Below are 55,892 nucleotides of genomic sequence, written 5' to 3' on the forward strand. Positions count from 1 at the left end.
AGCTGTTGTGAATAGCAATACTGTTCTTGGAAGTTTTTCAAACAGTATGTCTTTAACATCTGAAGACCCTTCATCACTGGTCAAAAATGTTGCATGGCCAAAATCTAATAACATGATCTTATACATTGTCACTCCTATTCTTTGAGGCGAATACCACGGTTCATCTAATCCTAAAATCTGAATTCTTTGATCAATCTGAGTTTGAATGAATCCCTCAAATTCCTCTACTGATGAAAAACTTTCTGCAATGGATGGGTTGTCTGTTATCTCTGATCTTACCTGAAATACAATTCCTTGTTTTAGAATCGCATCCATATTTGAGCCTACAAGTGCTATTGTAATCAATAGAGTTATCATCAAAACTCCAAACATAGTCGCCATTCTAGTGGCTACATATCTTTTCATGCCCAACAATCTCAAGGAGGATAATTAGTTTATAACAATAGATGTTTTTCCCACAGTTTATTACTGCATGGCGATATCGAGATTTAGAAAGACATGTCCTTTGATAGAGAAAGAGAAATGCACACCACAACATGTGGTGACTGTGGAAATGAATGTCAAGTACCATTCAAGCCAAAAGAAGACAGACCTGTTTATTGCAGAGAATGTTTCCAAAATCATAAACCAGCTCCTAGACAAGGTGGTGGTAGATTTGGTGGAAGATCCGGCGGCTTTGGTGGCGATAGAGGCTCTAGATTTGGTAGAAGAGACGACAGACCACGTGAAATGCATGATGCAAAATGTGGTGACTGTGGAAATGATTGCCAAGTGCCATTCCAGCCAAAAGAAGACAGACCTGTTTATTGCAGAGACTGCTTCCAAAACCACAAAAATTAGAACAACCGTTTTGAGTAATTTTCAAAACTCTTTTATTTTATAAAACAAAGATTTAGAATCTCTCATTGTGGCCAAATGTTGTTGAGTGACATTCCATCAAGAGATAAAATAAAACTTGGCCTATCTGTCAATATTGTACAAAAACATGATCAAAGAACAGGAACTTTGACTGAAGGTAAAGTCAAACGAATTCTAACTTCAAGCAATTCCCATCCTCACGGAATCAAAGTTGAATTGCTTTCTGGTAAGATAGGGCGAGTCCAAAATATCATTTAAAATCAGACGAGAGTGAAACGAATTCTAGGCTTTACTAAGGCAGAAAAGCAAGTCTCTCGTCCATATCCTATACGCGATCAAATAATATAAACATTTTATGAAGTTATGAAAAATAACAGATAAAACTTTGATATTTTCTTGATTTTATGTGAGTGCTAATACTATTCGAAAAGCTAAGAAACTAGTTGAAAGCGGCGGTGTAGTAAAAATCGAAGATGATTTGTTTCAAATCAAGTCTTCATCTGATCCTGAAAAATCCTATTTTGTAACATCTGATACCTGTGAATGTCCTGGATTCAAAAATTTCTATAAATTTCATCATGGAAAAGGGCTAAAGGCAAATTGCTCCCATTTAGAAGCAATTCGAATATTTAAAAATGAAAATTCTTAACAATTTATTTTAAATTTTTAACATTCACTTTTCCAACAAATGCCTTGTTTTTTGTTATAATTATTGGACGTAAAATTAATCCTGGATACTTCACCATCAATTTGACTAATTGTTCATCTGTTTTTTTCTTATTCTCTAAATCTAGTTCTTTGTACATTTTGTCTCTTTTTCTGAGTAATTCTGATGGTTTTTTACCTGTCATTTTTACAATCTTTTTGAGTTCTGTTTCTGATAATGGGTCTTTGAAAAAATCTCTTTTTTCAATATCTGTATTCATTCGTTCAATTTTTGAGATTGTCTTTTTACATGTAATGCATGTAGATTTATGAAATATTTTCATTCTGAATTGTTTCTACTGTTGAGATTAAAAATTGTTTAGACAAATGCTGTTATGCACAGCAAATGGTTTTCTTGAAATCTTCCGTGTTTCTCTCAAATCTGCATTCTTTGCATGTCTGCCAACTTCTTTTTTTGAGGATTGATAATGATGACTCGTATGATACCGAATACATTTTCCCACCACATGATGGACAAGATAATGGGATGTCTATTTTCATTATTTCTTAATATTTGATTTTGAGTATAAGACACACGTAGAACTTATCAATTATTCATTCTTCTTGATTTTCTTCTGTTGTTTCTTCTAAATATTGCTGATTAAATTGTTCAATAGTTTCTTTTGGCATTGAAAGCATCTTTAGATATGCCTGCATGGATTCCTCATATGTGCTGCCATTTACTAACATCTCTTGTTTGAGCTTATTTGCCTCTATGAAATTATTCTTCGTAAAGTTCAATTGCTGTACGATCAGATCCTGAATTTCTGGATTCACACTCTTAATGTAATCATCATACTGATATCCTTCATATGTTCCTGCTCTTGGATTGTATTCTTCAACAGCTTGTTCTCTTAGTACATCAGCGATTCTTCTTTGCTGTTCGATGAAAATCTGCTCTTCCCTTAATTCTTCAATGCCTCTTTGTTCTTCGATTAATTCATCTAATAATCCATGATAGTATTTGAATAAGGTCTGACCTATTGGGTTTTTCTCAAAATCTGTTTCATTTGCACTGAGGTATTTTATGGCTTCATCTGTGGATAATTTTTCTTGTAAAATTGAAACTGGTGAAACATCTCCCTTTACTTGGAATTCTGTACTTGTCAATCCTGTCATTCCATACCATGATGCGATAACATTAACGGTATATGTTCCTGGGATTCTTTGAAAATTTTCAAACTCTCCTCTGAAATGTCCATCTGGTGTCGTGAATGTCTTTGTAGTGTCTGAACCTGTTCTGATTAGAACTTCCACGCCTCTAGTTGGCTCATATGCATGGTTTACTACTCTGCCTGTTACTACGACCGTATCTCCTTGATACACGACTACATTTTCGACGTTTGCTTCTACTACAAATTCCCAAAGTTCTGCCTGAGATGTTGGAATAAATGAAAATATCATTAAAAATGCAAATAATCCTATGAATGTATCCTTGGTTCTATACACATAGGATGATTTTGATTTTTGCAGTTAAGGCAAAGTATGAATAAAAATTCGCTATTTTTCAATTTTTATTGAGTAGTTTTTGTCTCTTAGAGCCATTGGTATTTGTCAATTTTACAATCCCATCTAACTCTTAAACCCCAAAAATTATCTTATCTTAAATCATGGATTTGGAAAAATTCAGAAATGATGTTTTTGAGATGACTGAAAAACTCTCAAAAAATCTCAATGAAAATGATGTCTCTAAACTGAATTATGTTAGGCAACAATTAATTGGAATGTACAAAAAAAATCTGGTTAAAATCAATCACTCGATTTTGGAATTAATCTGTGCTAGTACTTTAATTTCAAGAGGATATGCTGTTGAAGTTGAAAAAGAAGTCACAGATATTCTTGTCTGTGATATTTTTGCAAAGAAAGGTGACGGTAATACTATAATTGAAATTGAAACTGGTTTTACTCCTCCAGAACATGCAATGGATACTATAGATTATTTTTCTGCCAGAATAATGAGTAAGATTGCAAGATATAGTCAACACTGTTCAAAATTCTCATTGGCAACACCTGTCGTTGGAATTTTACCCATTTCCAAAATTTTCTTGTTGCCTCCAAATGCAAGAAAGAAAGAGAATGTACAAAAAATCAAGGATTTATGTGATCGATACTATAAAAATCCTCCAATAAAATACGATGATATCTTAAATGCTCATCTCCATTCGATTTTTTTGATTAACATTGACAAAGGATTTGCCAAAGAACTTGATCCTCAGGGGTATGTTGACTTGACTAATAGCCTTCTTGACAGAAGTGAAGTAAATTACTGAGATCTATTGACAGAGAAAAAATTCAAATTCACCTATTGTTTAACAAAACTAAGATGATTTGTGCTGCATGTGAGACAAGGAAGCATTTTGAATGCATTGACTGTATGAATAATCACAAGACTCATCTTTGTAGTTGTGATTGCCATGATGAGAATACAGAGCCTCATAAAGTTGGTACAGCCCACTAAATTTAATTTTTAAATTTTCTTTCTATCTCTTGAGCCATCATTTCTAATTGGCTAGTATCTCCCAATTTTCTATATGTTAATTTTTCAAGAGTTTTGATTATGCTAATAGCTGATCTGTATTGTGGTATTTCCGGCTCGTTGAGCTCTCCATACATGCCGATCCCCTGAATATCATTTATTTTTGCAAACCCTAGAATTAATCCATTAAATCCTGTAATGATTGATTTTTGAGGAGTTGTTTCAACCTCTAACCCCTCCATCTGTTTTGTTAGTTCTTTTGATGTTGTTGTGATGTATGTTTTAGGCTTGTTGTCAAAAATCCGATTTGTGTGAAATCCTCCAAATGTATAGATGAATTTTGCTGAATATTTTTTTGCAGTATCAATTACATCTTGACACAGAGCGTTTAACTCGCTATTACTTTGTGGTTGGCCTTTGCCTCCTCCAAATACTATCAAGTCATCAGTGTATTTGTATTCCCATTTTTCATCTGGAAGATCAATATATCCTCCCCTATCTACGATATATGTTGGAAATTGTGTTTTTGCTGTTCTGAATGTTTTTGTTCCGAGAGACTCATTGATGAAATTTACTACTATGCTTCCAACATTTCCCATATCTTGCATTGCTGCAATTATGATTGGTTTTTCTATGTTTGGCTGTTCATTCTGAATGAATTCCACACATTATCAAAAATCTGATGAATTTTAAACGTATGTTGTTAACAATGGATTTTTTGTATGCATGAATTTCAATATTGCTGTATTTTTTTCATTTCAAAAATGATCTATTTTCTGACTTTTAGATATCCATTAACAAAAAATTTCTCATAGATTTGGAAATTCGCCGTGTGGAAATAATTATAATTTAAAATGAAAATGTGATTTGATCTCTTTTTTGTTATTCTGTTTCTATTGAACTAATTCTATCTCTGAAAATCCCTTTAAAATTATAGATTTCATTCAATTTTGAGCCTAGGAGTTATCCCAAATATTTCTCCCTAAAGTAGAAACTGGTATCATATTTTAACTCTTGTAGATTTTTGATTTCTTTTTTAATGATCGAGAAAAATATGAAGATTCATAAGGCAAAAAAACTTTCTGTCGACAAATTATGGAAACATCCATGGAAAACATTGGAACATTGGAATATGTCCTTGACAAATATTCCAAAACCTGGAGCTGGAAAGTTACAGGTGATCGTGCAGTTAGTATGATATCTCGCCTTGTTTCCGAGGCATGGTATGGAGAAAACGTTAATGAGATTATCATTCCAGACAGTACTGAAACTGTAAAACAGCTAAAATTAATCATGGACAGATATCCTCTTGAAATTTTATCAAAATCAATCTGGCAAAGAAAAATTGTAAAAACATATGCTCCAAAACCTACACTGCCCCCCGTCAAACTAAAACTAAAACGAGCAAAAACAGGTGAACAATTTAGAGGAAAATTACTAAACTTTCAAAAGGAAGGATTAGACTTTTTGCTAAAATCCTCTGGCAATGCTTTATTGGCAGATGAAATGGGTCTTGGAAAAACTGTCCAAACGTTATCTTATGCTGCAACTGAAAAGCAAACATTTCCCCTTCTTGTTGTTGCACCTTTAGTTACCCTAAATAATTGGGAGAGAGAAATTGAGAAATTTCTGAAAAAGAAAAGTAGGAATGGGAGAATTATTGAATCAGAGTCTCCCAGTGTTACTATTATTAGAACTGGCAAATCCCAAGAACTTCCTAAAACAGATATTTACATAATTAATTATGAATTGCTTTTCAAAAGAAATGATGATTTATCAAAATTAGGACTCAGGACAATTGTTTGTGATGAAGTACATAATTTGAGATCAAAAACAACTCAAAAATACAAAGCAGTAAAAAAATTAGCAGCACTTCCATCTATTCTTTATAGAATTGGACTGTCTGGAACCCCAATCTACAACCGTGGTTCGGAAATATGGCCAATCATAGATATCATAAAACCCGGACTACTTGGAAGTTTCAAGGAATTCTGTGAGTATTTTTGTTATGTAAATGAAAAAGGAAAAGCAATTGTTTTAGAAAACAAACGTGCATCTCTTAGAAATGAATTACAAAAACATGTAATGCTTCGAAGAAAAAAGGCTGATGTGCTAAAAGAACTAAAAGATAAAGTTCGTTATAAGGAAGTTATTGCAGCAGACACTGATTATTATCTTGAAGAGTTGGATAAAATTTGGAAGAAAGTTGAGGCCGAACAGAAAGATGCTGAAACCGAATTTTCTAAATCTGCTTCTTACCATAGAGCAATTCAAAGTGAAAGACAAATTGCAGGCATTGCTAAACTTCCACATGTAATCAATTTTGTTAAAAACATTATGGAAATTGAAGAAAGCGTTGTTGTTTTTTGTCATCATAAGGTAATTCACAAACTATTGCATGACAGTCTTCAGGAATTCTCCCCTGTCTCAATTATCGGTGGACAATCTGATGCAACTCGTCAGGATCAAATAGACAAATTCCAAAGAGGCGAATCAAAATTAATGATTGCAGGTATACGTGCTGGAAATGTTGGTATCAATTTGACTAGGGCAAAGTATGTTATTTTTGCAGAATTGGACTGGAGTCCTGCTATTCATAGACAAGCTGAGGATAGACTTCATAGAATTGGTCAGAAAAATACTGTGTTTGCATATTATTTGATAGGCAATGGAACTTTAGATGATCATGTTGCTAATGTACTAGTAGACAAGAGTTATGAGATTGATGAAATCATGGATGAATCAAAAGAGAACTATGAGAATAAAGATAAGGCAGAACTCATACTAGCTCAGATTCAAGACAAGGTTCGCTCAAAATAACTAAATTTTTAATTTATCTTTTAGTTTTAATAATTTTTCATTGATTGAATCCTTCTTTATTGGCTCTAATTGGGTATCTTGAATTTCTTTTTGGATTTCATCTACGATGCTCAAAATCTCAACTTCGGATTTTGGCTCTCCAAACTTTGTGTTTTCAAATCCATCCGTTTCTGTTTTGTCTATCGCCTCAATACCTTCAGGTAAAATCTCATACACTTTGATTACTTTCTCATCTAATCTTTGCGGGGACATCAATACAAATTGATTTTTTCTTAATTTTTCAATTTCTGGTAACAATTCTTCTTTTGGTATTTTTAGAATGTCTTCGATCTTCTCCATGTTACATGATTTGATGTATAGTAATCGTAGTATTCTTGCCCATGTTGGTATGTTATCATTCCAAAGAATCTCTCGTGCCAATTCCGTGATTGTAAATGACCCATCAGTGTTTAATGAAATCATTTTTCTATCTTTCAAAGTGGCAAGAGCATCTAAAAGTTTCCCAACTCCAAGTCTCTTTAATTCCGAATTCTCTAAATTGTTTTCATTAAATGTTCCATTTTCATTAATTGCTAAATGCAAAATTTCTAAATCAATTGTACCTAGTTTCCTCATGTTGATCTCACTTTCTTAAGATTTATCATTCTTTGCACTTGAAGAATATATGTGGATTATACTGATTTGATTTATGGTTAGATATGAACTTCCAAGATTGCCTTATGGTTATAATGAATTGGAACCTTTCATAGATACTGAAACAATGAAAATTCATCATCAAAAACATCATCAATCATATGTTGATGGGCTAAACAAAGCACTTGCCGATGTTGGAAGTGCATCTCATCCACAATACATTTCATCTATACTGTCTGATTTAAAATCCATCCCTGAATCAGGAAGAAGCGCAATCAATTTTTTTGGAGGTGGTTTTGAAAATCATAGATTGTTTTGGGAAACAATGATTCCAAATAGTGATGGAAAACCAGGTGGGCAATTAGAAGATCAGATAGATGTGTATTTTGATAATTTTGAGAATTTTAAAAAAGTTTTTTCTGAAAAAGCAATCAATATTCAAGGCAGTGGTTGGTGTTGGTTGGTTTTCAATTCAACATATCACAAAATTGAAATCATAACTACTGAAAATCAAACTAGTCCTTGGACCTTGGGAAAATTTCCATTATTGGGTTTGGATGTATGGGAACATGCATACTATTTGAAATATCAAAACAAAAGACCTGATTATGTTAAAGCTTGGTGGAATGTTGTTAATTGGGATTATGTTGCAAATAGATTTTCAGAACTAGCCAACTAATTGCACAATTTGGACAAATTCTTTTAAACAAAATTTCAATTTCAACTGCATGAACAAGAGTCTAAGATACATTGCACTTCTTGCAATTTTACCCTTGTTTACAGCAGGTATGACAACAGATTATTTCTCAGATGCTGAAGCACTGAAAAGCAAAGGTATTGGAACCTCGAAATATGGTTCTTCTACTGGAATCTGTGGTTTACAACTTTGTTCTGAAATTCCAGGCGGTAAAGCCGCTTGGGAAGCAGGGCAAAAAAAAGTCACTCCTGTAGCTTCAGTTGAAGAAAAAATGGAAGCCATGATGAAACATGATGAATCTATGATGGAAGCGACCATGGAAGATGAGACTGAAGCAGACTTGGGTTCTGTACTTAGATTATCAAGAGCAAATGTTCCGGCAACAATTCCTATGCATCAAGGTTACTACAACGGTGAAGATGTTTACTATATCATCACCGATTCTAGTGATCCAACACATGCAGAAATAATTACTACAAATCAAGGATGGCAAGTAGAACTTGCTCCGTTGTTGAAGAATACTCCTGAAGAAGCACTATCAAAAGTATACTTGTTTACCAACGGCATTGAAGGCGATGGTATACACGGATACCAAGGCCAAGTGTTCACTAGTACTCCTGCACAAGCAGATGTTTACAGTGCATTGACTTCACATGTACATGTTACATGGAATGAAGGTGTAACTCCAAGAATACTTGATTCAGAAGCAATGATTATGCAAGCAGCTGAGAACAATGAAATTACATTGACATCCGTTGATGTGGTTTTGAATATGCCGCAAATTGTTTGGCCTGAAGGTCAGATGATAATTAAAGATGTGACATTAACTGACACTACGCCTTATGGTGGTGGTCAAGTTCTTGATATCGATACAGAAGAGATGACTGTAACTTTCATAGCTCATCGTGGATGGGGTCCTGATGGTAGAACTATCTATTACATTGTAACAGATGCTACTCCAAGTGGTCCTGCCGGAATGATGGGTGTTGTTAGTTCACCAACATCTGCAAGCTTGATTGCAAATTCAGCAGCAGTAGACTTGTATCAATTCAAAAATGGTTTGACAGGAACAGGTCCATTAGGATTCCAACCTGGAATTGCAGTAGGAGCTCCCGGCGATGCTAATTATTCTCCAATGTGGAGAATCTTTATGATTGGTTGGGATGATCCTGAAAATGCACAATTACTAGAAACCATTGATGATATCAATGCATACAGGGAAGCTGGTTTGATCAACATTGGTATTGCGCGTCCAATGGATAGTGACCATATTGTAAACTGTCCATTCATAGACCCATTCCAATGAATTTTTTTTAAACACTATACATTTGTTAATTTATTTTAAAATTTTTTAACAAATTTTCAGAAAATCGTCTGCTTAATTTATCTTTGATTGTGAGAATAATATCTCATGAGTATTGCTGGAATGTACATGCTAAACACTGGGGGATACAAGCCCGAGAAAATTCATCAAGCTTTGGATATGCTGTATCTAGACCGAAAAAATGAATTTCGTGAATTATCTCAAGTTCTTCTAAGTGAAAAAGCTCTTAATGCAATGCCTTATTGGAAAGAATTTGTTTTGAATTTCAGTTTGGATGTGGAAGATGCTTTTAAAACATGGTCTGGTCAGAGCCCTTTGTCTTCAAGCTCTCCTCAGAAAGCTTTGACTTTGTTAAGACAATTAGGTCATGATAAGACGTCTATGAATCAGCTTGCTCATTTACTTAACATGTCATATAACCTATCATGTGAGTTCAAAGAGATTTACAGACGTCTAAAATAATCTCTTTTTTCTTTTTTATCTGAATATCTAAATTTGACTATGTTTTTCAGTAATTTATAATGGATTTCATGTTGGAAGAGGAATTAATAGATCTGATGACATTTTGCCTTCAGAATCCGGATTCAGTAGAAATATCTGATAAACATAAACGCATTACAGAGATTGGTCATGAATTGTTTGCTGATGGAGGTGTGGATGCACTTGAGAACTTCTTTTTTGTGTTGAAAAATAGAATTGCTGAAGAAATAGAAAAAGATCCATCCCCAATGCGTTCGCTATGGAATGGCCTTACTGATGAATGGCAGTACTAAATTTCTCTAGTGAGAAATTTATCCTCTACCAATTCTAAAAATGGCTGTACTGCATGTTGGGCATGTGCCTTTGATTGCAGGTTTACCATTTTTCATGGTGTATGGTTTAGGGCCGCCGATTTCTCGTTTGTCTCGACACTTAACACAATATCCTATTGTCATATTTTCTATAGGCTCAAGGTCATATTAGCGAGAACTTGTTGAACTTTTTTCACTATTAGACAAATCTCCGATCTCATTTATTGTGTTACAGACCAATTTTTTTCGTATCGGGTATTTTTTCAATAAAATCAGGAATAAATTATTCATATTTGTTAAATAATTGATAAATTTTTTATCAAAATTTTAACTTACGCTGATCTGTATGGTTGAGTATTCTGCCAATGCCTTGTGATTAACTGGAAATCCTTCCCAAACAAAAATTTCTGCAGTAAATTCTCCTGCATCTTGCGGTACCCAAAACACCGATGTATTCCATTTCTGATGTGGGTTTAATTTTCCACTGAACCAATCGACTTTCATTGTAAAACCTTCTGAATTTTTAATTTGCACGAGATAATAAAACGTCTGAGATTTTTCTTGATTGTTTGTAATGTCTGCTGCGATCTGAATTTGTTGATCAACATTTATTTTATTTCCAATTGGTACACCAAACGCATTTGTTACCTTTGGATTATCTATTGATGCTCTTTCTAATTCTGTTAATGCAAATGCTGGTGTGATACTTGCAACAATTATCAGTAATGCTAATAGTCCTATGCCCTTACCTAACACGATTTTTTGGACATTTTTTAGTTACAAAAGCGTTTCTGCATAGGTATTTTCTTGAATTATTCTGGTTCTTTTAAAGTTCTTCCAGATTTTGTATGATTGTACTTTTTGTGGTTATGATTTTGCCTGGATTGAGGATATTTTCAGGATCAAAATATTTTTTAATATTTTTGAATATTTCATAATTTTTTGCCCCATATTGTTTTTTAATATACTCTGATCTTGCCAGGCCGTCTCCGTGTTCAGCCGTAATCGTTCCTCCCAGTTTCAAGATTTCATCAAAATATTCGTTTGCTATGTTTTTGATAATACTAATTTTTTTCCTTTCTGAAATTAACCGTACATGCACATTTCCATTTCCCGCGTGTCCATAAACTATTGACTTTGTATTGTATTTTTTATTTATTTTATTTAAAATTAAAAATAATTTTGGGAGATACTTTAATGGCACTGCTGCATCTTCTATTACATGTGGAATTCGTTTTTCTTTTTTAATCGATTTTAAACTATAATGTAATGATAAATCTCTATATTTCCACCAGTCTGCAATTTCTTTATCTGTTTTTAGTTTTTTAACAATCTTTCCTGTTATGATCTGATGAATCTTTTTTTCATTTGACTTGATTTTGTCATCGTATTCAACAAAAAGTAAACATTTGCTTTTCTTATCAAATTTGTAATTAATTTGATCAAATGTAATTTTATCTACAAATTCAAGTGCTGATGGATTTGTCTTGTTGATATCTCTACAGTTTGTTGCAGCTTTAATCACTGAATTATATTCTATCACAAAAAGTATTCTCTTTTTTGGTTTGTTTTTGATTTTTAATTTTGCAGAAAGTATTATCCCTAATGTTCCTTCTGAACCAATTATAGTTTTATGTGTGTCATTAATTGTTTCTATTTTATCTAATCTATATCCAGATGAGTTTTTAGTTACGTTTGGAAATTTTTTACAATCTATCTGATTTGTAATTTTAATAATCTCTTTGGACTTTTTATTATTTTTTGGAAGGATTATTTTTTTACCATTACCATCAACAAATGTAATTTCTTCAACATTGTCTATCATGCTTCCATATTTCAAACTTCTACTTCCACTTGAATTATTTCCTAACATTCCTCCAATTGAACAAAATGATCCAATTGATGGGTTTGGTGGTAAAAACTTTTTAGATTTTTCTAATACTTTATCTAAATTACCTTTGAGAACTCCTGTTCCTACAGTAACGTGATTTTTCCCAAGCCTGATTGAATCAAAATTTTTCATATCTAGTATTATTCCTGTGTTTAGTGCACTGCCTACAAGACCTGTCCCTGCACCTCTTACAGTAACAGATGTTTTGAATTCTTTTGCAATCTTTACAGTTCTGATAACATCCCTCTCATTTTTTGGAATAACAATAATTTTTGGGACGATTTTGTAAGAACTTGCATCTACTGAATAAAATTCTCTGAATTCTTTTGTTGAATAGACGTTTCCTTGAATTTCTGATTCTAATGTTTTTAAAATTGATTTTTTCATATGGTGTTTCTATATTTGAATTCTATAGTAATCCCATCTCTCTGGGTCAAACAGAGTGACAAATTCTGCTTGCTCTTTATCTATCCTAGATCTAATGACATCTCTTAATGCAAAACTGGTCATATACTTGAATTTCATGGAGTGCGATTGCATGATAAACATGTGACGCATTTCACTTCCTCCTTTCAATCCCCAATAACCCATTTTCAAAGCCAAAGGTTCTAAAAATATTGTATTTCCTAAACCATAATTTTCATCTCTAATCTCTTCACGCAATTTGTAATTCTCCAGCGGTCCTCCTTTTGAAAATCCGATTATTTCTCCATTTTTGTCATTTAGTCTTAATGTATTGATAATTACTCGAGGATCTTTGACTGATTTTTCAAAATTTTCTTTTTCAAATTGCAGCGGTCTAGGCAATTCTAAAAATATTTTATATAATGATTCTATGAATTTTGGGTCATTTCTTGTTATCATTGACTCGATCGTAGGAATCATTTTCAAATTTTCGTATGAATAATCTGCTTGAATTGTAATCTCTTGTTGCCTGATTTTCATAAATGATAATACTGCATCAAAGAAATTTTTTCGCATTTCTTTTGGTAACACTTTGAGAATTGCTTTTGCCATATCCGTCTCTTTGTTTAACAATTCTTCAAAATATGCCACTGCACTTCTAACTATCAACGATGGTCTCCATGCTAACGCATGTGCGTTCATTTTTGCCATCTCCATTGCTTTTGCAAAATCTCCCAATGCATAACCGCTAATTCTATCTACCACAGACAGATACCAACCCATATCCATTACATGTTCTTGATATGCCAAGTTATTTCTTGTTAAATCTGAATTTTCAAAACATTGTTTGATCTGTTCTTCTGCATTTTGTTTTAATTTTCCGCTCCAAGGATATGTGGTTCTCAAAATCAATACTTTGATTATCTCCAAGTCCAAGTTTGCTAAATTAATTAAATTCTGCAGTTTTTTATCCATTGAAATAAATTTCAAAACACTTTCTTCGTGAGGCTTATCAACACTTTTTTGTGGATCAAAATCATGAAACAATGCTGAAACATACAGATATTTTATGTCTTCATCTGTGAATTGAACTTGATTTTGTTTGGCTGCTAAAAGTGAAACATATGTTACTTCTAATTCATGGTTGATGTTGTGATATCCATAATACTCTGTTCCGAGTCCCTGACTCTCAAATAGGTCAATAGTATAATCTAACATCTCCACATAACAATCGTCTTCTAATCTATTCTCTACCATCAAACTGAGAATCTCATTTCTCATTGAATGGGTATTTGCAAATTGTTGCAATATTCTTTGATCTTGATTCACGTTTTTAAAGATGATCTATGAATCTCGTGATTTTTCTTGCTTTGTTAGAAAGATTCAATAGAATTTGATGAAACCCTACATAACATTCAGACCCTTTTATTCCGTATTGACTAATAAATCGTTTAATGGAAGTAAGAATCATTGATCGTCGCAGAACCTACTTTTACCAAGACTCGCAACATTGAGAACTACCTTGATAGAATCCAACTAAAATCAAAAGGAACAATCAAAAATATTGAGTCCTACCTGAGAAGGTTTGATAGTTATCTGCAAGACACATACAACAAACCAAACGAGGTAATCCTTGATGAAATACTATCCATGAAGAACAATCAAGACGTGGTACTTTTTGATATTTTGCAGGATTTTGTGAATTACCTTAGTGGAAAGACAAATCGTCTAAATGCCAACACCATTAGTTCTGGTTATGTCCGACACACAGTATATGCAATCAAGGGCTATCTTCGATTCTATGGATTCAAGATAACCTCTGATGATCTTAAAGATGCTCTAACCTTGCCTAGAATTGTGGAGGAAGAAAGAGAACCGCTAACAAGAGAACAATTACATCTGATACTGAATAATCAAACGGGCTTGAGGCGAGTGCTATATCTCGTAATGTCCTCTAGCGGAATGCGACCAAGTGAGGTATTGCAAATTAGAAAGTGTGATTTAGAGTTGGAAAAATATGAGCGAATCCTAGTCAAGATTCCTGCAAAAATCACAAAGACCAAAAAACCTAGAATCACCTTTATCTCAAAAGAGGCCGAAAAGGAACTACTACCATATCTTAAAAAAATCAATGGCAACTCGTTTATTTTCAATCCTTCAAACAAGACAATGGAGCAAATACGGCTAAGTGAACTGCAAATTTTTGGCAGACTGCGTGAGAAGATTGGATTATCTGAGAAGTACGAGTCTGGAATATTTCATGTGTCCTTGGGTGATTCATTACGCTCTTGGTTTGTGACTAAATGTAATAGAGTTGATTATGGATTTGGCCATGCTCTAGCAGGCCATGATCAATACATGAAAAGATATGATAGATTGACCCTTGAGGACAAGATTGAACTATACCTCAAAGCAGAAAAATCATTACAAGTTTTTGAATATCTGGATGACGATAAAGAAAAGAAAATACAAGAACTGGAACAAAAATATGAAATTACCAATAAAAAATTAGAACTTGTATTGAATATGATTGAAAATTCACAGAAAAACAAATCTCAAATTGTTATTGGCAGGAAAAATAATTTTGACGACTTATAATATACGACTTATAAAACATCAAAAAATGTCTTATAAGTCCTGTATTATAAGACATGATTTTTCATTTTCTGAAAAAACGCAACAGCTAGACCAGCTACTTTTGACAAATTTTTCATGCGTAAACATTCCATACAAAGAGGCGGGTTGGTAGCTGGACTAGCTGTTCTAAGGGTAGCTGGTCTAGCTGTTTTCATTTTAATCATTTTTGATTTAAAATGAGGCTAATACAGGGTAAATAAAAAAATGATTACTGCTGAAATTTATCGGTGAGGGGCTAAAAAATGAAAAACAGCTCAAACTCTGCTATTGCAAAATAGCAACAGCTAAAACTGCCCGTCTAAGGAGTTCCGAACTGATGTTGTAAAGCCCTATGAGGGCACAGTGGATTGAACAGTATTTTTAAGACTATGTTCTATGTAATTGAAAACCCGTGTTTTTCTAAAGAATTTTTTAACTCAAAAAGAATTTTTTGAATTTTATCATCTACATCTTTCATCTTGAACCCTGAGTTAATTTGAATTTGCTCTCCTCTTATTGCCTCATATTTTTTTGCTGATTTTTTGTATTCTTCTTTAAAATTATTTTTGACGATTAAACTATAGTAAGAAACTAACCCTGCAAGATATTGATAAAACGAAAATGATGTTGGAAAATTGTATTTTAAAACAATCTCATTTGTTGTTTCTTTGAATTTCCTTCCTCCTTCTTGAATGTGAGATACATAGTTGTTTCTTAGTTCTTTTATTGGTTTTTTATGCTCTAAAATAGGCTCAACCATTATTTTTATTATTTCATCAAGTTTTTCAAATTTAGAATTTTTTCTCAAATCATTTCTAATTTTGATAAAATTATGTAATTGCTCTACAACTATTTCTCGGAACAAATGTTTGAGAAACAATGCTTTTCTTCCTTCTACCATGTGATTTGGATATTCTAAGTATATTGATTCAAATCTATTATGCACTATACTCAATCGTAAAAGATCAGATTCAAAATCAGTTAATTTTACACTCATGATTATTTCGTCTAATTTGTGTCAGATTAACATTATTGAAGTTCAGACATTCCATATAATGGAAAATGTTTGTTTACCTCAGAACTGTGTTTGTTCCAAAAATCTACAGCTTCTGGGGCATAATCTTGAAAATAGTTGGATGTTATTAGCGTGTAAACTTTTGAAATTGTGAATATTTTGTCTGGAATTTTCGGAAATGGAATTACTGTGATCTCATTTTTCATATCTCTATATGCTAGACCTTCTTTCTCAAAATACCATGTATCATGTGCCAAAGCATTCCTAAAACCTTCATCAAAGAATTCGTCCATTTTTACATTATAATTTGGAAGTTCTCTGAACGCCTTTACTAATGCTCCATATGTGGGAACATTTCCGAGTTTAATTTTAGGTGATTTTTCTTTTAATTTCTCAAGCAGTAAGGTTTCAATGAAAAATCTCTTTAAAAATTCGTAATGAACTAAGCCAAAGTTACAGAAAAATGTTGTAATTTCAACTACAACCTCATTTTTTGTCATTGGTAAATCAGGATTTTTTTCATTATGCCATGTAATGTATTCATTCAAAAAATCATTTGTAATGTCTTTTTTTCTATTTAGAATATTGAATTGGTGCCCAATACGCAATAGTTGATTTCCGTACCGAGTATGAAAATCAGTTTTTTGAAAAAGGTTTTCAACTTTTAAAACTGTATAAAATGATTTTACGGTTGTCTCAAATTCATTTGAATAGATATCCATAGAAGTGAATCTTCATAGTAATATTAAACATAATTGAATTGATTTCTATATTTCTAGGAATTTATTTTGATAGGATCCAGAATTCTTAAAGCAAAGTATTCTTATCATACATTATGAGTTCTGAAGAGTTTCAACCATATCTCTATCTTTATGCCGCAATGACTCAACCTGAAGTAACTGGAATTGTTAGAACTTATTGCTCTCCAGGTGAAATTTCTGATTTGTCAAATACCTTAACATCTTGGCAGCAGGCAAGATCTTCTCTTGAACAAATACAGACACAAGAAAATGAGGTCGCAAACAATATGACTATTTTTCCAATAGAACAAAATGAAAAATTAACAACCTTGCAAAACAGCCCTCTTTTTCCAAGAACATTTTCAAATATGCCTTCTGTTTTTGGATTGGTAGACATTGATACTCTTGTGGCCACACAAAGGAATGTTTATCTAAATTATGTTAATGAAATGGAACAACGAATACCTGATAATCCATCTATTGATGATCTTATCGATATTTGTTTGCCTCTAAATCCCTCTCCTCCAGAACCAAAAGTCACTCAAACATCTCAGAGTTCTTGGATTTTTTCTAGCCCTAGTCCAGACTTTCGATATTTGGGTGGACATCTTAAAGATCAAATCTCTGAAGATGATATTGGTATGACTCAAGTAGGCGGATTTCCTGTTAAAGCAATTACTCTTTTTGTGGGATATGGAACTAGCCCTATCAACGTATATCATGCAAATGGTAGACTTATTCTAAATAACGGCTTTCATAGAGTGTATGCATTAAGGCGAAGAGGTATTACTAGAATTCCTGTAGTTGTTCAACAAGTTTCAAATCCAGAATTAGAATTTCCCCAACAACTACTTGGATTAACAAGGAATTATTTATTGAATAACCCCCGACCTATTTTAGTAAAAGATTTCTTTACTGATGGATTGACTAAAACATTTCAAAGAAAAAAAATGATAACTACTGTACAAGTAAATGCTCAAGCAGGCGCTGTAACATTCGAAGTATAAACAAAAAGGTCTGGCATCAACTAAATTTACAAAACTCGCCAGCAGTACAAGTTAGAATTTAGAGAGTGTAGAACTAAAAGTTAGACACCGCAATGGAGTTTGGAGTGCCACTCTAATTTCATAAATCTAGTCTCTTTGTAGTCTTTGGTGCATTATTACAAGTACTAATGTATGGACAAACAAAAAAAACATGTTCCGACCTTTTACAAGGGGAATATGTCTTACATGCAACATAGTGCCTTTTATCGGAATTTTTCACATGAACATTTCTTACAACCCGATCTTTTTTCTTTTGATGAAAAGTATTCCATACCTTTTGTTGAGTCTATTTTCAGATTATGGGAAGTCTCATAATGACCACAATCCTTACATGATCGCCCTTCGGGATTACTCTGGATCAATCTCTTAAGAAAATTTCCCATAAATTATAGTTAAAGACGGATTATTTTATAGATGATGGTACTGCCCAAAACCTTCCACGATGATTTTTGACTGTAAGAGTAAAAGATTCGAAGTACTTATGAATATCATAATTTTAGCTTTGGATAATTGAAGATATTTTATACTAAACATTTTGATGATCCTACATGTGAAAAATTTACTGAATTCCATGTGGATACTCATAGAACATGGTGGTGTTGTAAACAACTCAAAGAACATGATAAACATTTTCAACTATGGAACGTTAAATGGGCAAAATTCCACTTTAAAGATATCAGCGCAGATGGAAACATTGCATTTTTTCCAATGAACTATTGTCCATACTGTGGTGAGAAAATAGAATATGAGGAATTTACAAAATGAAAACTAGCAATATTTTACTTGTAATTTCTATTTTTGTAGTTGGTTTTATTCTAATATCCATAAACTATTCTGCAATATCTGACTTTTACACATATTCTGTTCCACTAAACAAAGCCAAAATAGTTCCAAACTTCCCTATACAACCAAATGAATTCCAAGAGACACATGACAAAAAAGATTCCACATGTTATGCCACTCCGTCAATGAACCAGTATTGCTACAAAAAACCAAAGATACATGACCCACAAAACAGAGACCACCTGAGTTCATTTATCACTGGAAATAACGGGATTAACGGCGAGATTCACTTTGATAGGGTAGGTCTTGAAGGAGGAATATTTACAATAAAGAACATGAAACTGATTGATGAAAATACCGCACTGTTTACGTTTGCAGACAAGGACTATCGCATAGGAAACAAGGACAGAACAACATATGAGATTACAGAGGACTTTGAATTTGATACAATTGTTGAAAAATACGATTCGTTTATCACGCATTGCGGAAACTTTGATGGAACTGGTGCAACCATAGTGCAATATCTTGGAACTACGACAATTGATGATGTGGATTACTTTTTGACATGGCATGCTGTGATAGAGCCAGAAGACAGATTCCAGTGTGAGTATCCAGAAATCATTCAGTACAGCTTGAATCATGATTTTGGAGAGTTGTAGAAAATGAAGACTAGATACAAAATTCCAATTATTATAGCTCTAGTATTTGTTGCAATTGTGCCTCAGACTCCACACATAATTTGGAGTGTATGTGAAATATTACCTGATTGTGGCAATGATTTGTCATATGTTTCGGGGATTAACTTTTTTGGAATGCCTGTAGATACAAATCTTTTTGATGATCATCAGGAAAAACCGCTTGGATTCTTTCTGTTAGGAGTATCGTTTACTTCTATTGGAACATTGGTATTGTGGGGAATTAGAAAATGAAAACTAAACTCTTGATAATTGCTGTTGGAATGGCTGTGTTTGCAGGAGTTGGAATTGCATATGGCATTAATCAGTATGATTACTATCAGGATCAAAAACAATATGAAGAATGGAGGGATATTCGAGAATCCATACTGTCTGAAATAAGAGAAACCAAAATCCGTAATCACACAGTACAGACCATGGACGTTGGTTCGATGTCTGATGAAGAACGATGTGCATGGACTTTCGATAATTCTATGAATGAGTTTGTAAGAGAACAAGAAAAGTACAGGGATTCACCTAACACAGCATTGAGACCCTTATCAGAAGACCAGATAGTACCAACTTCAATACAGTTCGCCAAATGGCGTGGTGATGGATGTGCATTTTCAATTCCAGAGTGGGCACATTTATCAATATACGAGGACTGGGTTTGGGAAAACATTGCACCAACATTCAAAATTAGAGGACTGCACTCACGTATGGTAGTTGACGAACCGATGTTCATAACGATTGAGAAAATGGGTTATGATATGTGTGATTCATGGGATGCACGAATAGTTGATTTTAAAGACAATTCTACAATGTGGGAGAAGATGTATCATTCAGGATGTGTTATTGCAGACCATACAACACCGAAACTATTCCAATATACAATATCTAATGACGTTAATCCCGTGGTAATTTCTACTCTTGGCAACTATACATTTCAGATAGAAATTGGTCATACATTTTTGAAAAAGGATTTTGCTGTAATAGAATATTTTGAAGACATAGTAATGTATGACGAATGGGACAGATAATGAAAACTAGACTCTTGATAATCATTGGAATTTCATCTGTGGCGGGAATGTTTTTCCTGTTTTATGTTGGCATTATTGGAGGCTCATGTGTTGAAGGAAAAAATTTTGATGGGACATGCATAGAACCAAAAACAATCACAATTCCCACAAGAACTAGTTGGGATTTTTCTGAACAAGAGAAAAATCAAATCTTGACTCAATTAAGACAAGGCCCACAAAATGTCAATGGGACTGTAAAGCAATTTCTTGTAAATGAGGCATTAGATGATCCACAACTCAAGAATTTGATAAAAGACACTACATACCAGGTAGATTGCTGCATATACACACTAGATGGTAATGAATACCATTCTCTTCTTTACATTGGAATGACATTTCAGATAAATGAAAAAGATATGATAGCTATTGTCGAATATGACTTGCAACAAGAAAGAGTTGCAGATATTGAAATTCAAGAAGGGATTAGAACTGGAGGAATCGGGTTAGATTCTGATTCAGAATCATTATTGTCAACAACACAGTTTGAAGAAATCAAGTCCAACATAGAAGAAACTCAATACAATATATGCGACATACAACTAGAAGAAAATAAAATCATCCTGCATCTAAACTGGGTCTTTAAAGGTTCACCACAAGAAGAAAAAATAATATCAAAAATACCTCCAAATATGGATTACCAGACAATATATCATCAAGGATATTCAGATTATTTTATTAATGCTATAACTGCACAACAGTGTGACTCATTAGAGGTAGTAAAATTACTTAAAGAAAAATATGATACAGTGATAGAAGGAAATGTAACGTGGTGTATGGGTCACAAAACATATCCCGTAAGATATCAATGCGACATACAAGTTGATCAGTATATTGAGTTTGATGGTGAAAGAACTGGCAACTTGACAGTATTGTCAGACAAGCATCCTTTGATTAGCGGAAAACAAGATTCATTTTTTGGGCTAAATTATGTTGCAGATGAAAATTATTATGACCTTGTAGAAACAAGCATAATGGCAAATTATAATGATTTTGTGGACAGTGGTAGGCCATTAGAAAATAAGAGTTCAAACCAGTAAATACTCCACAGTTCAAACCTGTATGGATTTGAACTAAAGATTAGAAGTACTTATGAATGTCACAACTTTAGCTTGAATTGTTGAAAGTTATATTTTTGACAATTATTGGATTTGTTTTGATTGTTGGAATGTTTGCTCCGGTACATGGATACATTGAGACTACTCAGTTTGATCTAGATATGTCCGGAATGCATTTCTATGAACCAAACTTGAATAGACCTCATCTTGTCTTGAAACCAGGTGATTCTCAACAAATCACTCTGACAATTACCAACAACGATTCAAAACAACACCTCATTAATCTTCAAATGTCTGCTGATGACTCTTTTCATAAAGATAGAATTTTTGATTTTAAACCGCCTCAACTGAAAATTTCTCCCAACGAGACTAGGACTTCTATTTTGACCGTCAGTGCAAGTCCTGATGCAAATACTGGAACTACAATTTGGCATACATTGATTGCAAAAAGCAACACATTTGGTGCAAAAGCACTTGGATTCTATGTAGAAGTATCAGAACAACCATCTCGACCATCCCCCGATCCTGTCAGAAGGGGTTCTCCTGGAGGCATGTTTCCATTAGAAACTCATTTTGATATTGATGAGGACGATGCAATAAATCAAGTACCGTACAACATCCTTTCTCCCAAAGTTCCTAAAGAGTACATATTTCAAGGAATGTATGGTTTAGAATACCCTGAACAGATAATCTATTCAAAAAATCCTGTTTCTGCTGATACAACTGAACTTGAATTTTGGGATGATGGCGGATTGTTGATAAGTTTCTTTGAAAATAAACATTTTACATTTGATGAACGTCTTGGGTTTCTTGATTCAAACCAACAGCAAATAAGACTCAACGGATGGAATGGAACTGCTTCTGAATCATTACTGTTAATTTCCTCAAATGATCAAAAGATTTTTTCAAATTCACGTGCAATTGTTTTTCTTGATGACACTCAAATCCGAATTGAATCCCAGATGCCATTAGATCAAATTCTACAAATAGCAGAATCCATGATAGTGGAAAAAACGGATGTTAAGATGAAAAACATGGATGGTTGTCCTGTAATTCATTTTATTGGATATGCTTGGGAGGATTGCGGTTCTGTTTTTACTTGGGGCATACTTGGAATTCCTCTCTTAGTAATTATTGTTGTACCTGTAATTATAACTCTGATTTCAATAATATGGAGATATAGAAAATGAAAACTAGACTGAAATTTCTGATTCCAAACAAAAAGATTGTAGTCATTTTTGTTATGCTTACAATAATCATGGGGCTTGCAACCCTGCAAGGAGAAAATTTCTCAGAGGATGAACCGTCAATCCTTTACAAAATGTTGAGCTGGGTCACAGCTCCTGCATGGGAAGTATGGTTGTATCTTAGTGTCCCTGTGTTGTATTTTTTTGGAGTGACGCCTCAATCCAGTATAAGATGGGTTAACTTTGAATCTTGGGAAATAGTTTACGGCTTGAATTTTGTTTACTATTATTTTGTATCTGTAATATCTACAGGAATATGGACTGGTACATCCAATTGGATAAAAAGAAAATGAAAACAGAATTTAGAATTATTACAATCATGATAATTCTAGCATCCGCAATTTTATTTCTGATTATTCAAAATCCTGATGAGATTCCAAAATCACTGTCATTTGAAAATCATGCCAAGGAAATCATCTCTATCAATGAAAAGTCAAAAAAATACAAGATGGGTGATGACATGCAACAATTCAACGCATCACGAAAACTCATGGAAGAAAAATTACAGGATCTCTCATTGGATTTACTTAGAATCAAGATTTCCAAAGTCACATTGCTTGAAGGCCAATACCCTTTCCTAACTGCTCAGGAAAGAGCAGAAAAATTCGACTATGTTCCATCTTCAATATGCGCCTTTGAGCAAAACATTCCTCTGCAACTGCAAAAAATCTCCCAAACAGAGAATTTTCAGATATTTTCCAAAAAATACGCTTCACACAACCTAGAACTAGACATATTTGATGAGCGAAATGACATATCAAACATTCACTATGGATTGATTGCAACAAATGACAACAATCAGGGTGCATCAACTTACTTTCATCTTGATACGTGTACTGATGAGATAACTGACAAGCAACCATACAATTTGAACTGTTTTGATAAAAATACTGACTATAGATTTGCTACATTCAATACTGATGATGTTATTTCCAGTTATTCCAATGGGCACTTTTGCAAGATAGAACTTGATTCATGGCGTCAATCTCTTTATGAATATTCATTAACATTGCGTGATCAACGCAGACAACTAGAACAAGAATCCATGACAGGAGTTGTTGATCAAGAAACACAATGGAATTTTATCTCAGAGATGAACAAACTAGGTGAACTTGGAAACATTGTTGCACAGATTATTCACTATAACTATGATGGGCAAAGATTACAAGAACAAATTGAGCAATATGAGAAACAGTATGGAAATATTCCTGATGAGTTGTCAGAACTAATGGAGAAATAGAAAATGAATACTATTCATATAATCATTATACTTGGAATTATCATTGGCAGTTCTGTAATCTTTGCTGTTTTACAACCTATTTCACAAGAGCCAAATCTATCAAAACAATGCGACATTCCATACGATGAAAATTTCATAAAAAATAGATCTATTTCTTCATCTAGTGATGGAACCCCACGATTTTCTATCAAGGATGAATTTTCAATTTTCTATACTGTTCCAATTGGGGAATTTTCAGTTGATGAAACTGCTCGTTCATTGATACTAAAACCAGTGTATAATTCTCATGGTTACATCATAATGTGTGATCCATTACCAAACCTAGAAAAAAGATTTGAAACAAAGTTAGATGGATTATTTGTTCTTGTAGATGATGGGGAGATTGAACCAAATTTGATAAATGATGTGTTAAGAATTGACATCAATAACAACTCTAGAATTGAGATAGTGGGGACTTAAAACATGAAAACTAGGCTTTTGAAATTATTTTTGATTGGAATTTGATATTCTCTCAAATGCAACATTTGGTTTTCTTAATACGTATTTTATGATGAATATGTTCACAAGATGTTTTTTGCATTTTGCAATAATAGTGATTTGCATGAATAATTTCTACGTGTGCCTTTTATGTGATATTTCACTAACATGATTATACAACTGATGGGAGTCATTCATCTTGTATGTGCCAGACCATAGCGTAGACCTAGGTTGGGTCAGTTTTGACCCGACTATATCATTACTTTATGCGTAAAACTGCTACTTTTACTAATGATTCATCAGTATTTTTTATAACGAAAAACCATGTCGATTTTTTATGGTAAGGCGTGGTATTCTTGGAATTAGTGTTGTTTTTGCACTGTTTTTTGCCACAAGTACTGCTTTTGCACAAGAATCAGTTGAAACAAGTGAGCAGACCACGCTATCTGGAGATCTTCAAAACAATCCAGTTGCACAGGATATTCTAAAAAAGATAGAGCAGACAAAAAAATGGATTGCAGATCTTGAGCAAAGAAACTATGAAAAATTAGAAGCACAAAAGGCACTGGAGGAAAAAAGAGCACAATCACTTCAAATACTGAATCAGGATTTGGCAGACTGGGAAAAACTCTGGGAGTATTATTCTTCTTACAATGCCTTTGACAGATTTGTAGACAAGATTCCTGACCCCCAAGTTCAAGATGTCTTTTGGGATCAGTTTGAGTTCAAGGAACAAAAGGTAAAATCTGGAAGAGATGCATTCAAACAAGTACTTGCTGATGGCGGTTCCAGACGTGATGCACTACAGGCATATCTTGCAGCAGCTGAGACCAAACGAATTGAGCTTATTGAGACAAATTCCCAGTTCAATGTAAACCATAACTTGGCATATTACTCACAGCAAATTCTCTTTGATAAGGATGGTCAGTTTATTGACTCTCCAATAACTGGTGAACAGCTACGAAAATACTATGAGGATTACAGGTCAAACCCTGCATACTTGCAAGCAAACCCTGATGATGCTGTATCGTGGGAAGACCTTAGCAAAACAACTCCCAACACTGAATGCAGAGAAGGACATGTTGTAGTGTATAGATTTCATGCAGATGATTATGTCTGTGTAAGTGTCTTTACTGCAGAAATGTGGGTAAGACATGGAATGGGTGAAATAACGGGAGATACACAAAACAAATCTTCACAAGAGCCAATCACGCCACTTACAAATTGCCATGAAGGATTTGTTGTAATATTTAATCTTGAAACTGAAAAATACTCTTGCGTGCTTTTTGACACTGCACAAGAGTGGATAGGCCAAGGACTAGCAGAATTTCACAGTGCAGATGACTATGTTGTGACCAGTATTGAGAACAAAGAGGTATCAGTAAGAGTTGAGGAAGTTAACTTGCAAATTCGAGAAATGAAAAAGGAATTTGAGGAAGAAAAAATTGATCTGAAAAATTTGTATGACAAAAAATATGACGAGGCACTAGCCAAATCCAAGTCTGATGAAAAGAACGTAACCATTGACTATAGCCAACGTTCAGGCATGTCAAAAGAGGAACTGAGCACAAAAATTGGAGAAATCCGCGAAAATTACGAATCAGAAAAAGAGATGATTCTAAAAAAGAAGATTAATGATTTTATGAATCTTGAAAAAGAATTCAACAAAAGCATGAAAGAACTTGTGTTGCTTTATGAGGATGATCCATATGTGGAGGTTCGACTAAACATGGGCCATACTGGATACGAAGCTGTTTCCAGATGATGTCAAACATCCAAATCACTTTTCAATGATGTATGGGATTTCATACTGTATGAAGTATTTTTTGATTTTTCTTGTTCTGGCAAGTACAATAATGCTTGTACCTCACGTATCGGGTCTGCTCATCGATCCATATACCACACATAATGAACTAAACCAAGTCATTGCAACCGGAGATTCCTTTATGTTTACAATGAACGGCAAAGATTTGGAAAGGCCATTAGGTTTTAGACTACAATACCAAAATGAAGACGATGTACTAAAAGTGAAAATTAAAGATCCAAACGGTAACTTGGTCCTGACATCTATTACTTATGACATAAACGAATATCAAAAATCAATTTCTACTGAATTCACACCAGAGTATAAAGGAGCATATCAAGTAGAAGTAATCAACATTGGTCAATCAAATGTGTCTTTGAGTGGTTATCATGGAGAGATGTTAACCTGGAAAGAGATAGATGCCATCCAAAAAGAACATGGCTATTCTAATGAGCCACATGATCCAATCTCTGTCATTTTGTTGTTTTTATTAATTGGTAGCAGTGCTGGATTTGTATCTGGATATTTTGTAAGTGGGAGAATTAGAAAATGAGAACTAGACTCTTGATAATAATATTGGTAATCGTTGCATTTGTTCTTATTTCATTTGCAATGCCAAATCTATCCAAAGTTTATGGTAGTTGTGAAATGACTAAAAATGGAACATTACAATTTGCCATAGGTTATCAATGGACTAACGGCCTTCTTTACATTGATAATGCTGAATGTACTTGGAAGTTATTTGGTGTAATTCCTATAGCAAACCTACTTTCTTAAGAGGGATACCTGTGAAGTACTTATGAATGAAAAAATGCGGTGTTAATTAAATGACAAAAATTGACTGCACACAAATACACGTTTTAATTTGAGATGTACGTAATGATAACAAGAAACTAATTTTTGAAACCGCAAACGGGCGGCAGACGGTCGGGTCCACCATTTTCATGTTTAACCCTAGTTGTGGTGTCAATGTGATCTGACAAATCGCCCTCTCAGATTTGAAATTAGTTTTCCAAACTTGCGACAATATATTCTAAAGTATTCTTAGAATTTTTTCATAAAATTTCTAAATGGTGTTTACTTTGTACCTACTAGAGAACAACGTTTCTAAAATGAATCTTGTAATGAGGTATTTTGAAAAGACTGTATGACTTTGTTAAAAACAACTAGCGATACGATGGCTCCAATGCCTGCAAGTACTAACATTGTAATAGTGAAATCACTGCCTGTGAAATTCAATATGCTAGAATATGGATCAAAGTAAGGTGTCCCAGAACCTGCACCAGGATTTGAAACTACAATGTCTACCTTTGTTTTTGCCATGTACAGTGATTCATCTACAGAATTTGCAATACCTGTTCCTGATAATTTTATTGGCAAGCTAAAGTCTGTATACCAACTTTTTAACGGTTCAAACAATCTGCTTTCAGCAGACATTATTACTAGTGATAATGCAGTAATTGCAGATACTATTGTCATTCCAAAGAATTTGGAAATGGAATGGAATGAACGTGCCAATGATTTGCTCTGCTTTGTTTTCTCAGTAATTTTTGATGGAGTGAGAACTATTGCCATCTTTGATGTTTTGTAATAATTCATGTCTCTTGCCTTGGAGTTTTTTACAGTCTTTGATACCTGTATTAGTTCAATCTTTTGCATTTTATCCAAGTAGTGCTTTACAAGTTGCAACGACATGTTTGTTTTTTGTGCAATTTCATTTGCAGTCATCTCGTTGTAAAATAATAAATTCAAAATCTCTATGCTTGATTTATTAGAAATAACTTTGGCTAAAATTTTCATCTTGTCATCATCTAAAGAGAAAATGTTTACAGCGTTGTCTGTTTTGCATTTTTCATCATTCATAGGTGATATACTATATGGCAATATGATATGTAAGTATTAGTGAAACAATAATTTCATCAAACGCTTTATGCAAAATTCACGTAATTAACTCAATGACTGGAAAAAAAACAATCATCATGACAGGAGTAATGTTAAGCCTTTTGATATTGCCTTCTGTTAGCAGCCTTGCATTTGCACAATATCTGCCAACTTCCGGTACAACTGGACTTGATGACATTCTAGACCTCCAACAAGAGAGAGTTAGAATTGCACAAGAAAATCCAGGTACGGGCTCTGGAACTCCCATGTTTGCATTAGAGGGGGTTTTTGGAGCACTTGTTTTATCTACCGGGATATTTGGTGGAATCGCTTCGGCCTTTTTTGTAATGGGACGCAAGGGAAAATATGCCGCCATGGGAAGAGGATAAACTCTCTTTTCCCTTTTTATCTAATTTTCTAATTTTTTATCGAGTAAAAGATTCGAAGTACTTATGAATATCATAATTTCAGATTGATTGTTTGAATTCCCATATTCTTTTAGCAATTTCTGTCATTATAGTGGGGATAATTTTAATTTCAATAAATTACCCTTCTATAGACAATTTTTACAAATATTCCAAACCTTTACTAAAAATGGAATTTGAAACTATTGATCAATTATGTGATTTAGACTGCAAAATAGATTATCAATCCCAAGGGTACAATTGTCATGATATTTCTCATAACACTTTTTTTTGTTTTCCTCCACTAAACTACAATAAAATTCAAAAACAAAATGACTATTGGGATCAATTAATTCCATACAATTATGGCTATCTTGATTTACTTTATGATGATAAAGAGATCTCTTTAGGATTGATAAAAAAAATCAACATTATTGATGAGAAAAACGTTGAGGTGACATTTTCAACTGATGAGCATTCCAAGTTTATGCACGCTGAAATCTCTGATTTTGATTATTTTGAAAACAAAATTATCAGCATAGGTGATACATTCATTCCCAAATGCCACAATCAATTCATTCATGTCTACAAATTACATGATATTGCAATTCATGAAGATGTGTCATATGCGATATTTATCTATAGGATTGGAACAAGCGATATACAACAATGCGTGTTTCCACAAACCTTAGAACATAATTTTGGAATAAAATTTGATTAGAAAATGAAGACTAGGCTTTTGATAGTGATTGTAATTGCATTAATGGCCATAGGGTTTTCACCTATTCTCTATTCATCATTTGTGTTGTTCCCTCCGACAGAACCGCCAATAATGCGACCAATAGAGGGAATTGACTATGTTTTGTTTATGTATAAACAGACATTTTTGTTTGGTGGAATAATTGGTATCTTTGTAACTCTTGCAGGAATTATTATTTGGAGAAAAAGAAAATGAAGACTAGATACATAGCCATTGGCGCAACAATATTTCTTTTGATGGGAATTACAATAACAATACTTAGCTTTGAGACAATTCCTTCTGAACCTCCAAAAAATCTACCCAAAGGAATGATTCCCATAACTCCAGAAGTTGGAAAGACATCAATTCCTACAGGACCCTATATCATTTATGCCAGCATTTTTGTTTTGATTGGAACAGGAATTTACTCTTTATCTGGTTTTTTAAAAGGAACATTGGAAAATGATTTCTGAAATTCATGATATTAATCCCAAGACATGGCTAAAGCCATTTCAAAGAAACGATGTTTTCTATCTCCTAAAAATGGGGCTGTTCTATCATGGATTGAGCCTGATTTTGATGCATGCTGGGTCTAGTCTTGCAACAAGTGTTATTTCAGACTATGAAATTCCACAATTCCCAGTGTCGGTCTCACTTGCATTGAGCTCAGGATTGCTAGAAGAATCAGTATTTTTTGGAATCCCGTATTTTTTGACTGGCAATCCTCTTGTACTGCTTGGAACCGGAATAGTTTGGTCTGCTGCACATCTATTTAGCTTTGGTGTCTTTTCAGTAGAAACTTTGGCATATGGCGGATTCTTACTTACAATTCCGCACATCTTTTTTAGCATAAGAACATGGATTAGTAAAAAAGGTTGGTTTGTAATTCTGTTTCATTCTACATGGAACTTTGTAATTTTAATTTCTTACTGCATGTTAGGTTGGCGACAATGTAGTGTCTTTAATGACATGTCTGATATTCTAAATGTAGTGATGGCAATCTCTGTTGGAATGATTCTGTATCTTGCATATCTGAACAAGAAAAAGCATGCCAACAGATTTCTGTATCTGGTACCTACTGTCTTGATAATATTTGCAATGTTTCTTTCATATTCAAATGACCTCATTTGAGATTTTTCTTAAACTCTTTGTATGATTTTATCATCGAATCCATGTATTCCTCTAGACTTTTTTGCATCCCTGGAAGCTCACCGTATAATTCTGTCCAGAGTTTTTGATATTTGGGATTTGATGATAACATCATTGAACTAAAAAATACCTGCATGTCCCGAGATATTGAGTCTTCACCATTTTTTATTTTTTCAATCTGCTCTTCTACTGCACTAAAATAATTCATGTATTTTCTAAACACCTGCTTTGATTTTTTTAGATTATCCTTTGATACGTCAAATCCCTCTCCCTCCAGATCCTTTTGGAATTCTTTGTTTTCAATCCAAATGAGGTAATAGTTTTCAATCTTCTCTGCAAATTCCATGTCTTGCTTGTAAAAACTAACAATCCCATACATTGTAGGCCCGTACTCAATTTTTTTCCTACCTTTGTCTTTTGACTTGTAAACTCGAATCTTGCCTGATTTGCTTAACTGCTTAAAATGCCTGTGAATTGTGCCTATCGGAATTCTTGTCTTGCTGTTTGCAGAGTAGAGTGTAAGGGGGCCATGGTCCATTATTGCCCTGAATATGTCCATTGAGGTACGTGCTGATGTGGATATATCCGCCATACTTTATGTATTTGATAATAATGAATATATCCATTTCTATGGATATATTAGTATGAGATTCCTTCTGGTATTGATTTTAGTAACTGGCCTTGTACCCTATGCGTCAGCTGTACAACTTGATGCGGCAATTCTTTCAGGCGAGAATCCTACAGAACCATCGTTTCAATTTTTGAGAATAGTTTACATTGAATATCCAAACGGCGGTGATCTTTCTGAATCATTGCGCAAAACAAACCAAACTCTTTCTTTTGTTGCAGATTCTGACACTCCCGGCATGGATGAACTTGTGGTACAACTAAACAAAAATCTAAAAGAAATTTCAAGTGATGCAGTTGTAACTGATGCCAAGATAATTTACCATGTAATATTGAAAGGAAATCAAAACAGTGCAGTAATAGAATACAAGATGCAACTAATTCCAACAATTACAAACCATGTCCTAACAACATCATTTGAAAAGACTGTAATTGATGCAAACTGGAGGGGCATATCAATCGACGAACCGGTAATTCTTCAAACTATCTACGGATCATTTGATGTGAATAATCCAAAATCTGCACTTGATGTAATGATTCCGGATCTTTCTGAAAAACTACAAGACGTATCAATTATGCAGTTGCCATTAATCGATGCAAGTGGAATATTGGATCTTCCATTATACAAATGGCATTCAATGTTTGATAACACTGCGATAATTCCAGGTGCAGTAGAGTACAAATACATTGGAGAAAATGTCATCACTCATTATTCTATGGGGGAATGCAGCATTGATGTCGGTCCATGTGGTGACAGACAGTGGGTTCAGGAAATAGATCTTGATAAAAAATACACCATACGAGTGATTGAATCAAGTGATGATGCATCCATTTCATTTGAAGGATATGTGGATACGACTAGAATTGATGGATCTGAGGTGTTCTTAACCAGCTTGAAAACCCAAGTCAGTGCAGAACCTGACACTGATGAGTTTCCTGCAACTGTGATGTATGGGATGGCAGGATTTGCAGCAATTGGTGGAGCTGTGATGTTTGTAGTAAGCAATCGAAAACTAAAGAGAGACAAGAATGAGGGTCAGACAGGCGTGGATCCTGCTCATTTGAAGGCTTATGAAACTAGTAGTTCTTCAGGAGGATACAAAACAAACAGAGGCGAATCCCACTTGATTTTAAATGAATCAAAGACCGCAATCTAAATGTAAAAAATGAAAACTAGCTCCACACTTTTTCTTTGAATGTCCATTTCTTGTTTAACACAAAATTACTAAACGCTGCGATACCGACTGCCAACACTAATGCGATTGGATATGTGACGTTGTTCATATCTACTAAATAATACACCATTCCAAGCTGGACTAGTGCTCCAATTGAGCTAAACCCTGCAAACTTTCCGTACTGCACAAGAGTTCTTCTTACTGCAAAATCTTTGTCCTCAAATGTCCAGTACTTGTTTAGAATGAAATTACTAGTGATTGAAAACATGATTCCCATTACAGTTGCATGCAGATACCACATGTCTGCACTGAATGAAAATAACACCGATGCAAGATAATTTACTGCTAAACCTGATGCGCCGACTGTAAAGAATCGTGCTGCCTTTGAAAGGAATCTGACAGATGTGCGTTTCTCGTCTTTTCTTACCTTGCGTCCATACTTGTACAGATTCCAGACTGATTTGCAGTAATCAAAAATTGTTTCTGCACCAAGCTTGCTTTCCCCTTCTTTCCTGTCTGTGAATGTATACGGAACTTCCTGAATTTTGACTCCTTTGGTCTTTACAAGAATTTCAAGGAGCACCTTGTAGCCTATTGCATCAAACTTTAATCCCTTTATGATATTTTTTTTAAACAAGAAAAATCCAGACATTGGATCTTGTGATGAAATTCCAAGACCTTTTTTTGCAATTGTTGTTGCAACTTTACTCATTAGTTTTCTCTTAAAGGGCCACCCTTGGATTGAGCCTCCCTTGACATATCTTGAAGCAATCACAATATCGCAGCTGGTCTTCCTCAATGTCTCAATCATTTTTGGTATGATGTGTGGGGGATGGGAGAAATCACTATCCATTACCACTATTGTATTTCCAGATGCCTGCTGTATTCCATTAAGTATTGCAGAGCTCAGACCGTCTTTTGCTTTTCTCTTGATTACGTTAATTGTATGGCCTGTTTTTTCCCTGATTGATGAAAAATACTCCTCTGCCATCTTTGCTGTATGATCAGGTGAGTTGTCATCTACTACAATGGTTTCAGCCATAATCTCCTTGGGAATTGATTTTTGAATCCCTTCTAGAATTCTACAAATATTTTCGGACTCATTATATGTTGGAACGATTATGGATATTTCAGCTGATTTCAATATCCTCAAAATCTGTGCTTTGGATTAAAATGTTTAAGGTGCAATTTGCTTCACTTGTCCCATTGACCTGTCCTTACATCAATTGAGAATCCTTCCTGATTTATTCTCATGTTGGTATATGGGTAGATTCGGGTATCAAAGTCCTTTACTTTGCCATTGAAGAACTGTATTGACTTTGTGTTGTTGTATGCTTGTACTAGTTTGTCTCCTCTGCTCTGATCTAGCATAAAATGAGCATCTGCAATTACCGTAATTTTTTTGGTCTCAACTGGACCAAATAAAATCATTGCATAGTCTTTTGGTACATTATCTATGTCAAAAACATCATACAAAATCCAAGTATATACGGGACTGGCAAGAATTGTACTTTGTTTGTTTTGATTTTCTAAAACAAATGAGAGGGCCTCAAACTGGTTATATGACACGTCATTTGTTATGATCAGAACGGTGCTTGAAAATCCAAAGACCAGAATTGCCCCTATTATTCCATAATGGATTGTCTTTGATTGTAGATATTTTACCTTCTTTGGCATGTCAAGTAGCCAAATGCTTGCAGCGATGCACAAGATAGGAATGACTGGAATCCAATGGAAATACTGTTTGAATCCAATCAATGACAGAAATGCAATAAACGGCACAAACCAAAACATGACAAACTTATTTTTTGTTATTGCAGAATAGACAATCCCTGCAAATCCAATCACGAACAGCACTGGATCAATTAGAATAAAATATCCTATAATCTCTAAAATGCTGTTACTTCTCTGGCTCTGCCATAGTACGTCCTTTACCCACAAGTCAAACTGATCAAGCATTATGCTGTTTGCAGGCCACAGCATTGGTATCAGCAATACCGGAATTATCCAAATTAACATGTCTGAAAGTTTTCCCCTCTTTTGGAAAATCAGCCAGATCACTAGAGGAATGAACACAAATGCTGGAACCTTTGTAAAAATTGCAAGTCCTAACAAAATTCCTGATACTGGTGCAAGCCATGTATTTCCCTGTGATTTTGCAAAATGTATTGCAAGTAAAATTGATGAAAGTAAAAACGGCAAGAGAATTGCATCAAGTAAAATCCTATCAAATATCCATGTGTATGGCATTACTGCAAACAGAGAAGATGATAGTAATGCGACATCATTACCAAACTTTACTTTGGCAATTTCATAGATTAAAAATGTGCTAACAATTGCAACAATCCCCATGAATATTCTTGGGATGAGATACAGGCTTTGAAGCGAATCAGGATCAGTTGATATGTTGTCTGGAGGATAGTTTGTAATCTGTAAAACTCCTGCAAGAACTATCTGTCCGAAATATGGGTGATCATACAGATAACTCTCCTGTGGGTTTCCAGTATCAATTGTATTCATTGCCCTTCGCATGTAGATTCCTTCATCAAAGAAAATGTCTGGAAATCCAACTGGATTTACTAGGTGAATGAACGTTGCAAGCAGCAAAGGAATTAGAATAAAATATTTTTTCTCCATCATTTTAGATTATCATTCGCATTGTCTTATTTTAAGAAAGCAAACTATCTTATTGATTTAGTCATGTGGTTAACTGATCTGACAAAACCCGACAGAGGATTCAATGTGCAAGCCTGTTAAGATTAGCAAATATTTTATTAAAAATAATTGACATTAACTAGTCTCAAAAGAACACCTACAAAGGAGTAAGTCTTATCGGATTGTTATCAAAAGTCTAGTTTTCATTTTCTAATACTGAAACTGAAAAATGGGCCATAAAATGAAATTAGCTTGTATTCTCTATAGTTTTTTTTGTATTCATCATTAATTTTGAGATAATATGGCTCGAGTTTTTCTTCTACCACAATTTTAAAAATACTGAATCCTGAATTATTTTGGAAAATTTTCCAATTCATAAAGATAGTTGATCTGCATTCTTAATAATTTTTAAAAAATAAAAAAACAATCCTGCTGATGGCACTCTTCCTGTTTTCATTTTAACTATTATAACAAACCATCCGATTCCAAATCTGACAAATACAAAAAGTCTGTATGGTCTGCTGCCTTGCCATATTGAACAGAAATAGAATAGATTCCATTTTGTTCCCACAATGATCCTCCAATGGGCAAAGACTCTTCAAATGTATTATCATCCGATATTGCCACCTGTAAAATAGATACAACCTCCAATAACGGATTGTATATTGTAATTGTCAGATTGGTGTTAGACCCTATATTATCTACATATCCAGATATGATTACGACATCATTTGTGTGGTATTCTTGCTTGTCTGTCTCTACATGAACAGCATATACATCATCTGAATGTACATAATGTTGATTTTGGTAAACGGTAAGACAATTCCAAAAATTTGGATTTCTAGGAGTTTCAGCAAACACTGGTATTGTTCCACATTGGTACATGAACACCTGATAAGCACCAAAAAATAAGATAGTCGACAGACTCACAGTAAGAAATATTTTGTATTTAGTTCTCATTTTCTTTTTCTCCAAAGAAAAAATACAGACATCCCTACAATTGGCAAAGCAACTCCAAGGGGTAAGAAGATATTGCGGACAAGTTTCCCAAACTCACATTCTTCTACACTATACAGTCCTGGACCTCTACAATCATGTGATTGTGAAGATTTGATCTCGTGCGCATCACTAAAAGCATGAGTTGAACCAATAGTTTCAAGAATTTTAACATCGTCATTCCTGCCATCCAAAAACCATGAGCCATCACATGTAGTTGTATGTAGACTGGCATCAACTATCTTTGCATAAATTAGGTATTCTTTATCCTTGATCAGATTTATTCCACATGCAGTACTGACCTTTGCAGTAGATACAGGAACGTGTCCGTTTTTAATCAAGGGAAATGAATCTGCTCCTTTCCATACTTTTTGAACGCTAAATCCTGCTGCAATAGAATCATTTGAAAAATCCCAAGGAACCTCATACACAGTTCCAGAAAAAACTACGTCTGCCTGATTAATTCTTTGTTCAACGGTCAAGTCATCACATAAACATGCAAATGCAGTCCCAGAAAATCCAAGTGCCGCAATTACAATTATTATCAAAAGTCTAGTCTTCATTTTCCACTCTACAATAGTAATAATCTAATGGTAATCGCTCATATCCAGAATCTCCAACTATCAAATACCTTCCTTCCTTTTCACATGTTGGAAAATCTGCAAAGTCTGATTCATCCCAAATTCTTAGAACATCTCTAGGTGGGTAAACGGGCTCATAATATGGACAAGAGTATACAATGTGATGTTTGTAGATTAGATTATCCGTTGTGTAATCATTACCAATTTCTTGCTTCATATGATATACTTCTAATGTTGGGGAAGTACAGCCATTTCCCCATCCAGATTCAACTACTCTAAATGCTGGTGAAGAACCAAGTTCTACGTTTCTTGTCAAGTCTTCAAGTTTGATGTTAATCCATGTTGGAGGGGTTGTACTTTGAAATTTTATTTCGTTGACATCAGATATTTTGTAATGTGAAATCTCAAAACACCTATCCAGAGCTATACCACTGGTATTTTCTCTGTCTAAAGTTGCAGTTTTTATTTCGCAAAAATTAATAATTTTACCATCAACCATTGAGAAATACTTTGTCATATCTTTTGGAAATTCATCAGAAGGTGTAAGTACGTAAATGCATTCATCGTTATAGATTACTTGGTTTGGAAAACAATGAACTTCAGTAAGCGTGTAGGTAGGTTCAGGTTCTGGAGGCGGAGTACTTGGTTCAGAATCTAAACAAGCAAAATTTTGCAATATTGTTGGAGGAAAAATATCTCCATTGGATACTTCTATTCTATAATATCCAGTTTTATCACAAACAAATTCCTCAAAGTCATTACCCATAGAATATGAATTAAAAGTACCATATGTACCATCATGATCAATGCAAAGTTTGTCTAAACTATTTTCAAGCACAGATTGATAATTGATGTCAATTATTCTTAGTTGAGGATTCGAGCAATCAGATGATATTCCCCACTCTAACAATTCAAACTGAACTTTATCGCCAACATTGTAATGATATTGGTGTGGTGTAATTGCATATTCCAGGTATTGTTCTCCTAAATGATACTGTTTGGAATATTCCTCAACTGCCTTTCTTTTCTCATCAAGAGTATCAACAGGAGTACTATTGTATGAAAAAGTTCCCTCTAACATCATGGACATTATGTTTCTTCCCGTCCACTCCATCTCCTTTTCTGGGAAAGGGCTTGCAGGTAACATCAAACGTAGCTTTGCCCATCCTCTACTGAGAAGTTCAGATTCTGTGTCTGCAAAAACACATGCAGGTTTGTAATGAGTGTTCCAGACAGGAACTTTATCTTTGTCACAAATGATATGACCCAGTTTAATTCCAAGTTTCATTTGTTTATGTGGAGACGGCATATCAAATGGAACTGGATAAACGGTACGATCAAGTGTTCCTCCTCCATGATTTTGTCTGACTACAAATTCTTGTTTAATGAATGCATCAACAAATTCTACTTCAAGATAATATTTTCCAGATTCATTGATAATTATAGGCTTATTTTTATCATATCCAATTTTTGTTTGCACTGGACTTGAAACAATAGCAGGATCACAAGATATGTCTGCACCCCAGCCCAAAATAAAATTGCCGTCATCATCAGTTATTTTTGCATCATAAGAATTGCAATTTCTATCGCTTGGTTTTTCTATAATGAATTGTATTGGTTCTCCAATGATATTTACATATGAGAAATCAATGAATTGGGATTGTTCTTCTAGTTGCATGGGGGAATTATCACATGGCAATGAATCACATAATCCAAATACACTGGGTGCAAATATTACAGAGCCTGCAAAAATCAGTAAAATAATGAAAATTTTCATAATATGATTAGAAAAACAATACGAAGTTCATAAAGCGTTCTAAGATTTTGTGATGGGCCATGATTATTTTTATCCAAACCTGCTATCAAAAAGAGAATTCATTCTGGCAAGACATGTTTTTTGCAAATCTCCATCAAGTTTCTGGCAAAACTGGTCTGCTTTTTCATCAGATACAAATCTGGTAAGTGACTCAATTGCACCAATCACGCATTGTTCCTGATATTTTGGAGGAGTGGAATTACACATCAAGATTGTCTTGTCTACGACATCAAAATTGTCTTTTGTCAGATGTGCTGCAACCCCTTTATAGCATATTGGAATGTATTTCGGGTCAGGTATTCCAGAACAGAAGGAATATGCAGTCTGCAAATCATAGTTTGCATGAACCAAAAAATAGTTTGCCTGATATCTGTAACATAAAGTGGCAGCTTCAGAATTTTTTGTGCCATTAATTTGGTTACATGGATAATACATGTCAGATTTGTCAAAATCGCCACCTCGATTTTCGGCATACTCGCCCATGTTTTGCATGAACAGACCTCCATTGCACATGTAGATTTCATTCCAGTTATCAAACTCATTGCACCTCTCAAGTGCTTGCGTTGTGTTATAGTTGTAAATTTTGATAAGACTATGGCCCATGCCATGAACGCATTCACTTTTTGCATTATCCCCCAATGCATCACTGACAATTTCACATGACTTCTTAATGTCTACAGATTCTATAGGGGTGCCATCAAGCATGTTTTCAATTTGAATTGTATTTTCTAGTAACCCGTGCATAATTCCTGCAGCACATCTATGATCAGATAGTTCAGATGCCTTTGACAAATCTCTATTAACATATCCGTATAGAAATTCTCCTATATGATGAGCCGATGGATGACAGTAAAAGTCTGCATCGACATACAAGTCTATCAGTTCATCTAGAGTCAGAAAAACTGTTTGTGTAGAATTGTTACGAGATAATTCATAGAGCATGTCAATGGTGCATTCATCGTCATCATAGCATGAATCAAAGATGGAATCAGCATACGATACTGGCGTAGGCTGTATGCTAATTACAAACAGCGTAAAAATTCCAGATACTGCAACTAGCATGATTGTTAAAAATTCATTTTTCATATTCGTGCTATCTCTGATTCTAATCGTCTTCTGTTGGTACGTGTAGAGTATCTAACACGGGTATTGCAGCAGGGGCAACGCAGGAATCTTTTTTTAAAGTAATAATCACAATTTCTGCAGTAACACCCACCTGTATGATATGCAACATGTCTTGTTGAAGATTCTGATTGTGCACATCTACCTTTACAGAATGTCATGAATTTTTACCTCGCAATTTTTTTTGTAGTTTTCTTTTATTGTACCATCGTGAAAGTATTCTTTCTAAAATTATTCCACCTGCAACTACTGCTACTGGAACTGCAATTGAGATTATGAGTTCTAGTGTAGGATCTCCACTAGTTGCATTTGTTCCATCAAATGGTTGTGGATATACGGTTCTGTCAAGACTTACAGATCCTGTGTTTGCCCTGTCTTCGCTTAATTGAAATGCAAATTCATCAATTCCAGAACTGCTTGGTTCTGGTTCAGGATGAGGTTCTGGCTCGTGTATTGGCTCTAATTCTGGGCTTGAAGATACCGTCATATCCGCATCAGAATTTGTAATCTTCTCTGATGCCGAACTCCACTCATTAGCAACTATCTTGGAACTTTTTTCTTCAATGCTTTCTGACTGTTCCAATACTGGCATCAACTGATTATTGGGTTTAACAGTAAGCCATGAAACAATCCCTGCCATTCCTATTGCTGCAAACTTGGAGAATTTCTTTAATGAATTAACTAGAGAACTAGTTGACTTTTCTGATGTTATTAGAAATGATTGGTTTGTGGAAACATAGTATTTCATTTCCTGACCCTTTGCAGAAATTCCTGTCTTTGATACTTTGATCATCCCTGCGGCCTGCATTCTTTTTAGATGGTGTATTGTCAATGTCAGCGACATGTTGTTTTCTTGTGCAATTTCATTTGCAGTCATTTCATTGCCGTTTGAGACTAGTTTCAAAATTTTTCTGCTAGAATCATTGCTAAATATCTCGCCAATCAGCTTGATCTTGTCATCTTCTGTTGAGATGATTTCGATGTCTTCATCCTCGTCGCTCACGATACATCGTGCTATCATATTTTATGAATTAAATGTTCGGTAAAATTTAGATTTCATCAAACGTTATAAACAAAAAATCATTCCCAACATTACTAATGAAAAGTATTTTGTTTGGGGGGCATAATTGGAAAGACTAGTAAAAATTGGAATTGTCATAGCAATTGCAATAGGGTTGATTTTCTTTTCATTGTTTTTAATAACGATTATTCCTCACATTGTTGCAAACACACAGAGAGATTGGGGCGATATTTTAACGCCAAAACTCACAGATGATGATGCGATGGAAATTTTTAGTAGCGAACAGGTCTATTCAAAATTCAAAGAAAAATATCCTGATGCCAGTGAGGTTCTTAAAAATAATAACAACAGAAACGCGCGTATGGAATTGACTGCGATGAATTTTACAACTTTTCATTATATCACATTGAATATGGATTATGACATACGTGATCAGATGCTGGACTATTCAATCAGGTGCAATCTTTCAGGCGATGAACGACTTCCAAGTGCTAGGGATACATTGGCAATTCTTTATCTGCAATACACTCAATGCTTGCAAATTCCAAAAAAATCCTTTGTAAATGGGAATGAGGATGTAGTTTATCATGACTATGATGAGAGTGTTTATCCTGTACCGTCAGCATATCAATTGGCAGTAGAGCGTGAAAGCGCAGGACTACGTGCAAATTGATCTATTGTGATTTTATCAGGCTGTATACAAAACATCAGAAGAACTTTTCAATGATGTGCTAGGGTTTCATACAGTATGAAGTATTTTGTAATTTTGGGGATTATTGGTATTTTTTCAAGTATTCTAATTGGGTTTCCGTATTCTGATGCATTTTTTGAAGAAGGTATGGTTATTGAAGTTCCTGGACAAAAAATGAGCATATCGCAAAATGTTATTTCGCCTGGAGAAACTATGTTTGTTATTGGAAGCTTTGAGCAACCTGTAGATAATTTTACTGCTAATATTTTCAAAGATTATAAAAATTCCAATGATCTAGTTTTAACATTAAACCTCCCTTCAAATGAATTTGGAGATTTTAGTTTTAACTTTACAATTCCACAAGATTGGACGGGAAATTATCGCATGGTTTTAGAAAATGGACTTCAATTCATGGATGGAGAATTTGCAGTAAGAACAAATCATGTGGGTGGATCTTTAGATCGTACAGTTTATCCGGTTCCGTGGAGCATGTCTCCATTAAAACAAATCAAATCTGGAACTTATGGGCAAGATATCCAATGCCGTGATGATCGGGTACTGGTATTAAAGAAAAGCAGTGAACTGTATTCCTGTATAAAACCTGAAACAGTTCCAAAACTTTTTGCACGAGGTTGGGCGTTAAACGAAGTCAGAATTATTAATACTGATACTATGGAGTATGGAAAAACAATTAAAATAACTGGAGTTGTTGACAGACTGAACACACCTGAAGGTTTTGAGTACCACTTGATTCCTTTGCGTGAAGAACTTCCGCGAATCGAGTATACGGGATATGATACGTTGAACTTGTTTTCAACAAAAGACACTGTTCATCATTTTCTTCGAAATCTTGAAGGAAAACTTGTAGAAATTGAAGGGAATTTTTTGCTTGATGACGGAGAATATTTCAGGCACTTTTCAGGATTTCCAACCGTTCCAGTAGAACAAATGAAGATCATTTCAGACAATGAAGATTTAAAATATTCAATTGACGGTGCAAAGATCGTATCAATTGTCAAAGTTCCAGACCATATGACTCTTAACATTGTGCTTCAGGAGGCAAAAAAAGGTACTCTGGAGATAACGATTCCACGGGATTTGATTGATGCCAAGATTGGAGAATATGATGATGCCTTTTTTGTACTAGTTGATGGAATCGAAGTGGCTTTTGAGGAAGAAAGCAACAGTACTGAAAGGATGTTGACTATTGCATTTGAAAAAGATACACGAACAATACAAGTGATGGGAACCTCTCCATTGTGAGAATAGAAAATGAAAACTAGACTTTTGATAATTATTCTAGTAGTTTCAATAATGATTCCAACAAACTCTTTTGCAGAGCCTCCACCTAATTATCAAGGAAGTTTTGAATATTCGAAATGGGTTGTAATTGGAAACATTACTACAGTTGAAATTTTATCTGAACCTGATACAAATCGTGCAGGATTTGCATTGTACACATTAGATATTGAAAAATATCTAAAAAACCCTATTGACAATTCTACCATTACAATTCTTGGGCATTATAATATTGAGGAAGTGGGAAGAACTACTGCCTCTAAATTATATGAAATTGATCAAAGGGTTTTGTTTTACATTCAGGAATTGAAGAATGTTCCTGGATATGATTACATAGTTAGAGATAGGACATCTGGAGTCATTACCGAAAAACTTTGTCCTGAAAATACTTCTTATCAAACAGGCCTTTGTTTTTACAACGATGATCCAAATAGGGCACATCCGCCTTGCATCAATCGAACAATGGAAGATTGTAAGCAACATAGAGTGACATTTTATGATGAATCCGAAGAGATAGTATGCGGTGCAGGCACAGAAAATATTGAGGGAATATGTCAAGTCATACAAACAGACAGAATGAAAACTATGGGCGATGATGCGCCTTTCTTTGGCATCTTTGCATACTTGGATAATTTTATCTCATGGATATTTGGGAACTAAAATGAAAACTAGGTTTTTGATAATTACCGTATTTATCATTGCGTTGATTCCAGTGACTGCCAAATCATTTGCCGAAGGGTCATTTAATGGGCATTCAAGTATTGATCCTCCCTTGTCAGAAGTAATTGCCGGTCAATCAACTGAAATGAATATCAGATTTTCGTATACAACTGGGCCATATGCATTAAATAATTTTACTCCTATAATTGAGGTAAATCCTTCAAGTGCCAAACAATTTGTCAAAGTAGAAGTTGATTCTCTTGAAATTACACAAGGACAAATCAAAAGGATTCCTGTAACCCTTACTGTGGATTCACACACTGAACATGAAAAAATATTTCTTAGCATCTCATATGATGGATATCACTTTCAATCTGGCGAATTGTACAAAAGTTCATGGAATGATCAAGTTGCTCTTGATGTCAAAGGCGCACTTGTTCCAGAACCCAAGTCAAGTAAACCAATTTCCCAAAACTGTGGGCCTGGAACTGTTTTGCAAGATGGAATCTGTGTCGAAGAACAGACATCACAGCCAAACTCTGATGGAATATGGGGGGGCGTAACTGAAATTCCATCAAAAATATCTCCATTAAAACAATCAAAATCAGGTATTCCTTTTGATAAAATACAATGCAATGTAGACTTGATTTTAATTCAAAAACATGATGGTTCTCCTGCATGTGTAACTGAATCAACCAAACAAAAATTAATTGAAAGAGGGTGGACTGCCAAAGACGATTCGATATTAAAAACCAGTACAAACTGTATGACACTTGAACAAAGCAAAGAAACTGCACCATTTTTCAAAACTCCTGCATACTTGCCTGATGGATATTCCTATGTGTGTTCACAGTCAGGCACTCCGTCTGAGTCGTACATAGTGTATCATCATCAAGAAATTCAGGATTGGGACATACCTGAATTGATAAGTGATGGTGCAATTTTCATTTACCAAATTGATGAAAGAAATATCGTCAGTGCAGAAAAGTTGGAAACTCTTGGAACCGCAGAGCAGAGAACCCAAGATGATTATGACAGTGTGATGGAGGTAAACCCTTCACTGCAGCCACAACTGATAAGAATTAACGGAATGTTGGCATATGCAGTTGACTCGTGTCCTGTTTGTGGAATGCAAACTGCAAACTTTCCTGATGGAACGTTTATACAAAAATCTACTTCTACTGAAACAAAAATCAAATTCATTGATGAAAATGGAGTTAATTATATGCTAAAAACGACCTTACCGTTAGACGAATTAATTTTGGTAGCAGAATCACTTCAGTGATGTTTTGGAGAAAAAAATGAAAACTCGAAACAAAACAATCATAATTTCATCTATCTTACTGGTTTCAATAATCCCTATGTGGTATTTTTCAAGTCACTCTTTTACTTTGGATGATGAGAAATTTTGTGAGATAAATGATGAGGGTTTTGACAGAGTCGTCAAGTGTGTGTATTTTGATTCTGGAGAGGTTTTACAAAATAATAAACCATACAAACCAGGTCCAGAACAACTTCAAATGGTTTTAGATTATTGTAATGATGCTTCTGAAATGAAAAACGCAATTGGTTTTGAATATTTCAATGACACACATTACATTAACAATAATCTTTGCAAATGGCAAAAGTTAACCAAATTCCCAAACTCTGACGAATACTGTATTCCTGGTCAAAACATGTGGACAGATGTTAAAGAGATAAGAAATCACACCCACATCTACAACACAGACAAGTGTATGTGGGAACAAGAGTTTAGTTGGACTGCTCAATATGGTAAATCTGATCCAACTGTAATGATTCTACGAGGTGCAGTTATTGAAGGAAATAAAAGTCTAGATCCTGAGGTAATTACTGTTGTATTGGGGAAAAACAATACTGTGACATGGGTTAACCGAGATGATGTGGCACATGGATTATCTAGTGATTATGAAAATAACATGTGGTGGACTGGAGTTGTGGAACCTGACAAATCAGCATATGTGACCTTTAACAATACTGGAATCTTTAGTTATCATGGAACTCCTGGTCCTTGGATATCTGGTACTGTAGTTGTACTGCCTGAAAACTATAATGAATCAAACTTACCTTCATCTGATGATTATGATTTTGAGCGAATACATGTGATTAATGCTTGTACTTTTCATTCTCTTTGCTTTGGGGTTTTTGAGAATGGCACTCAGACTATGACTCAGTGTGATTTTCCTATGCATGGGTGTGGGCCAGTTTCATTTGATAGTTATGTAGAGGAAGAAAATGAAAACTAGATTTTTGATAATTATTGGCACGTTTGTTATCGTTACTGCTTTTGTTATTGCATACGGTCCTATTGTATTAGAATCTGAATCTAGATCAAAACCTCTTTTGTGTGAAAAAAATTTTATTCAACGAGGAAATGAATGCTTTCCGGACATCAGTTATCTGGATCCCAACACCATTTTGATTTATTCTATACATTCACCAAATCAGATAAGAACTACTCCGCTCCCACCTACATCAGTTATTTTTCTAGAAAAAAACAGTACTGTAACTTGGATTAATGAATCGGGTTTTCCTGTCACTGTTTATGAAAAAGAGAACAAGTGGGTAATTGAATCAATAGATCCAAAAATGCAAAAACAAATCACATTCAACCAGACTGGATTTTATGAATATTTTGTACAGAATTCAAATGACCGAGGTCATGGAAGACTAGCTCTTGTTTCTAATGATACGGATTCACTTCCATATGATACAAAGTTGGAGATTGCAAGAGCCATTGTGGAACAAGATCGTGACAACTACCCAATAATCGGATTGGGTATTGGTAATGCAGAAAATTCTCTGGGAATTGATATTGATAAAAAATACTTGGAAGAAAATCCTGATGCATCTTCTTTTTTTATGGACAGATACACCAAAATGATCCCATTTGATGTAAAAATTACAATTGAATTCACTGGACCTATTGTACCAACCATGCAGGATAATTAGAAAATGCAGACTAGACTATTGATAATTGTTGGTTTGATAGTAATTGGTGCTGTTATCGTGACATTGGGAATAGTTGAATCTGAGATTCCTGGTGCTAAAACAATAGACTCTTCGAGTCTTGAATACCTGAAATCCTTACAAAAATTATGTAAACAAAATGAAACCAGTGATTCTGTATCACTAATTGATGGTCCCAGATGGCAAAATACAACTCATTACTTTGATGTGCCTGACTGTCAGTTTGTGCCACTAACCAGTTCAGAACATGCAGACATTATGGAAGACGCGTTGCTTGTACCTGCACCATTTGTCGAGTTTACAGAAGGTGAAATTATTGACACCCTTTTGCCGCTAATTGACGATTCTGGTGCAAAAAAAGTCTATGAAAGCTCCAAAAAAGTAAGATATGAAACTGTCAAAGCAGAGCTCAGTATAAGCGCACCTCGAAACACCGGCCTGTCTCGCTATGTTGATTACAACATATTTGACAAAAATTATGTCATTCCAGCTGATCAAGCGCAAGAATTTGTCAAATCTCTGTTGGATAGAATTGGGTACAAAACCGATGGCTCTGAAGATGTGGATGTTGAGGAGTCATATCACAAAACAAGTATCATGATTTACCAGACAAAAGACGGCATGAAGATAACAAATGAGATGAACAGATTCCAGTTCAGAGACGGGAGTATGCTGCTTGAAATTGCACATTGGTATGACAATCTGGATGAATACACCATGAAATACAGCCCTGATGATGCAAAAAACATTGCACATGACTATCTTGTAAAATTGGTATCTGAAGACCCCAAGTTACGTGACGCAGACATTGTCATAGGCGATGCTGATTATGCATTTGCAGAGTTAAACGCAATTGACAACCGTTTGGTTTATTCTGTTAGCAGGATGTATTTTCATGTTATAGTCCAAGTTGATGCAGTTACTGGCGATGTCATAAATGCGGACATGATAAACATCACTGGAAAAGAGATACCTGGCTGTGCATCCGTAGGGGTGTCTAGGCTAACGCAACAAGACATAAAAAATATTGAGGACCGTACGGGAAATCTGCTCTACTATAAACTGACAGACAAGGACTTGGACCAACTGCCTGTTCTCAAAGAGATGATTAATGCGACAAACTCTAGAACCGAATACAATGACAGGGTACGACTGCCCATATCTATTGAAGAGTGGGATGGCTATGCATTATTTTTCAAAGAAAAGTTCGACCAACAGCATGATGAGTACTATGAGTCTGATTTGCAAAGCAACTATGTTTTGTATGGTGACAAAACCTATACTGTAAGATACAATGAAAATTACAAGGACACACCGTTTGCAGTAGAGTTGATTCCTGCAAATGTTGACTATGATCGCAAAGCAATTACTATACTAAAAAATGAAACAGACAATATTCCGAAATTTAACGAAGCAATCGATCTGATGGGAACTTGGGAGGTGTCTGTGAGAAACAGTACAGCAATACTGGAAAGCAAGCAGCAACAATATCAGGATTACCTGTTTGAAAAAAACACTGAGAAATATGGTGTAGATGCAGAAGAGTATGCCCACGTATTCTATTACAACGGAAACTATTACGAGCCCAGTTTTGTCATATGTTAGAAAATTAACCCGTAACTATTTTCTCGGGAATTAAATCCATGCCGATTCGTTTTTCATAAATAAAATCCACACACCATTCAAATTTTTCTTGTGTTACCCCATCAGGTAATCCAATATCTTCAATACTATATTCCCCATCAAATTCTTCATCAAGCAAATTAGAATATTTTGTAAGATGTGCAAGTATGGATTGATTACATCCAAGGTCAAACAATTCCTTTTGATCACACCAATCAAAACAATAGTCCTCACCAGCATCCCATCCTGTAATCCATCCATAATCAAGTGAAGAATGAATCGGCTGCACTATCTTTTCCAGATATTTTAACTCACATCCATTTCCCTTGTATATCAACTCGCGACTACATTTATCAGAAATTATTTCATAAATTTCAACATCTATGTTATCAAGCGATTCATCGGGGTCAAAAACAGTTGCAAGATAATACTGCGTAGAGTTTTTTCCATCTGCAATGGCTAAAAATGATTTGTAAATTCCCGTTGAATATGACTGATACACATTCTGTACTTTAGAAGTTATTCTATAATCATCTAATTTTAGATTAAACGCCATCGTTGCTTTTTTCTCTAGGAATTGATCATAAGGTGATTTTTCTGGAAAAATACAGCCACCTCCAGGCCTATTACAGTCAGGATCAAGCCATATCCTGTTACAAGTATAATGACTATCAAACCATCTATCACATAAAAAAATTCCAAAATCATCAAACTCTAACCAATAGTTTGGCAAAATGACAATTAAAGAAGATGTAATAGAGATCATAACAATAATTATCAAAAGTCTAGTTTTCATTTTCTAATTCATTCAAAACAGGTGGATTAAACAAATCAAAGTTTTCTGACAAATGTCTCCAATCCTTTATTGTGTCATAACATCCATTATTTCTCCACTCTTCAAAATACTCGGATTTTAATAGAAATTCTTGAGGGGTTGGAGGAGTCCATACAACATCTTTTTCTTTTTGTTCTTTTACATGATTTGAATACTTGACCATGTTTGAATCAACAAGACGAGCACACTCATTTTTTATCCAACCTCTCTCAACAAGTTTGATTTTTGTTTCAGGTGTTACACAAGCAGGAGAGCCATCATTCTTTTGAACCAATACCAGAGTTTCTCTGCATTGTATTTCATCAAAGGAAATTCCTGACTGGAATTGTTTAAGAGGAGAAATAGGGTCTAACTTCATATTTTTCTGCCTAGTTTCAATTAACTGTACGGGATCAGAATATAGTCTCTGACATTTCTCTCCTTGAACATAATCTACTGTTTCTTTAAACTCTGCTGTGTTATCATACGTGTTTATGTTCTCAAGAGTGTGTGAAAATATTCTAGAATATACACCATGATGATACGTACAACCACTGGTTATTTTATCTCCAATGGTCATTACTGTATCGGCAGTAGTTTCAGGTTCATCATAAACTGCATATTGCAAATCCATTGAATTATCCAAAGTAATATGGATAGAATCACTGTCATTTATTGTCACATTGTGAATAAAATTTTGTGCATCAGAGCCAGATCGAAATATCTGAAATCGGGCATCAGAAAAATAACTGTGTTTGGTTATTGGTTTGCCCAAGTTAAATTTCTTATCTAATGGTGTTACATCTATGCGGATTTTTACATCAGGGTGTGATTCATCATAGAATGTGTAATTACCTGTCTTATCAAGCACTTGATAACGTATGTCGTTAAATGGCACAATAAATGATTCGTATACTCCTTCTTGGTTTGAAATTGTAGTTTTGTAACTTGTATTGTGCCATCGTATAGTGTTGTTTACTCCAAGAGATACGGTAGCTTCGGTAGGACGAAAGATCATCTCTTTTCCAGTCTCATCAGTTGATGTCAAGAGTATTGTGGGTTGCATGGCAGACTGATGTGCACATTCATAATTCTGAGAATAAGGTTTCTTTGTGCAGACATAGGGGTTGACCGATTCGACGATTCTATCTTTGCATGATTCATCACAGGTTCTTTTTTCCAATACGGGTATCTCTACAGGTTTTTGTGATGTTTGTGGGGTATCATTTCCAAACAATTCATAGTAATTCCAAAAGTACCAGTTCTCTGGGACAAAGTTATAATCCTGTCCAATCCAGTTTTGCAAAAGTTTTTCAGAAAATCCGTCTTTCATCAATGCCTCAAATTCATCCGTTTTGTATTTCATCCATTCAGAGCCTTTAAAGTAGTAAAATTCTGCCCAGTCTACTTTTTCTTCTTCATCTGTCTGACCTGTATCATGACACGGCACATTCAGCCAATGAAAGGCAGAATCATAGGGTTGTCCGCATGATGCAAATGCATAGTTTACTGAAAATAATGACAATATAATCATAGAAATCACAAAATACTTCATACCATATGAAATCAATATTCGTCACTGAAAAGTACTTCGAATCTATTGTAGTCCAATTTGTGACATTTCTTTGCTTCTGTCTATAATCCCCCACGAATGACGCGGGGTATAGACAACGGCTTCCCGTTTGACCTTTTTCAAAATATTTGGAGAAATTCTTAACTAGTTTCATCAAAAAATCTGCTCATGTATCCTCTGACATGTCACTGTAATCTACAGGATGGCAAAATTCAGGATGCTGTAAATCATACTCTAAAATGGATTCCCCAAATTCGAGATCAATACGATGAACCAAAATTTTATGAGGCATTTACAGATCTTGAAAATCCAAATATACTGACCTATTTTATGACATTTTCAGATAAAGAAGCAGAGGAAAGAATAGCAAGTATGGAAAAACCAAGAAAGTTTGGTGAAGATCTTTACAAAATGTGTACTCAAGAACCAAAATGGATAGAACATGAACTTGTCAACTCCATTAGAAACTCAAAGCCTGACAGCCAGATTCACACTAGAGTAGAATACAAAGTAAAACCTGATGTAGTAAGTGATGTCAAAAAACAAATTGTAAACTATATTGATGCTGTTAGAGATGCCGAACCTGACATTCGTGTTTATGAATCATATCAAAATAAAGAAGAACCTTCAAAATTCACCCATCTTGCCGAATTCAAAGACAAGGCAGCAGAGCAAAACCACAAAGATGTCTCTCATACTAAGAAATTTGCAGAATTTTTGTGGCCGTTATGTGAACAAGAACCTAAATTCATCTATATGAATATGATTGGTTCGGCAAGACGATAATCTACTTTATCTCTCAAGAGTTAAAGGTTCGAAGTACTTATGAATGAAGAGTATGTGATTTCTTAAATGACAAAAATTGATTGTGCTCAAAATAATGAACTGGAAAAAGAATTAACAAAATTTCTACAAGAACGAAACTATTCTACAAAACAAGAAAATGACCTGTTAATAGTAAATGAAAAACTACCAAAATCGATATTAGATCTGTTTCTTCAAGAAACAAACCGAGCAAGACACAAGATTACACTTATTGAACCTGATTCTTTTTTGCTTGCCATTCCAGTTAACATGGAAGAAATTGGGTTAGAAACATGCGAGTTTTGTGGATATACTAGCCATCATGATCTAGTAAGTGTTCATCGAAGAACTCATCAAGCTCTTTAGAAAATGAAAACTAGACTTTTGAAAATTAATTCGATTCTCTTTTCCTAATCTACACTGAATTATCTCAAAAATATGCCTAAAAATGACTCAAGAGTCCGTGTTATGGCGAACTCTCGGATCAAAGTACGCATAAAGGAAACGGAATCTTATCTATTTTCACGAAACACTCAATAGAATTATTGTTTGATTTTTTTGTATGTCGTTTAATATGCAATTGTTAGAAAATTTGATAGATTTTAACGATAAAAATTCTCCAAAATTTACACTATATGTAAATAATCAAATCTATCCGATCTCAAACACCTCGATTTCAAATTCCCCAATCCCTGTAAATGAACCAACTACTCGTGGAGGTGTATATTTTTCAGACAAATTTGCATATAAAATGAAATGTGTTGTTGAAGATCTTTCTGTTGTTCCATTGCTGACAAAGAAAATGCTTGGCCCAAATACTGAGTTTGGTGAACTCAAAATTACTACTCAAATTGAAACAAATGGTAAACCAGTTTCTATTGAAATTTTAACCAATCTGACAAACAGTGTTCAGACTCCTGAATCTATCGAACTTAGTATGATAATTGTTAAAATAAATTCAGTTTAGCCTACCTTTAGGTATCTATCATATCTTTCTCGACTCTCTTTATCTGATAATATTTCATATGCTTTGTTAAGCACAGCCATTTCTTCCTCTGAATTTTCTTTTGTTTTATCTGGATGAGTTTTTTTTGCCAATTCCCTGAATTTCTTTTTGATTTCTTCTGGAGTGGCATCGTTGGGAACTCCTATGATTTCATAATAGTTGGGAAGTTCATCATTATTTGCTGCATCTCGAAACTCTTTGTCTTCTTTTGTATTTCTTCGTTGACCTAATTCTTCATAATCATCACCCCAGTCTGAGTGGTATTTTTCAAATGTCTTGTCTTTTTTAGATTCTAACTCTTCTTTGTCATATGATGTTTTTCTTCTTAAGACAATATCTCTTGCAAGAAATAAAAACACTCCTAAAATTGCAATCACAAAACCTGAAAATAAAATAATTTTTTCTTCATCTGTCACTTCTAATTCCATATCAAGATTATTGTTTTGTGCAGTTGCTGTTTGCCATGCTCCAAAGACTATTACAAAAATCATAAAAATTCCTAACTTGTTCATTTCTCTCTCTTTTACGATAATCTAAAATCTTCTTTTGTTGTATTTAGTACTACGTGAGTTATTGTGTTTTCCACGTTTGGAATCGTTGCCAAGCCCTTTACAAACTTGCTTAATTCATTTCTCTCCTTAAATTTTGCAATAATTATGGTATCTGTTGAACCTGTGATATCATATACCCCGCAAACATTTTCAAATTTTGATATTTCATCTTCTACACCTACAACTTTGTCGTTTTTGGCAATAATTTCAATTATCGCAGTTAACGAATATCCTATTTTCTCATGATCAACAATTACTGAATACCTCTGGATGATTTTTGCTTTTTCTAATTTTTTGATTCTGGATAGGACCGTAACTGTTGATAATCCAAGTTTTAATGCTAATTGTCTTGCTGACTGTCTTGCATCCACTAACAAATGTTTGATAATTTTTTCATCTGTTTCATCCATGACTCTATCATATAATTGTGAAAAATATATTTAAAATTTCATGAAATTTGTGTAAATTTGTTTGATTTTTTTCATCTCTTTCTCACAATTTCTTTTCAGATTTAATACTGATGAAATTAACATTGGTTTATGGGCGATATTGAAGATCTTGTTAAAAAAGGACAATCTTTAATGGATGATGGGAAATTTGATGATGCCCTTGGATTTTTTGAACAAGCTCTGCTTTTGAATCAAAATGATCCTGATCTTTGGAATAACAAAGGAATTGCACTACGAAGTTTAGGCAGATATGAAGAATCTATGTTTTGTTTTAACAAATCCCTTGAAATTGAACCTAGGGACAAAAATGCCTCTTGACGTTCTATTATGTGTCATGTTTGTTGAATCATTGTTTACTGCAAGTCAATCTATATTATTAACAAATTATTATCAAAGACGATGAGTAGTAAAATTGAGAAGATGCTTGTACAAGCTTTTGAACATGTTGAGGATGGAAATTACTCTGATGCGTTGAAATTATATGATTTAGCACTAAAAGAAGAACCTGCTAATCCTAGCATACTAATTGACAAAGGTGCGACATTACAAAATTTAGGCAAACTCAAACTTGCCATTAAAACATATGACAAAGCTCTTAAAATTTCTCCAGAGAATCTTGATGCTTTACTAAACAAGGGAGCTGCATTGCATTCTGAAGAAAAATATCTTGAAGCCATTGAATGTTATGACGCTGCATTAAAAATTGACAAAAAATGTGCAATGGCGCTTGCATACAAAGGCCTTTCATTAGGAGAAATGGATAAGCTCCAAGAGGCAATCAAACATTTCAAAAAAGCCTTGTCTATTGACAAACACTATGATTTGGCAAGCATTTCTAAAGACATGGCACAAGAATTACTAAAATCAATAAAAGAAAAAAAGTCTAAAACACAGTGACATCGCCTGGTGCTGGTTCTCTGACATTTTGCTTTTCATTTTTTTCAAAAAAGTCCCTATGTGCGGAATTTTGATGTTCACGTAATTCTTCTATGTTTTCAAAGCCTTTGTGGCAAAGATAGCATTTAGGTTTATGTTCATCAACTAGAGGAAGTACCATAATGAATATTGCATAATTGACTACTTATTTCTTGAGACTGGCAGGATCACAAATCAAACAGAGTAAAAGAATATCGAAAATTTAAACTAATACTGAAATTATTCTAAATTTCATAATTTTCACTCTTGATTATGGGTATTTCATGGAATTCTGGTATTTCGAAGATTAATTGAATATTCATGTGATTTATAGGATGAAAAAAACTATTCAAAATGGAATAAAGTGTCGGAGAAGTTGATAACAAAATTATGATTAAACAAAAATGCGACCGGTGTGGTGTCAAGTTTGGGAACAGAAAGTAGAAAAACTAAACAACGATTTTGTGGAAATTGTAAAAAGAAATTTGATTTGTATAGATGATACTCAGGCATAACTTCATCAAATTTTTGTGTATTTCACTAAGGAATATATCATGATGGAAAAACGAACCAATATGTTAGAACAACTAGTTGGAGATTCACAATCTTTAGATCGTGCTTTGGCTGGGGAAGAACTCTCATACAAAGATGGTCTTGAATTGATGAATTATGATAATTTACATTTACTTGGTGCTGTTGCAGATAACACTAGAAAAAAACTAGTAGGTGACACTGTAACTTTTGCAGCATCATATTACATGAACTACACGAATGTCTGTGCAGCTAGTTGTCAGATGTGTGCATTTTATCGTAAGGATGGTGCAGATGATGCATACACACTAACTCCTCAAGAAATTGAACAAAGAGTTGGAATTGCAGAGCAGATGGGTGCAACAGAGGTCCATATAGTTGGAGGCTTTCATCCTAAACTCCCTTTGGAATATTATGAGGATATGATGAGGGCAATCAAAAAAAGTCATCCTCAATTGAACATCAAGGCACTAACTGCAGCTGAGATTTATTATTTGTCAAAATTAACAAAAAATTCTACAAAAGAAATTTTATCTCGTCTAAAGGATGCAGGACTTGATTCAATGCCTGGTGGGGGTGCTGAACTATTTCACCCTGACATTAGAGGAAAAATTGTGAGAGGAAAATGTACTGGACAGCAATGGCTTGATGTCATAGAAGAGGCTCATAATATGGGAATCAAAAGTAATGTCACTATGCTTTATGGCCATATAGAAAAGCCTGAACATATTATTGATCACCTGATTAAGGTCCGTGAATTACAAAAGAAAACAAATGGATTTCTAACTTTGATTCCTTTGAAATTCAGCTTAGATAATACTGAATTGGAGCAAGAACATTTGGTAAATAATGAATGTTCATCCGTATATGATTTAAGAATAATTGCATTATCTAGATTGATGCTTGCAAATGTATTGAACAATATCTCTGTTTACTGGGTAGCATATGGAAAAAAGCTTGCACAGGTTGCATTATCTAATGGAGGAAATGATCTAGTGGGAACAGCATTCTCTGAAGAAATCTACAAGGCAGCTGGAAAAACAACATCTTCTTCAGTTGAAGAACTTGCAACAATGGTCAAAGAAATAGGTCGTATTCCTGCCCAAAGAAATACTCACTTTGATATCTTGAAAAAATTCTAACTCATTTGTTTTTTAATAGACTCTAATTTTTCTTCCATTTTGGCATGTTTGTCTCTTCTTGAATCTATTTTGATTATTACTTCCACTCTTGCAATTCCTAGATTGTGAACTGTTTCCATCATTTGTTTTGTTGCCGAGTTTATCGTATCAATGTTATCTGATTCTAAAATTGTCCCCATGGCATTAATTTCATATCTGAGATTCTTCATTTTTTGAATGGATTCTATTGCTTTTGCAATGTAAAAACTGGCACTAGTCGTTCTAGTTGCCATGGGATAAATACTGATTTCTGCCTGAATCAATA

The 55,892-nt window shown here is 34.3% G+C and carries 71 protein-coding genes (1 of these 71 cut by a window edge); 42 read left to right on the forward strand and 29 right to left on the reverse strand.

The window, feature by feature from the left end; genetic code table 11:
- Nucleotides 1–405, reverse strand: the 5' portion of a protein-coding gene (locus tag NSED_RS03775) for an ABC transporter permease (RefSeq protein ID WP_014964920.1). The gene continues 645 nt to the left of window position 1, outside the view; the window shows 405 of its 1,050 coding nt (coding positions 1–405); it begins with the start codon at nucleotides 403–405; its stop codon lies off the left edge, out of view.
- Nucleotides 406–522: 117 nt separating this feature from the next.
- Between NSED_RS03775 and NSED_RS03780 the strand changes: the two genes are divergently transcribed.
- The 3 genes from NSED_RS03780 to NSED_RS03790 all read left to right on the forward strand — a co-directional run bounded on the left by NSED_RS03780 (nucleotide 523) and on the right by NSED_RS03790 (nucleotide 1,507).
- Complete coding sequence (locus NSED_RS03780; RefSeq protein WP_237737705.1) at nucleotides 523–840, forward strand: CxxC-x17-CxxC domain-containing protein; 318 nt, start codon at nucleotides 523–525, stop codon at nucleotides 838–840.
- Between the two features lie 81 nt (nucleotides 841–921).
- Nucleotides 922–1,116: a YwbE family protein gene (locus tag NSED_RS03785; RefSeq protein WP_016939755.1), complete on the forward strand. Its 195-nt coding sequence runs from the start codon at nucleotides 922–924 to the stop codon at nucleotides 1,114–1,116.
- 148 nt (nucleotides 1,117–1,264) lie between these two features.
- Nucleotides 1,265–1,507 (forward strand): hypothetical protein, encoded by a 243-nt coding sequence (locus NSED_RS03790; protein WP_014964923.1) that lies wholly within the window; start codon nucleotides 1,265–1,267, stop codon nucleotides 1,505–1,507.
- A gap of 4 nt (nucleotides 1,508–1,511) precedes the next feature.
- On the opposite strand, the gene NSED_RS03795 is transcribed toward NSED_RS03790, so the two are convergent.
- The 3 genes from NSED_RS03795 to NSED_RS03800 are packed head-to-tail and all read right to left on the reverse strand — an operon-like array spanning nucleotide 1,512 to nucleotide 3,012.
- Nucleotides 1,512–1,847, reverse strand: coding sequence for an arsenate reductase family protein (locus tag NSED_RS03795; protein ID WP_014964924.1), 336 nt, complete (start codon nucleotides 1,845–1,847; stop codon nucleotides 1,512–1,514).
- A gap of 49 nt (nucleotides 1,848–1,896) precedes the next feature.
- A complete protein-coding gene (locus tag NSED_RS10130) occupies nucleotides 1,897–2,064 on the reverse strand; it encodes a hypothetical protein (protein ID WP_193353272.1) in 168 nt (55 codons plus the stop codon).
- Nucleotides 2,065–2,118: 54 nt separating this feature from the next.
- A complete protein-coding gene (locus NSED_RS03800) occupies nucleotides 2,119–3,012 on the reverse strand; it encodes a carboxypeptidase-like regulatory domain-containing protein (protein ID WP_014964925.1) in 894 nt (297 codons plus the stop codon).
- Nucleotides 3,013–3,173: 161 nt separating this feature from the next.
- Between NSED_RS03800 and NSED_RS03805 the strand changes: the two genes are divergently transcribed.
- On the forward strand, nucleotides 3,174–3,833 hold the full coding sequence (locus NSED_RS03805) for a hypothetical protein (RefSeq protein WP_014964926.1): 660 nt from the start codon (nucleotides 3,174–3,176) through the stop codon (nucleotides 3,831–3,833).
- 190 nt (nucleotides 3,834–4,023) lie between these two features.
- Here the strand turns inward: NSED_RS03805 and NSED_RS03810 are convergent, their stop codons facing one another.
- A complete protein-coding gene (locus tag NSED_RS03810) occupies nucleotides 4,024–4,704 on the reverse strand; it encodes a PAC2 family protein (RefSeq protein ID WP_014964927.1) in 681 nt (226 codons plus the stop codon).
- A 430-nt stretch (nucleotides 4,705–5,134) separates the two neighbouring features.
- Here NSED_RS03810 and NSED_RS03815 point away from each other — a divergent pair, with 430 nt between their 5' ends.
- Nucleotides 5,135–6,859: a DEAD/DEAH box helicase gene (locus NSED_RS03815; RefSeq protein ID WP_014964928.1), complete on the forward strand. Its 1,725-nt coding sequence runs from the start codon at nucleotides 5,135–5,137 to the stop codon at nucleotides 6,857–6,859.
- Here the strand turns inward: NSED_RS03815 and NSED_RS03820 are convergent, their stop codons facing one another.
- Nucleotides 6,860–7,474 (reverse strand): hypothetical protein, encoded by a 615-nt coding sequence (locus tag NSED_RS03820; RefSeq protein WP_014964929.1) that lies wholly within the window; start codon nucleotides 7,472–7,474, stop codon nucleotides 6,860–6,862.
- 73 nt (nucleotides 7,475–7,547) lie between these two features.
- Between NSED_RS03820 and NSED_RS03825 the strand changes: the two genes are divergently transcribed.
- From NSED_RS03825 to NSED_RS03840, 4 genes are all read left to right on the forward strand, one after another.
- Nucleotides 7,548–8,171 carry a superoxide dismutase gene (locus NSED_RS03825; protein ID WP_014964930.1) on the forward strand — a complete coding sequence of 208 codons (624 nt, stop codon included), beginning with the start codon at nucleotides 7,548–7,550 and terminating at the stop codon, nucleotides 8,169–8,171.
- Between the two features lie 49 nt (nucleotides 8,172–8,220).
- Complete coding sequence (locus tag NSED_RS03830; RefSeq protein ID WP_014964931.1) at nucleotides 8,221–9,495, forward strand: DUF7482 domain-containing protein; 1,275 nt, start codon at nucleotides 8,221–8,223, stop codon at nucleotides 9,493–9,495.
- A 105-nt stretch (nucleotides 9,496–9,600) separates the two neighbouring features.
- Nucleotides 9,601–9,975 (forward strand): hypothetical protein, encoded by a 375-nt coding sequence (locus NSED_RS03835; protein WP_014964932.1) that lies wholly within the window; start codon nucleotides 9,601–9,603, stop codon nucleotides 9,973–9,975.
- A 95-nt stretch (nucleotides 9,976–10,070) separates the two neighbouring features.
- On the forward strand, nucleotides 10,071–10,286 hold the full coding sequence (locus NSED_RS03840) for a hypothetical protein (RefSeq protein ID WP_237737706.1): 216 nt from the start codon (nucleotides 10,071–10,073) through the stop codon (nucleotides 10,284–10,286).
- A gap of 18 nt (nucleotides 10,287–10,304) precedes the next feature.
- Here NSED_RS03840 and NSED_RS10945 read toward each other — a convergent pair whose 3' ends face one another.
- The 4 genes from NSED_RS10945 to NSED_RS03855 form a co-directional block, all read right to left on the reverse strand.
- Entirely contained in the window at nucleotides 10,305–10,448 is a 144-nt protein-coding gene (locus NSED_RS10945) for a DUF5679 domain-containing protein (protein ID WP_014964934.1), read from the reverse strand.
- Nucleotides 10,449–10,631: 183 nt separating this feature from the next.
- A complete protein-coding gene (locus NSED_RS03845; protein ID WP_014964935.1) occupies nucleotides 10,632–11,060 on the reverse strand; it encodes a hypothetical protein in 429 nt (142 codons plus the stop codon).
- A gap of 70 nt (nucleotides 11,061–11,130) precedes the next feature.
- Entirely contained in the window at nucleotides 11,131–12,582 is a 1,452-nt protein-coding gene (locus tag NSED_RS03850) for an FAD-binding oxidoreductase (RefSeq protein WP_014964936.1), read from the reverse strand.
- A 9-nt stretch (nucleotides 12,583–12,591) separates the two neighbouring features.
- The gene (locus NSED_RS03855; protein WP_014964937.1) at nucleotides 12,592–13,908 is read right to left on the reverse strand and encodes an HD domain-containing protein; all 1,317 of its coding nucleotides are present in this window, start codon (nucleotides 13,906–13,908) and stop codon (nucleotides 12,592–12,594) included.
- Between the two features lie 162 nt (nucleotides 13,909–14,070).
- Between NSED_RS03855 and NSED_RS03860 the strand changes: the two genes are divergently transcribed.
- Entirely contained in the window at nucleotides 14,071–15,198 is a 1,128-nt protein-coding gene (locus NSED_RS03860; RefSeq protein WP_014964938.1) for a tyrosine-type recombinase/integrase, read from the forward strand.
- Nucleotides 15,199–15,610: 412 nt separating this feature from the next.
- Here the strand turns inward: NSED_RS03860 and NSED_RS03865 are convergent, their stop codons facing one another.
- Both NSED_RS03865 and NSED_RS03870 read right to left on the reverse strand, forming a co-directional pair.
- Nucleotides 15,611–16,213: a hypothetical protein gene (locus NSED_RS03865; RefSeq protein ID WP_014964939.1), complete on the reverse strand. Its 603-nt coding sequence runs from the start codon at nucleotides 16,211–16,213 to the stop codon at nucleotides 15,611–15,613.
- A gap of 32 nt (nucleotides 16,214–16,245) precedes the next feature.
- A complete protein-coding gene (locus NSED_RS03870; RefSeq protein WP_237737707.1) occupies nucleotides 16,246–16,839 on the reverse strand; it encodes a hypothetical protein in 594 nt (197 codons plus the stop codon).
- A gap of 227 nt (nucleotides 16,840–17,066) precedes the next feature.
- On the opposite strand from NSED_RS03870, the gene NSED_RS03875 reads away from it, so the two are divergent.
- From NSED_RS03875 to NSED_RS03935, 13 genes are all read left to right on the forward strand, one after another.
- On the forward strand, nucleotides 17,067–17,978 hold the full coding sequence (locus tag NSED_RS03875; protein WP_014964941.1) for a ParB N-terminal domain-containing protein: 912 nt from the start codon (nucleotides 17,067–17,069) through the stop codon (nucleotides 17,976–17,978).
- Nucleotides 17,979–18,527: 549 nt separating this feature from the next.
- Nucleotides 18,528–18,782, forward strand: coding sequence for a hypothetical protein (locus NSED_RS03880; RefSeq protein WP_014964942.1), 255 nt, complete (start codon nucleotides 18,528–18,530; stop codon nucleotides 18,780–18,782).
- Nucleotides 18,779–19,459, forward strand: a complete 681-nt coding sequence (locus tag NSED_RS03885; protein ID WP_014964943.1) for a hypothetical protein — start codon at nucleotides 18,779–18,781, stop codon at nucleotides 19,457–19,459. The genes NSED_RS03880 and NSED_RS03885 overlap by 4 nt, the downstream gene beginning before the upstream one ends.
- A 3-nt stretch (nucleotides 19,460–19,462) precedes the next feature.
- On the forward strand, nucleotides 19,463–19,729 hold the full coding sequence (locus NSED_RS03890) for a hypothetical protein (RefSeq protein WP_014964944.1): 267 nt from the start codon (nucleotides 19,463–19,465) through the stop codon (nucleotides 19,727–19,729).
- Complete coding sequence (locus tag NSED_RS03895) at nucleotides 19,726–20,514, forward strand: hypothetical protein (protein WP_014964945.1); 789 nt, start codon at nucleotides 19,726–19,728, stop codon at nucleotides 20,512–20,514. The genes NSED_RS03890 and NSED_RS03895 overlap by 4 nt, the downstream gene beginning before the upstream one ends.
- Entirely contained in the window at nucleotides 20,514–21,590 is a 1,077-nt protein-coding gene (locus NSED_RS03900; protein ID WP_016939759.1) for a hypothetical protein, read from the forward strand. Before NSED_RS03895 ends, NSED_RS03900 begins: the two co-directional genes overlap by 1 nt.
- Before the next feature lie 80 nt (nucleotides 21,591–21,670).
- Complete coding sequence (locus tag NSED_RS03905; RefSeq protein ID WP_232212202.1) at nucleotides 21,671–22,798, forward strand: COG1470 family protein; 1,128 nt, start codon at nucleotides 21,671–21,673, stop codon at nucleotides 22,796–22,798.
- Complete coding sequence (locus tag NSED_RS03910) at nucleotides 22,795–23,148, forward strand: hypothetical protein (protein ID WP_014964948.1); 354 nt, start codon at nucleotides 22,795–22,797, stop codon at nucleotides 23,146–23,148. Before NSED_RS03905 ends, NSED_RS03910 begins: the two co-directional genes overlap by 4 nt.
- A complete protein-coding gene (locus NSED_RS03915; protein ID WP_237737708.1) occupies nucleotides 23,145–24,095 on the forward strand; it encodes a hypothetical protein in 951 nt (316 codons plus the stop codon). The genes NSED_RS03910 and NSED_RS03915 overlap by 4 nt, the downstream gene beginning before the upstream one ends.
- Nucleotides 24,096–24,098: 3 nt before the next feature.
- On the forward strand, nucleotides 24,099–24,554 hold the full coding sequence (locus NSED_RS03920) for a hypothetical protein (protein WP_014964950.1): 456 nt from the start codon (nucleotides 24,099–24,101) through the stop codon (nucleotides 24,552–24,554).
- A 355-nt stretch (nucleotides 24,555–24,909) separates the two neighbouring features.
- Nucleotides 24,910–26,337 (forward strand): hypothetical protein, encoded by a 1,428-nt coding sequence (locus tag NSED_RS03925; protein WP_014964951.1) that lies wholly within the window; start codon nucleotides 24,910–24,912, stop codon nucleotides 26,335–26,337.
- A 49-nt stretch (nucleotides 26,338–26,386) separates the two neighbouring features.
- Nucleotides 26,387–26,929: a hypothetical protein gene (locus NSED_RS03930; RefSeq protein ID WP_016939761.1), complete on the forward strand. Its 543-nt coding sequence runs from the start codon at nucleotides 26,387–26,389 to the stop codon at nucleotides 26,927–26,929.
- Complete coding sequence (locus tag NSED_RS03935) at nucleotides 26,926–27,153, forward strand: hypothetical protein (protein ID WP_014964953.1); 228 nt, start codon at nucleotides 26,926–26,928, stop codon at nucleotides 27,151–27,153. The genes NSED_RS03930 and NSED_RS03935 overlap by 4 nt, the downstream gene beginning before the upstream one ends.
- Before the next feature lie 330 nt (nucleotides 27,154–27,483).
- Here the strand turns inward: NSED_RS03935 and NSED_RS03940 are convergent, their stop codons facing one another.
- Nucleotides 27,484–28,239: an ArsR/SmtB family transcription factor gene (locus NSED_RS03940; protein ID WP_014964954.1), complete on the reverse strand. Its 756-nt coding sequence runs from the start codon at nucleotides 28,237–28,239 to the stop codon at nucleotides 27,484–27,486.
- A 92-nt stretch (nucleotides 28,240–28,331) separates the two neighbouring features.
- Between NSED_RS03940 and NSED_RS03945 the strand changes: the two genes are divergently transcribed.
- From NSED_RS03945 to NSED_RS03965, 5 genes are all read left to right on the forward strand, one after another.
- Nucleotides 28,332–28,646: a hypothetical protein gene (locus NSED_RS03945; RefSeq protein WP_014964955.1), complete on the forward strand. Its 315-nt coding sequence runs from the start codon at nucleotides 28,332–28,334 to the stop codon at nucleotides 28,644–28,646.
- 205 nt (nucleotides 28,647–28,851) lie between these two features.
- Nucleotides 28,852–29,382 (forward strand): hypothetical protein, encoded by a 531-nt coding sequence (locus NSED_RS03950; protein WP_232212203.1) that lies wholly within the window; start codon nucleotides 28,852–28,854, stop codon nucleotides 29,380–29,382.
- A gap of 3 nt (nucleotides 29,383–29,385) precedes the next feature.
- On the forward strand, nucleotides 29,386–29,616 hold the full coding sequence (locus NSED_RS03955) for a hypothetical protein (RefSeq protein WP_026089886.1): 231 nt from the start codon (nucleotides 29,386–29,388) through the stop codon (nucleotides 29,614–29,616).
- Nucleotides 29,613–29,873 (forward strand): hypothetical protein, encoded by a 261-nt coding sequence (locus NSED_RS03960; protein ID WP_014964958.1) that lies wholly within the window; start codon nucleotides 29,613–29,615, stop codon nucleotides 29,871–29,873. The genes NSED_RS03955 and NSED_RS03960 overlap by 4 nt, the downstream gene beginning before the upstream one ends.
- The gene (locus NSED_RS03965; RefSeq protein WP_016939762.1) at nucleotides 29,863–30,531 is read left to right on the forward strand and encodes a hypothetical protein; all 669 of its coding nucleotides are present in this window, start codon (nucleotides 29,863–29,865) and stop codon (nucleotides 30,529–30,531) included. The genes NSED_RS03960 and NSED_RS03965 overlap by 11 nt, the downstream gene beginning before the upstream one ends.
- On the opposite strand, the gene NSED_RS03970 is transcribed toward NSED_RS03965, so the two are convergent.
- Nucleotides 30,524–31,108, reverse strand: coding sequence for a winged helix-turn-helix domain-containing protein (locus NSED_RS03970; RefSeq protein ID WP_232212204.1), 585 nt, complete (start codon nucleotides 31,106–31,108; stop codon nucleotides 30,524–30,526). The genes NSED_RS03965 and NSED_RS03970 overlap by 8 nt on opposite strands.
- Nucleotides 31,109–31,193: 85 nt before the next feature.
- Here NSED_RS03970 and NSED_RS03975 point away from each other — a divergent pair, with 85 nt between their 5' ends.
- Nucleotides 31,194–32,333 (forward strand): hypothetical protein, encoded by a 1,140-nt coding sequence (locus NSED_RS03975; protein WP_016939763.1) that lies wholly within the window; start codon nucleotides 31,194–31,196, stop codon nucleotides 32,331–32,333.
- A gap of 16 nt (nucleotides 32,334–32,349) precedes the next feature.
- Here the strand turns inward: NSED_RS03975 and NSED_RS03980 are convergent, their stop codons facing one another.
- The 9 genes from NSED_RS03980 to NSED_RS04010 form a co-directional block, all read right to left on the reverse strand.
- Nucleotides 32,350–33,495, reverse strand: a complete 1,146-nt coding sequence (locus NSED_RS03980) for a glycosyltransferase (protein WP_014964962.1) — start codon at nucleotides 33,493–33,495, stop codon at nucleotides 32,350–32,352.
- A gap of 50 nt (nucleotides 33,496–33,545) precedes the next feature.
- Complete coding sequence (locus NSED_RS03985; protein WP_016939764.1) at nucleotides 33,546–34,991, reverse strand: ArnT family glycosyltransferase; 1,446 nt, start codon at nucleotides 34,989–34,991, stop codon at nucleotides 33,546–33,548.
- Nucleotides 34,992–35,209: 218 nt separating this feature from the next.
- A complete protein-coding gene (locus NSED_RS10250; protein ID WP_016939765.1) occupies nucleotides 35,210–35,383 on the reverse strand; it encodes a hypothetical protein in 174 nt (57 codons plus the stop codon).
- 88 nt (nucleotides 35,384–35,471) lie between these two features.
- On the reverse strand, nucleotides 35,472–35,966 hold the full coding sequence (locus tag NSED_RS03990) for a hypothetical protein (RefSeq protein WP_016939766.1): 495 nt from the start codon (nucleotides 35,964–35,966) through the stop codon (nucleotides 35,472–35,474).
- Nucleotides 35,963–36,565 (reverse strand): hypothetical protein, encoded by a 603-nt coding sequence (locus NSED_RS03995; RefSeq protein WP_014964965.1) that lies wholly within the window; start codon nucleotides 36,563–36,565, stop codon nucleotides 35,963–35,965. Before NSED_RS03995 ends, NSED_RS03990 begins: the two co-directional genes overlap by 4 nt.
- Nucleotides 36,555–38,360 carry a hypothetical protein gene (locus tag NSED_RS04000; RefSeq protein WP_014964966.1) on the reverse strand — a complete coding sequence of 602 codons (1,806 nt, stop codon included), beginning with the start codon at nucleotides 38,358–38,360 and terminating at the stop codon, nucleotides 36,555–36,557. Before NSED_RS04000 ends, NSED_RS03995 begins: the two co-directional genes overlap by 11 nt.
- 69 nt (nucleotides 38,361–38,429) lie before the next feature.
- Nucleotides 38,430–39,485, reverse strand: a complete 1,056-nt coding sequence (locus NSED_RS04005; protein ID WP_014964967.1) for a hypothetical protein — start codon at nucleotides 39,483–39,485, stop codon at nucleotides 38,430–38,432.
- Between the two features lie 19 nt (nucleotides 39,486–39,504).
- Nucleotides 39,505–39,660, reverse strand: a complete 156-nt coding sequence (locus tag NSED_RS10255; protein ID WP_156800615.1) for a hypothetical protein — start codon at nucleotides 39,658–39,660, stop codon at nucleotides 39,505–39,507.
- A gap of 18 nt (nucleotides 39,661–39,678) precedes the next feature.
- The gene (locus NSED_RS04010; protein ID WP_014964968.1) at nucleotides 39,679–40,524 is read right to left on the reverse strand and encodes an ArsR/SmtB family transcription factor; all 846 of its coding nucleotides are present in this window, start codon (nucleotides 40,522–40,524) and stop codon (nucleotides 39,679–39,681) included.
- A 124-nt stretch (nucleotides 40,525–40,648) separates the two neighbouring features.
- Here NSED_RS04010 and NSED_RS04015 point away from each other — a divergent pair, with 124 nt between their 5' ends.
- From NSED_RS04015 to NSED_RS04045, 7 genes are all read left to right on the forward strand, one after another.
- Nucleotides 40,649–41,215, forward strand: a complete 567-nt coding sequence (locus NSED_RS04015; RefSeq protein ID WP_014964969.1) for a hypothetical protein — start codon at nucleotides 40,649–40,651, stop codon at nucleotides 41,213–41,215.
- A 75-nt stretch (nucleotides 41,216–41,290) separates the two neighbouring features.
- Nucleotides 41,291–42,496 carry a hypothetical protein gene (locus tag NSED_RS04020; protein WP_014964970.1) on the forward strand — a complete coding sequence of 402 codons (1,206 nt, stop codon included), beginning with the start codon at nucleotides 41,291–41,293 and terminating at the stop codon, nucleotides 42,494–42,496.
- Nucleotides 42,497–42,505: 9 nt separating this feature from the next.
- A complete protein-coding gene (locus NSED_RS04025; protein ID WP_014964971.1) occupies nucleotides 42,506–43,192 on the forward strand; it encodes a hypothetical protein in 687 nt (228 codons plus the stop codon).
- A 1-nt stretch (nucleotide 43,193) separates the two neighbouring features.
- Entirely contained in the window at nucleotides 43,194–44,477 is a 1,284-nt protein-coding gene (locus NSED_RS10730) for a hypothetical protein (protein WP_048103530.1), read from the forward strand.
- 16 nt (nucleotides 44,478–44,493) lie between these two features.
- Nucleotides 44,494–45,456, forward strand: coding sequence for a cupredoxin domain-containing protein (locus NSED_RS04035; RefSeq protein ID WP_014964973.1), 963 nt, complete (start codon nucleotides 44,494–44,496; stop codon nucleotides 45,454–45,456).
- Nucleotides 45,446–46,162: a cupredoxin domain-containing protein gene (locus tag NSED_RS04040; protein WP_014964974.1), complete on the forward strand. Its 717-nt coding sequence runs from the start codon at nucleotides 45,446–45,448 to the stop codon at nucleotides 46,160–46,162. The genes NSED_RS04035 and NSED_RS04040 overlap by 11 nt, the downstream gene beginning before the upstream one ends.
- A gap of 3 nt (nucleotides 46,163–46,165) precedes the next feature.
- Entirely contained in the window at nucleotides 46,166–47,785 is a 1,620-nt protein-coding gene (locus NSED_RS04045) for a hypothetical protein (RefSeq protein ID WP_014964975.1), read from the forward strand.
- Nucleotides 47,786–47,789: 4 nt separating this feature from the next.
- On the opposite strand, the gene NSED_RS04050 is transcribed toward NSED_RS04045, so the two are convergent.
- Nucleotides 47,790–48,599, reverse strand: a complete 810-nt coding sequence (locus tag NSED_RS04050; RefSeq protein ID WP_014964976.1) for a hypothetical protein — start codon at nucleotides 48,597–48,599, stop codon at nucleotides 47,790–47,792.
- On the reverse strand, nucleotides 48,589–50,151 hold the full coding sequence (locus tag NSED_RS04055; RefSeq protein ID WP_014964977.1) for a cupredoxin domain-containing protein: 1,563 nt from the start codon (nucleotides 50,149–50,151) through the stop codon (nucleotides 48,589–48,591). The genes NSED_RS04050 and NSED_RS04055 overlap by 11 nt, the downstream gene beginning before the upstream one ends.
- A 207-nt stretch (nucleotides 50,152–50,358) precedes the next feature.
- On the opposite strand from NSED_RS04055, the gene NSED_RS04060 reads away from it, so the two are divergent.
- The 3 genes from NSED_RS04060 (at nucleotide 50,359) to NSED_RS04070 (ending at nucleotide 51,961) form a co-directional block, all read left to right on the forward strand.
- Nucleotides 50,359–50,976 carry a putative quinol monooxygenase gene (locus NSED_RS04060; protein WP_014964978.1) on the forward strand — a complete coding sequence of 206 codons (618 nt, stop codon included), beginning with the start codon at nucleotides 50,359–50,361 and terminating at the stop codon, nucleotides 50,974–50,976.
- Nucleotides 50,977–51,042: 66 nt separating this feature from the next.
- A complete protein-coding gene (locus NSED_RS04065) occupies nucleotides 51,043–51,360 on the forward strand; it encodes a hypothetical protein (protein ID WP_014964979.1) in 318 nt (105 codons plus the stop codon).
- Nucleotides 51,361–51,556: 196 nt separating this feature from the next.
- On the forward strand, nucleotides 51,557–51,961 hold the full coding sequence (locus tag NSED_RS04070; protein WP_026089887.1) for a hypothetical protein: 405 nt from the start codon (nucleotides 51,557–51,559) through the stop codon (nucleotides 51,959–51,961).
- Here the strand turns inward: NSED_RS04070 and NSED_RS04075 are convergent.
- Both NSED_RS04075 and NSED_RS04080 read right to left on the reverse strand, forming a co-directional pair.
- Entirely contained in the window at nucleotides 51,958–52,512 is a 555-nt protein-coding gene (locus NSED_RS04075) for a DnaJ domain-containing protein (protein ID WP_014964981.1), read from the reverse strand. The two genes, NSED_RS04070 and NSED_RS04075, sit on opposite strands and share 4 nt — an antisense overlap.
- Before the next feature lie 11 nt (nucleotides 52,513–52,523).
- Entirely contained in the window at nucleotides 52,524–52,961 is a 438-nt protein-coding gene (locus NSED_RS04080; RefSeq protein WP_014964982.1) for an Lrp/AsnC family transcriptional regulator, read from the reverse strand.
- Nucleotides 52,962–53,090: 129 nt separating this feature from the next.
- On the opposite strand from NSED_RS04080, the gene NSED_RS04085 reads away from it, so the two are divergent.
- A complete protein-coding gene (locus tag NSED_RS04085) occupies nucleotides 53,091–53,318 on the forward strand; it encodes a tetratricopeptide repeat protein (RefSeq protein ID WP_014964983.1) in 228 nt (75 codons plus the stop codon).
- An 81-nt stretch (nucleotides 53,319–53,399) separates the two neighbouring features.
- Nucleotides 53,400–53,897, forward strand: coding sequence for a tetratricopeptide repeat protein (locus tag NSED_RS04090; protein WP_014964984.1), 498 nt, complete (start codon nucleotides 53,400–53,402; stop codon nucleotides 53,895–53,897).
- Here the strand turns inward: NSED_RS04090 and NSED_RS10455 are convergent.
- Entirely contained in the window at nucleotides 53,884–54,057 is a 174-nt protein-coding gene (locus NSED_RS10455) for a hypothetical protein (RefSeq protein WP_014964985.1), read from the reverse strand. The genes NSED_RS04090 and NSED_RS10455 overlap by 14 nt on opposite strands.
- 433 nt (nucleotides 54,058–54,490) lie before the next feature.
- On the opposite strand from NSED_RS10455, the gene NSED_RS04095 reads away from it, so the two are divergent.
- Nucleotides 54,491–55,588 carry a radical SAM protein gene (locus NSED_RS04095; RefSeq protein ID WP_014964986.1) on the forward strand — a complete coding sequence of 366 codons (1,098 nt, stop codon included), beginning with the start codon at nucleotides 54,491–54,493 and terminating at the stop codon, nucleotides 55,586–55,588.
- On the opposite strand, the gene NSED_RS04100 is transcribed toward NSED_RS04095, so the two are convergent.
- The gene (locus NSED_RS04100) at nucleotides 55,585–55,890 is read right to left on the reverse strand and encodes an MTH1187 family thiamine-binding protein (RefSeq protein WP_014964987.1); all 306 of its coding nucleotides are present in this window, start codon (nucleotides 55,888–55,890) and stop codon (nucleotides 55,585–55,587) included. The genes NSED_RS04095 and NSED_RS04100 overlap by 4 nt on opposite strands.
- Nucleotides 55,891–55,892: the final 2 nt, after the last annotated feature.

The sequence above is a fragment of the Candidatus Nitrosopumilus sediminis genome (assembly GCF_000299395.1).
Taxonomy (GTDB): domain Archaea; phylum Thermoproteota; class Nitrososphaeria; order Nitrososphaerales; family Nitrosopumilaceae; genus Nitrosopumilus; species Nitrosopumilus sediminis.

What these genes read in the sequence shown, in the direction of transcription:
- NSED_RS03830 (WP_014964931.1), top strand. Translation starts at nt 8,221, where the DNA reads ATGAACAAGAGTCTAAGATACATTGCACTTCTTGCAATTTTACCCTTG.
- NSED_RS10130 (WP_193353272.1), bottom strand. Translation starts at nt 2,064, where the DNA reads ATGAAAATAGACATCCCATTATCTTGTCCATCATGTGGTGGGAAAATG.
- NSED_RS04055 (WP_014964977.1), bottom strand. Translation starts at nt 50,151, where the DNA reads ATGATTATATTGTCATTATTTTCAGTAAACTATGCATTTGCATCATGC.
- NSED_RS04000 (WP_014964966.1), bottom strand. Translation starts at nt 38,360, where the DNA reads ATGAAAATTTTCATTATTTTACTGATTTTTGCAGGCTCTGTAATATTT.
- NSED_RS04065 (WP_014964979.1), top strand. Translation starts at nt 51,043, where the DNA reads ATGACAAAAATTGATTGTGCTCAAAATAATGAACTGGAAAAAGAATTA.
- NSED_RS03975 (WP_016939763.1), top strand. Translation starts at nt 31,194, where the DNA reads ATGAGATTCCTTCTGGTATTGATTTTAGTAACTGGCCTTGTACCCTAT.
- NSED_RS03935 (WP_014964953.1), top strand. Translation starts at nt 26,926, where the DNA reads ATGAGAACTAGACTCTTGATAATAATATTGGTAATCGTTGCATTTGTT.
- NSED_RS03910 (WP_014964948.1), top strand. Translation starts at nt 22,795, where the DNA reads ATGAAAACTAGACTGAAATTTCTGATTCCAAACAAAAAGATTGTAGTC.
- NSED_RS03915 (WP_237737708.1), top strand. Translation starts at nt 23,145, where the DNA reads ATGAAAACAGAATTTAGAATTATTACAATCATGATAATTCTAGCATCC.
- NSED_RS03820 (WP_014964929.1), bottom strand. Translation starts at nt 7,474, where the DNA reads ATGAGGAAACTAGGTACAATTGATTTAGAAATTTTGCATTTAGCAATT.
- NSED_RS04050 (WP_014964976.1), bottom strand. Translation starts at nt 48,599, where the DNA reads ATGAAAACTAGACTTTTGATAATTATTGTTATGATCTCTATTACATCT.
- NSED_RS10250 (WP_016939765.1), bottom strand. Translation starts at nt 35,383, where the DNA reads ATGAATTGGAAAATTTTCCAAAATAATTCAGGATTCAGTATTTTTAAA.
- NSED_RS03965 (WP_016939762.1), top strand. Translation starts at nt 29,863, where the DNA reads ATGATTTCTGAAATTCATGATATTAATCCCAAGACATGGCTAAAGCCA.
- NSED_RS03985 (WP_016939764.1), bottom strand. Translation starts at nt 34,991, where the DNA reads ATGATGGAGAAAAAATATTTTATTCTAATTCCTTTGCTGCTTGCAACG.
- NSED_RS03970 (WP_232212204.1), bottom strand. Translation starts at nt 31,108, where the DNA reads ATGGACATATTCAGGGCAATAATGGACCATGGCCCCCTTACACTCTAC.
- NSED_RS04040 (WP_014964974.1), top strand. Translation starts at nt 45,446, where the DNA reads ATGAAAACTAGATTTTTGATAATTATTGGCACGTTTGTTATCGTTACT.
- NSED_RS04060 (WP_014964978.1), top strand. Translation starts at nt 50,359, where the DNA reads ATGTATCCTCTGACATGTCACTGTAATCTACAGGATGGCAAAATTCAG.
- NSED_RS03825 (WP_014964930.1), top strand. Translation starts at nt 7,548, where the DNA reads ATGGTTAGATATGAACTTCCAAGATTGCCTTATGGTTATAATGAATTG.
- NSED_RS03990 (WP_016939766.1), bottom strand. Translation starts at nt 35,966, where the DNA reads ATGAGAACTAAATACAAAATATTTCTTACTGTGAGTCTGTCGACTATC.
- NSED_RS03925 (WP_014964951.1), top strand. Translation starts at nt 24,910, where the DNA reads ATGGTAAGGCGTGGTATTCTTGGAATTAGTGTTGTTTTTGCACTGTTT.
- NSED_RS03945 (WP_014964955.1), top strand. Translation starts at nt 28,332, where the DNA reads ATGACTGGAAAAAAAACAATCATCATGACAGGAGTAATGTTAAGCCTT.
- NSED_RS03835 (WP_014964932.1), top strand. Translation starts at nt 9,601, where the DNA reads ATGAGTATTGCTGGAATGTACATGCTAAACACTGGGGGATACAAGCCC.
- NSED_RS03920 (WP_014964950.1), top strand. Translation starts at nt 24,099, where the DNA reads ATGAATACTATTCATATAATCATTATACTTGGAATTATCATTGGCAGT.
- NSED_RS03955 (WP_026089886.1), top strand. Translation starts at nt 29,386, where the DNA reads ATGAAGACTAGGCTTTTGATAGTGATTGTAATTGCATTAATGGCCATA.
- NSED_RS03900 (WP_016939759.1), top strand. Translation starts at nt 20,514, where the DNA reads ATGAAAACTAGACTCTTGATAATCATTGGAATTTCATCTGTGGCGGGA.
- NSED_RS03875 (WP_014964941.1), top strand. Translation starts at nt 17,067, where the DNA reads ATGAGTTCTGAAGAGTTTCAACCATATCTCTATCTTTATGCCGCAATG.
- NSED_RS03950 (WP_232212203.1), top strand. Translation starts at nt 28,852, where the DNA reads ATGGAATTTGAAACTATTGATCAATTATGTGATTTAGACTGCAAAATA.
- NSED_RS03995 (WP_014964965.1), bottom strand. Translation starts at nt 36,565, where the DNA reads ATGAAGACTAGACTTTTGATAATAATTGTAATTGCGGCACTTGGATTT.
- NSED_RS03895 (WP_014964945.1), top strand. Translation starts at nt 19,726, where the DNA reads ATGAAAACTAAACTCTTGATAATTGCTGTTGGAATGGCTGTGTTTGCA.
- NSED_RS03890 (WP_014964944.1), top strand. Translation starts at nt 19,463, where the DNA reads ATGAAGACTAGATACAAAATTCCAATTATTATAGCTCTAGTATTTGTT.
- NSED_RS04020 (WP_014964970.1), top strand. Translation starts at nt 41,291, where the DNA reads ATGAAGTATTTTGTAATTTTGGGGATTATTGGTATTTTTTCAAGTATT.
- NSED_RS03815 (WP_014964928.1), top strand. Translation starts at nt 5,135, where the DNA reads ATGGAAACATCCATGGAAAACATTGGAACATTGGAATATGTCCTTGAC.
- NSED_RS04025 (WP_014964971.1), top strand. Translation starts at nt 42,506, where the DNA reads ATGAAAACTAGACTTTTGATAATTATTCTAGTAGTTTCAATAATGATT.
- NSED_RS03850 (WP_014964936.1), bottom strand. Translation starts at nt 12,582, where the DNA reads ATGAAAAAATCAATTTTAAAAACATTAGAATCAGAAATTCAAGGAAAC.
- NSED_RS04090 (WP_014964984.1), top strand. Translation starts at nt 53,400, where the DNA reads ATGAGTAGTAAAATTGAGAAGATGCTTGTACAAGCTTTTGAACATGTT.
- NSED_RS10455 (WP_014964985.1), bottom strand. Translation starts at nt 54,057, where the DNA reads ATGGTACTTCCTCTAGTTGATGAACATAAACCTAAATGCTATCTTTGC.
- NSED_RS10730 (WP_048103530.1), top strand. Translation starts at nt 43,194, where the DNA reads ATGAAAACTAGGTTTTTGATAATTACCGTATTTATCATTGCGTTGATT.
- NSED_RS04075 (WP_014964981.1), bottom strand. Translation starts at nt 52,512, where the DNA reads ATGAACAAGTTAGGAATTTTTATGATTTTTGTAATAGTCTTTGGAGCA.
- NSED_RS03865 (WP_014964939.1), bottom strand. Translation starts at nt 16,213, where the DNA reads ATGAGTGTAAAATTAACTGATTTTGAATCTGATCTTTTACGATTGAGT.
- NSED_RS04080 (WP_014964982.1), bottom strand. Translation starts at nt 52,961, where the DNA reads ATGGATGAAACAGATGAAAAAATTATCAAACATTTGTTAGTGGATGCA.
- NSED_RS03795 (WP_014964924.1), bottom strand. Translation starts at nt 1,847, where the DNA reads ATGAAAATATTTCATAAATCTACATGCATTACATGTAAAAAGACAATC.
- NSED_RS04070 (WP_026089887.1), top strand. Translation starts at nt 51,557, where the DNA reads ATGTCGTTTAATATGCAATTGTTAGAAAATTTGATAGATTTTAACGAT.
- NSED_RS04005 (WP_014964967.1), bottom strand. Translation starts at nt 39,485, where the DNA reads ATGAAAAATGAATTTTTAACAATCATGCTAGTTGCAGTATCTGGAATT.
- NSED_RS10945 (WP_014964934.1), bottom strand. Translation starts at nt 10,448, where the DNA reads ATGACAATAGGATATTGTGTTAAGTGTCGAGACAAACGAGAAATCGGC.
- NSED_RS03940 (WP_014964954.1), bottom strand. Translation starts at nt 28,239, where the DNA reads ATGAATGATGAAAAATGCAAAACAGACAACGCTGTAAACATTTTCTCT.
- NSED_RS03840 (WP_237737706.1), top strand. Translation starts at nt 10,071, where the DNA reads ATGACATTTTGCCTTCAGAATCCGGATTCAGTAGAAATATCTGATAAA.
- NSED_RS04085 (WP_014964983.1), top strand. Translation starts at nt 53,091, where the DNA reads ATGGGCGATATTGAAGATCTTGTTAAAAAAGGACAATCTTTAATGGAT.
- NSED_RS04045 (WP_014964975.1), top strand. Translation starts at nt 46,166, where the DNA reads ATGCAGACTAGACTATTGATAATTGTTGGTTTGATAGTAATTGGTGCT.
- NSED_RS03930 (WP_016939761.1), top strand. Translation starts at nt 26,387, where the DNA reads ATGAAGTATTTTTTGATTTTTCTTGTTCTGGCAAGTACAATAATGCTT.
- NSED_RS04095 (WP_014964986.1), top strand. Translation starts at nt 54,491, where the DNA reads ATGTTAGAACAACTAGTTGGAGATTCACAATCTTTAGATCGTGCTTTG.
- NSED_RS04035 (WP_014964973.1), top strand. Translation starts at nt 44,494, where the DNA reads ATGAAAACTCGAAACAAAACAATCATAATTTCATCTATCTTACTGGTT.
- NSED_RS03885 (WP_014964943.1), top strand. Translation starts at nt 18,779, where the DNA reads ATGAAAACTAGCAATATTTTACTTGTAATTTCTATTTTTGTAGTTGGT.
- NSED_RS03805 (WP_014964926.1), top strand. Translation starts at nt 3,174, where the DNA reads ATGGATTTGGAAAAATTCAGAAATGATGTTTTTGAGATGACTGAAAAA.
- NSED_RS03960 (WP_014964958.1), top strand. Translation starts at nt 29,613, where the DNA reads ATGAAGACTAGATACATAGCCATTGGCGCAACAATATTTCTTTTGATG.
- NSED_RS03780 (WP_237737705.1), top strand. Translation starts at nt 523, where the DNA reads ATGCACACCACAACATGTGGTGACTGTGGAAATGAATGTCAAGTACCA.